The organism is Pseudomonas sp. BN607, from assembly GCF_029871175.1.
Classification (GTDB): domain Bacteria; phylum Pseudomonadota; class Gammaproteobacteria; order Pseudomonadales; family Pseudomonadaceae; genus Aquipseudomonas.
In genome coordinates, this window is sequence record NZ_SSOE01000066.1 from 142,999 (window position 1) to 197,976 (window position 54,978).

Sequence of the window (54,978 nt, forward strand, 5' to 3'; positions counted from 1 at the left end):
TTTCCAGTTCGTTGAAATAGCGCACTGCGAAATCAACGAACGCCCGTACCCGCTGGGGCAGTTTCTTACCACCCTCGGTCAGTAGGTGGAAGCCGGTCGCTGGGCAGCTGAAATCCTCCAGCAGCGGCACCAGCCGCTGCTCGTGAATATCTTCGGCAACCTCCCAGACCGACTTCCAGGCGATGCCCAACCCTTGCAGCGCCCATTGGCGCAGGGTGAAACCATCGTTGACCAAGCGATTACCCCGGACGTGCACCGAAAACGTTTCCCCGTCACGAGTGAAGCGCCACTTGTCCTGGGGGAAATCCGCCTGTAGATGGATCAAGCAATTGTGCTCCTGCAACTGCTCCGGGCACTGCGGCGTACCGTGGCATGCCAGGTAATCTGGCGAGCAGCAGACAATGCGACGGTCGCCCCCCAACGAACGCGCCACCAAGGTACTGTCGGGCAGGTTGCCATAGCGGATCGCGATGTCCGATCCGGACTCGACGAAATCCAGCAAGCGGTCGGTGAAGAATAGCCGCACGGTCACATGGGGGTGCTCCTCGACGAAAGCATCGACCAGTTGGCTGACCCACTGGCGGCCGAGGTCGGTGGGGCAGGTTACGCCTATGGTGCCGCGCAGTTGCGCGCTACCGCCACGGATGACGCTGTCTAGCGCCTCCACGTCCTCCAGGATCTTCTGCGCCGATTCGAATAGGTACAACCCTTCGGCGGTGGGGCTCAACCCACGCGTGTTGCGTTTGAGCAGGCGGAGACCATAGAACTCCTCCATCGCCTTGAGACGGCCACTCATGGCCGCTGGCGAAAGGCCAAGCTGACGCCCGGCCATCGACAATGAGCCGCTCTGTACCACCAGCCTGAACAGCCGTAGGTCTTGGAGTCTGTCTGCCATGGCGTTACCTCGTTGTCGTTATTGCGTGCTATCGCTTCATTTTTCACGCTTGCTTAAAGCTTGGCAATGTAATGGCTTGAAGGCGACCAATACAGAGGGTGGCTTTTCAAATGCGCTGAAAAGTCATTCCGGGAAAATCGAATACTTGTCAGGTAAGAACGCTCCTTAACATGGCAACAGGCTCAACGCTAAGAGGAGTTGAATGATGTCAGTTGCATCGAATCAAACCACCCACGGCAATCAGGATGTCGCCGATCTGTTTCGCAGCGCCATGGGGCGTTTCGCCTCATCGGTCACGTTGGTCACCACTGTCGACGAGCACTGCTGCCCGCACGGCCTGGCTGCCACCGCGTTCTCCTCGGTTTCGATGGACCCCGCATCTGCGCTGGTCTGCGTCAACCGTAGTTCCAGTGCGTCACCAATTATCAAGCGATCTGGCCTGTTCTGCGTGAACATGTTGCAGAAGGAGCATGAGGCCCTGTGCGCAATCTTCAGCAAGCCTGAACTGCGAGACCGGCGTTTCGTCGATGGCGACTGGGCTGTAGGCGTCAACGGGCTGCGCTACCTGGCCGACGCCCAGGCTTCGATCTTCTGTGAAGTCGTCCAGGCGGTGGAATACGGCTCTCACACCATCTTCATTGGTAATGTCGTGAACGTCATCACCCAGTCGCTGGAGTCGCCACTCGTTTACATGGGTGGGCGCTTCAGAGAATTGGCAGCCTGACTGCAATTAATGCTCGTACCCCTCAAATAAATACAAGAAGTGGTGTTCGTATGTATGGCTTCAGTTCCAAGGTGCGCCTGATGCCACCTTCATTAAAGCTCAACGCCCAGGCGTCGGGTATCACCGGTCCGTTGCTCGGCCTGGTCCTCCTTTGCGTCGTGCTCAGCCTGACCACCGACGCATTTCTCACCTTGAGCAACCTCCTCAATATCCTCGACCAGGTGACCGTGCTGGGCATCATGGCATTGGGTATGACACTGGTTATCTTGATCGGTGGGATCGACCTGTCGGTTGGGGCGGTGCTGGCCGTGTCGATCATGGTCATGAGTTGGGCCGAGCACGTCATGGGCCTTCCCATGGGCTTGGCAATCGGCGCGGCACTGCTTACTGGCGCAGCCTGCGGCGGTGTCACTGCGATGCTGGTGGTGCGTGCCGGCTTGCCTTCGTTCATCGCCACGCTGGCAATGATGTCCGTTGCCCGTGGCCTGGCCTACATGGTTACCGACGGTACGCAGATCAGCGGCTTTCCGGAATGGTTCGGCAACCTTTCCATCATCCGGTACGCCGGCGTGGTGTCGCTGACTGTGGCCTGTTTCGTGGTTTTGGCCCTGCTGTTCTGGTTCGTGCTGCGCTTTACCGTGGCCGGGCGCAGTCTTTACGCAATCGGCGGTAGCGCCAAGGTGGCCAAGCTGTCGGGCATACGGGTCAAGACCCATACCGCCATCGTCTACGTGATCTGCGGTATCACCGCCGCCTTGGGTGGGGTCATCCTCACTTCGCGCCTTGACACCGCCGGTGCAGGCGCCGGGGTCGGCTACGAACTGGATGTGATCGCAGCGGTGGTGATCGGCGGCGGCAGCCTCAAGGGCGGCGCTGGCAGCGTGGTCGGCACTCTGGTGGGCGTCCTGATCATCGGCGTACTGCGCAACGGCTTGAACCTGGCCGGTATCTCGCCCTTCGTTCAGCAAGTGATCATTGGTGCTGTCATTGCCGCTGCAGTGATGCTCGATGCCATGAAGCGAAAGACCGCGTAACCCCCTCAGCAGCCTTTGACAATCAGAACAATTCTGGAGGCGTGTAATGAACGTTTTCTCTTCGCGTGTGCGCGTTTTTCTTGCCCTGCTGCTACTGCCCGCCTTGGCCAATGCTGAAGGCAAACCGTTGAAAGTCGGTATGTCGATCCCCAGCCTGCAATGGGAGTTCTACCTGATGGTGCGTGACGGCGTGCTGGAGCAGGCCGCAAAAGATGGCATCAAGGAGGTGCTGGTCGTTGACGCGCAGGCCGACGCCGCGCGTCAGGTCAGCCAGATCCAGGACTTGCTGAGCAAGGGTATCGACGTACTGCTGTACACCGCCACCGGCTCTGCTGCCTCGGCGGTACCAGTACGCTTGGCCAAACAGCAGGGTGTACCGGTGGTGTGCGTCGATAACTTCCCGAAGAACGTCGAGTGTGATGCGTACGTCTCCACTGACAACACCACTGCTGCCGCCGAGCTGGCGCGCCAGGTAGTGAAACTGACCGGTGGCAAGGCGCAGGTCGGCCTGCTCCAGGGCACCCTTGGCGACACCACCGAGAAGACCCGCGCCGACGGCTTCGACGTCGAACTGGCCAAGACCCCGGGTATGGTGATCATCGATCGCAAACCCACCGACTGGTTGCAGGATAACGGCTTCAAGGTGGCCCAGGACATGTTGCAGAAGCATCCGCAGATCGATGTCTTCGTTGGCCGCTCAGATGCCCCCGCCCTGGGCGCCGCCCAGGCCGTACGCGTGGCCAACGTACAGCACAAGGTGTGGATTTTTGGCTACGACGGCCTGCGTCCTGCGCTGGAGGCGGTCCGTGACGGCAAGATGGACATGACCATCACTCAGCAATCTGTGGAGATGGGCCGTATCGCCCTGCGTACTGCACTTGCCCTCAAGGCTGGCGCGCCGGTGGAGAAGCATCAGGCGCTGCCCGCATTCGTCACCACCCGCGAGAACGTCGAGACGTTCATCGCCCGTCACCCATGAAAAGGACGCCGAGCATGAAAATGGCAAGCACGCACGCGCCATTCTTCCGCGCCGACCAGTTGGGGATGTCATTCAACGGTATTGGTGTGCTGGAGAGCATCAGCCTGGAAATCGGGCGCGGTGAAGTGTTGGCGCTACTTGGCGAAAACGGCGCTGGCAAGTCCACGCTGTCGTCGATCATCGCCGGCTCCCTGTGCCCGAGCCGTGGCCGCATGACCCTGGAGGGCCAGCCCTATGCGCCGACCTGCCCGAAGGATGCCATCGCCCAAGGGGTGATCATGATCCACCAGGAGATTCAGCTACTGCCTGAGCTGAGCGTGGCGGAGAACATCTTCCTTGGCCATCTGCCTACACGCAATGGCGTAGTGGACCGCCGGCGCATGCGCCTTGAGGCACAGGTGCAGCTCGAGCGCCTGGGCCTGGACATTTCGCCGGAAACACTGGTACGCGAGCTGAGCATTGCCGCTCAGCAGTTGGTGGAAATCGCCAAAGCCCTGACCCTGAACTCACAGCTGCTGATCCTTGATGAGCCCACCGCTGCGCTGGGCGGGGAGGAGACTGAACGGCTATTCGAGCAGATCGAGGCGCTCAAGCGCGAAGGCGTTTCGTTCATCTACATTAGCCACCGAATGGAAGAAATCGGCCGTATTGCTGACCGCATCGTAGTCATGCGTGACGGCCACCTGGTCGCCCATCACGCTCAAGCAGATGTTGAGGTGGGCGTGTTGGTGGCACAGATGGTCGGCCGTTCGATCGAACGGCTGTTCCCGGTCATCGCAGCGCCCCTTGCCCGAGAAGTGTTGACGGTGCGTCACCTGACCTGCCGCAGCAAGCGTTTTCAGGACATCTCGTTCTCGGTGCGCGCCGGTGAAGTTTTTGGAATCGCCGGTATGGTCGGCGCCGGGCGTAGCGAGGTGATCCGGGCAATTGCCGGAGTCGACCCGGTGGCCAGCGGCGAGGTGATAGTCGACGGTCACGTCCTGCGTCTGGACGGTGTGCGTGGCTCGATTGACGCCGGCGTGGTGCTGGTGCCCGAGGACCGCAAGGCCGAAGGCGTGGTGCTGGACCATTCGATCGCCGAGAACCTGGCCTATTGCAACCTTGACCGCCTCGGCATTCGAGGGTTGCTGACGCGGGGCAGGATTGATGCCTTCGCCAGCGAGCGCATCGCCACCCTCGGCGTCAAGGGCGATCCGGACAAGCCTCTGGACAAGCTCTCTGGCGGCAACCAGCAGAAGGTAGTAATCGCCAAATGGATCGCCCGTGAACCCAAGGTGATCATCCTCGACGAGCCGACCCGTGGCATAGACATGGGGGCCCGCGCCGCGATCTACCAGCTGATCGCCGACCTCGCCGCCAGTGGTGCGGCCGTCGTGGTGGTGAGCTCGGACCTGGACGAGGTGATAGGCCTTTCCCATCGCGTGATGGTCATGGCCCGTGGCACTTGCCAGGGCGTTCTCGACGGTGAGCAAGTCGCACCGCAGCAGATCATGGCCCTGGCAACAGCCTGAGGAGTGCCAATGGACGTTATCGAATACCAGCATCTTACTGAGACACCGTTCGAGAGTCTGCTGGACCTGCGTGGCCAAGTAGCAGTGGTCACCGGAGGTAGCTCTGGCATCGGCCTGGACATTTCCCGACGTCTGGCCCAGGCCGGTGCTCGGGTGGTGATCGGCAGTCTGGCCCGCGAGCGCACCGATGAGCTAGTGCACGAAGGCTTGGACGTGCACTTCGTCGCTACCGACGTCAGTTGCCGTGAGCAACTCGAACGGCTAGCGGCCGAGGCGAGTGGGCAGGGCCGGCTGCGCATCTGGGTGAATAACGCTGGCATTTACCCACTCAAGTCCATCGACGAGGTGGACGAAAGCTTTTGGGATCGTATGCAGGCAATCAATACCCGCGCCGTTTTTTTTGGCGCCCAGTGCGCCCAGGCGCAAATTCGCCGACATGGGGAGGGAGGCGGCATCATCAACCTGTCCTCGGTGTGCGGTCACCGACCGATGACCAACCATGTGACCTACGACACCAGCAAAGGCGCGATCTTGGCCATGACTCGCAGCCTGGCCAAAGACCTGAGTAGGCATGGCATCCGGGTCAACTCCATCTCGCCTGGGCTGACCGCAACACCGGGCAACCTGGAACCCGAACTGTTCCGTCAGCACCAGCAGAACCGAGTTCTTGAAAACATCCCGCTAGGTCGCCCTGGGGAGCCATATGAAATCGCCAACGTGGCGTTGTTCCTGGCATCGCCCCTGGCCTCGTACCTCACCGGCACTGACATAACGGTCGACGGCGGTTGGTTGCTGCACGGCAGCTGACTCCCTCCCTCGTCCCACCGCCAAGGCGCCCGTGTGGGCGTCTGGGCACCCTATCGCCTGATAAAGGAGAACCACCATGAAACTCGCGATGTTCATGCAGCCTCTACACCATAAGGGCTGGGACTACCATGAAATGTACGACCAGGACATTGCCTGTGTCGTACACGCCGATAAGGTCGGCTACGACGAAATGTGGATCGGTGAGCACACCTCGCAGCGCACTGAGCCGATTACCAACGCCCTGCAGTTCATGTCTGCAATGATCCCGCTGACCCAGCGCATCAAACTGTGCACCGGCGTGCTCAACCTGCCGCACCATCACCCGGCGCGTATCGCTGCTGACGCTGCCATGTTCGACCACATGAGCCGTGGTCGCTTCATTATGGGGATCGGCCCAGGGGGGTTGGCCTCCGACTTTGAAGTCTATGGCAGTAACGGCAAAGACCGTGGCCGGATGATGGTCGAGTGCTACGAGATGATCCGCAAGATCTGGAGCAGCAATGCACCCTACCAGTTCTCAGGTGAGTTCTTCGATGTGTCGCTGGTGAATACGGTCAATCATGAGCTGGAGATTGGCTATATGCCCAAGCCATTCCAGCATCCGTTCCCGCGCCCTGCCACTACCGCTATGAGCCCGTTCTCCAGCACCGCGAAACTGGCCGGCAGCAAGGACTGGGACCTGATGTCCGCAAACTTCAACCCGACCGCCACGGTAGCGTCACACTGGCAGGCTTACCTCAAGGGGGCAGAGGAGGCCGGCCATCAGGCCGACCCGCGCAACTGGCGTGTGGCACGTTCGGTGTTCGTCGCAGACTCCCAAGCCCAGGCCGAGGACTACCTGGCCGACCCGAACTGCACCCTGCGACGTTACTTCGAGTACATGATCGATAACCTCGCCAGCAACAACTACATGCAGATCTTCAAGACCCGCCCTGACATGACTGACGCCGAGGTCACCGTCGATCACTGCATCCGCGAGATGGTGATCTACGGCGATGCTGACGGTGTGGTCGATCAATTGGTCGCCTTCAGCGAGCAGACCGGTCCGTTCGGCACCCTGATGACCACTTTCCACGAATGGGATGACGAGGCCTTGTGGCGCCGTTCGATGGAATTGACCGCCCGTGAAGTTATGCCACGACTGAGCCGTTACATGCAGCCGCGTCTCGATGCAGCAATGGCCGTCAGCGCCTGACCGGCGCCTTCTGACAGACTACCGATCCAAGGTGCGACATGACCCTAGCAGTTGATCCGAGCAACACCGATGAGTACGCCCTCACGCCCACCGAGCTCGCGCGCTTGCGCGAGAAGGCGCAGTTCATTCGTCTGGAAACCATTCGCCTCATCGAGATTGCAAAAGTTGGCCACTACACCTCGGTGTTTTCCGCAGCCGAATTGTTCGCCGCGCTTTACTACGACGTGATGTCCCTACGGCATGGCGAGCCCAAGTGGCCGCTGCGCGACCGCTTCATGATGGGCAAGGGCCACGCCGCCGTTGGCTTGTTCCCGGTGTTGGTGGAATGGGGCTTCTTCGACAAGGAGATCCTCGATGGCTACACCCGGCTGGGTAACCCGCTGGGCGACCACCCGGACATGCGCAAGGTGCCGGGTGTCGATTTCTCCTCCGGCTCCATTGGCCACGCACTATCCGGCGGGCTGGGCATGGCGATGGCTGGGCGTATGCTCGGTCAGGACTTCACCACGTTTGTCATGGTCGGCGACGGTGAAATGCAGGAGGGCCAGGTGTGGGAAGCGGCCATGGCCGCCTCGCATCACAAGGTAGGCAGCCTGGTGGCCATCGTCGATCGCAACGGTTTCCAGCTGGATGGCAGCGTTGACGATGTGATTGGTGTTGAGCCACTGGCTGACAAATGGCGTGCGTTCGGCTGGGACGTCTACGACGTCGATGGCCACGACCTGGCCGCGCTGACCCCACTGTTGCGGCGCATCAAGGCTGAAAAGGGCCGTGAGAAGCCGGTGTGCATCATTGCCCAGACCCTCAAGGGTAAAGGCGTCTCGTATATGGAGACTGAACCTGGCTGGCACTTGGGCTATCTGGACCCAGAAGACGCGCAACGCGCCATCGACGAAATCAAGAGCAAGGTGATCTGATCATGAATACTGCCCCCCTGTCCCCCAACTCCTGGCAGTACCGTGCCCTCAATACTCAAACGCCTGGCCTGGACGCGTTGTCCGATGCATTGCTGGCGTTGGTCGAGCAGGGCGAACCGGTGGTCGCAGGTACTGCGGACCTTCAGTACTCCAACGGCCTGGCCAAATTTGCTCAGCTTCATCCGGAGCGCTTCGTGCAGTTCGGAATCTCCGAGCAGAACATGGTGTCGTGCGCCGCAGGTATGGCTGCGGTCGGGATGAAGCCATTCGTAGCCACCTTTGCCTCGTTCCTGCCGCTTTTGTGCTGCGAGCAGATTCGCATGGATGTCGCTTACTCGGCACTACCGGTGCGCCTGATTGGCCACCACGCCGGGATATCCCTGGGCTTCTATGGAACCTCGCACCATGCCACCGAAGACCTTGCGATCATGCGCGCGATTGCTGACATCACCATCGTCGCACCGGCCGATGCCAACCAGCTCAAGGCCGCGATCAAGGCCTCGGCCAAACATCCGCAGCCGATCTACTTCCGCATCCAGCGCGGGCGTGACCCGGTGGTGTACCAAGAAGAACCTGTGTTCGAGTTCGGTAAGGCCACCACGCTGCTTACCGGTGATGAGTTGACCATCATTGCCACAGGCTCGACCGTGCATCCTGCCCTGCAGGCAGCCAAGGCACTTAATGCCCAAGGTCGCTCGGTGGGGGTACTGGACATGACCACCGTCAAACCGCTGGATGTGGACGCTGTGCTGCGCGTTGCGCGCCAGAGCCGGGCGATCCTTACCGTCGAAGAGCACAACATCATCGGTGGCCTGGGGGGCGCTGTATGCGAGGTGATCGCTGAAGCAGGTATCGGTACGCGCATTCGTCGTCATGGCATCTATGACGAGTACAGCCTGATCGCGCCGCCCACCCACCTCTACCGTCACTACAAGCTGGATGCCGAAGGCATCGAGAGCGTGGCGCGAGAGTTGATCGACTGATCTGAAACTGCAGTTCTCCCACAGCAGGACCACGCTCCTACAGCGATTACAACGATTGCTGTAGGAGCGTGCTGGCCATACCCGACAGGGCTGGACCTACTATCACCAAATCTTGCCCGAAAAAAACAACAAGAGTGCAAGGCATGACCCTTTCCCCCGACTGACGACAGTAACTGATCCCAATAAACGATTTACGCCGCGATCGTGCGGCGGGTGAGCGCGTGTCTGACGCCCTCGCCACGGACGGCTGTCGCCCGCAGAAAGCTGATCGCCCGCAACACAAAAACAACAAAGCGGAGCACCACCATGAAACTGAAGTCCCTCACCACCCTTGCCGGGGCGTCCCTGGCTACGCTCGTATTGCCGGCCCATGCCCTGGAGTTCACTGGCTACTTCCGAACCGGCGCCGGCGGCGCCTCCAGTGGTGGTAGCCAGAGCTGCTTTCAGCTTCCCGGCTCACCCTCGAAGTACCGCTTGGGCAACGAGTGCGAACAGCTCGCCGAACTTCAATTGGCTCAAGACCTGATCAAGCCTGACGACGGCTCGACCCTGAGTGTGGTGGGTATGGCCCAGCTGTTCGCTGGCTATGGCCACAGTCCACAGTTCACAGGCGAGCATGGCTATTCCCGGATGGTGCAGATGTATGCCCAGTGGCGTGACATGCCGGTACTCAACGGTGGTGCGTTCTGGGCCGGCCGGCGCTACTACCGGCGTAACGACATTCATATCTCCGACTATTTCTATTGGAATCAGAGCGCTACAGGCTTCGGTTTTGACGAAGTGGCCATTGGCGACCTCAAGTACAGCTATGTGTTCTCGCGCAAGGACAACCTGTTTCAGGAGCCCTACATCAACCGTCACGATTTCAATGTCGGTGGCTTCAAGAGCAACTTGGGGGGAGAGCTGGAGTTCGGCGTGAGTTACCTGCAACGGCCCGACAGCCGCGACAGCCACAGCGGGTGGTCAGTGGCAGCGCAACATAAACAGAAGGGTTTTTTCGGCGGTTTGAACACGTTCGCCCTCCAATACGGCCGTGGCCCAGGCACCGCCTTGGGCTATACCGGCGACCCTACCCTGGACAACGGTAACCAGAGCTGGCGGGCGGTGGAATACTTCGACTGGCAACTGACGCCGCGTTTCGGCGGACAGTTCCAGGTGGTTTACCAGAAAGACCGGCGCCCTGATGGAAATGACCAAGATTGGTTGTCGCTGGGAGTGCGTCCGGTGTACGCGTTCAGCGAACATTTCAAGCTGATCACGGAGCTTGGTCGCGACCAGATCGATGCTCCCGGCGGTACGCGCAAATTGACCAAGTTCACCATCGCTCCCACTTGGTCGCCGGCAGGGCCGGGCTTCTGGCAGCGACCTGAGATACGCCTTTACTACACATATGCGCGATGGAACCAAGCAGCTCAGCGCGCCGCCAATGAGATTGCGGCGGGCTCGGCGTTGTCTGAAAGCGGCGCTTTCGGCAATGCGCTGCATGGCAGCAACTTCGGGGTGCAAGTGGAGTATTGGTGGAAGTGAGGCGGTAGTGGGGCGGGTGTGGGGTTTCCTGCACCCGCCAGATTGGGTTGCAAACAGGATCGCCGCATCGCCGCTGTCGCAGGGGGCTAGTCGTCTTCACGACCTGCGGAGTACCTGCGGAGCTGCGGTGCGGCGATTCTGTTTGACTCTAAGTGGGGGATACCGACTAAACAGGTTTGCTTACCAATGCACGCTGGTGCTGCGTAGCCACTGGTGAATCGTCTCGCGCTTGGGCAACCAGCCCAGCAGCTGCCGCGCATTTACCGCCCTTACCCGGCTGTTTGAGCCAATCGCAAAGCGTGCCCAGTCACCTAGTTCGGCAATCGCCTCGTCCGCCGGCCAGCTCTCGATACGCCCTTCGAAACCCAGTGCGTGGCTGATGGACGTCGCGATCTCGATGAACGAAGCCTCGCCGTTTTCGGCAAAGAACAACGACGCCGAAGGTGCCTTTTCCAATGCCAGTCGATACAGCTCGGCTAGGTCCTCAATGTGTACGTTGGACCATCGATGTACGCCTGCGCCCATATAAGCGCCCGCGCTGAACTGACGCGACTTGGCCAGCAGCTTGGGCAACTGGTCGCTGGCGGTGGGCAGGCCCAGTGCATCGCCGTAGATCATGGTCGGACAGAACACAATGGCCCGAATGCCCAGTTCCACGCCGGCATTGCGCACTCGTTGGTTGATCGCTACACGGTCGCGACGAATATCCATCGGCTCGAAGGGCGTCTCGTCGGTGAAGATCGCCTCCCGTTCGTAGGCTCCGCGCGCGTCGTCGCCTACCACACTGGAGCCAGAGGTGTGAATGAACGGTTTGCCGCTGCCGCGTAGGGCGTTGATGAAGGTCTCGACGCTGGCCCGGTGGTCCGAGTCGGCGGTGTGCACGACGGCATCGGCTGCCTGGGCCTGTTGGGTGAGGATGTAGGTGTCATCCAAGGTGCCCAGCACTGGAGTGATGCCCAAGGCTTGCAGGGCCTCGCGTTTGGCAGGATCGCGGATCAGGCCGGTGACCTCGTGTCCGGCGTCTACCAGGTACTTGGCTACCGAGCCACCGATGTAGCCCGAAGCGCCGGTTATGAAGATTTTCATCGTGGACCTTTCTTATTGGTAGTGGAGGGAAGCAATTTGGATTGCGGCCCTACGGTAAGAACTTGCCGAAGGCGCGACCAGTCGCTAACCACGCACAACTCTTGTGACGTCGATTCGTATCAACATTTGCTGAATTGTATTTGCACGGGAAGTGAATACGGGTGTCGCGCCGATTCGTAATAGATTCCTGGCAAGAACAACTACAAAAGGTACGACATCGTGGATTACCAACTGACCGGCAAGAATGTTCTGATCACCGGCGGCGCCACTGGTATAGGTAGGGCCATTGCCCAGTGCTTCCTGGACGAAGGCGCCAATGTGGTAGTCAGTGGGCTGACTGAGGCCATGGTCGCCGAAGCCTGCGAAGCCCTCGGCCCTCGCAGCAGTGGTCTCGCTGGCGATCTGACCCAGCCGGGTGTTGCCGAGCGTCTTGTCGAGCAGGCCCGATGCAACGGCCCGATCGATTACTTGATCAACTGTGTCGGCATCTTTGAGGTGCGCGACTTCTTCGAGACAGACGACACGCAGTGGTTTCATTATTTCGACGTGAATGTCATGACAGCGGTACGCATGACTCGCCTGGTGCTGGCCGACATGCTTGCAGCGGGCCAGGGTTCGGTGGTGTTCATCAGTAGTGAATCGGCAGTCAAGCCGCAGCCTTGGATGGTCCACTACGGTGCCATGAAGTCTTGCCTGCTAGGAATATCCCGTGCCTTGGCCGAGCTGACCAAGGGAAGCGCGGTGCGGGTCAACAGCATCCTGCCGGGGCCCACCAGCACTGAGGCGGTACGTCGTTACCATGCCGAAATCGCCGAGGAAAAGGGCATCAGCCCGCAGCAGGTGGTGGCCGACTACTTCGACCAGACCGAGCCCACTTCGTTGATCCGTCGCATGATCGAGCCGGAGGAGGTGGCCCGTAGTGTGGTGCATCTGGCCGCATCACCCGCGCTCAATGGGATGGCAATGCGAGTGGAGGGCGGGACTATTCGCAGCATACTTTGATCGTGGTTGCGGCCTATTTCGGCATGGCCATTCTCAACTTCCAGGCTCTTGCTCTCGCTCCAGCTTGCATACAGTGCCTCGCTGGAGCAGAGCGAATCAGTTACCGCCGATCAGCAGGTCGCTATAGTCACTTTCCGGCGCCACAGCAACCAGGCCAGTGGCAGATTCACCAGTAAGGCTGCAGCAACACCAGCCCAGGGGGTAATCGCCAGCTGGCCGTTTTCCACCAGCATGCTACCTGCACGTTCGCCCAGGGTGATGCCCAGGTTGAATGCCGAGATGTTCAATCCCGAAGCGAAGTCTACTGCCTTGGGTGTATGCAATCGGGCGGTGGACAACATGCCGGTCTGGAACGCTGGAGTCATGCCGAAGGCAACGATGCCCCAGACGAACATGGTGATCACCATCAGAACTTTGTACTGCAGCGACAGAGCCAGTGCTACCAGCGTCAGAGCCAATACGCCAAACAGCAGACGCAAGGTTCGTTCCCAGCCCAGGCTATCGGACAACCGGCCACCAAGCAGGTTGCCGATCATGGTGGCCACACCGAACACCAGTAGCAGCACGCTGGCGCTGCTGGCGGAGAACCCGGTGATGTCTGTCAGGATTGGTGTGATGAAGGTGAATGCCGAGAAGCTCGCACCGAAGCCAAGGATAGTGACCGACATCATCGCCCAGATCGCCGGGCTGCGGAGTGCAGCTAACTGCCCCAGGGCATTGCCGGGTTTACTGGCCGGCTGCCGTGGGAGCCAAACTGCGGTGGCCAGCAGCGCAATCAGGGCGAGCAACGCCACAGCATAAAATGGCAGGCGCCAGCCGAGGGCGTTGCCAAGGTAGCTGCCCAGCGGCACACCAATGACCATCGCCAGTGTCAGGCCGGCGAACATCACTGCAATCGCCTTGCTGGCCTGGCCTTCTCGTGCCAGACCAGCTGCCACTGTAGCGCCAATAGCGAAGAAGCTACCGTGCGCCAGCGCGGTGATGATGCGCCCCAATAACAAAACAGGGTAATTCGGCGCTAAGGCCGAGATCAGGTTCCCCAGCAGAAACACACCGATCAGTACCATCAGCACGATTTTTTTCGGGAAACGCCCCAGGCCGATAACGATCAACGGCGTGCCGATGGCCAAGGCCAAGGCATACAGCCCAACCAGGCTGCCGGCGCTAGCGAGGGAAATAGAAAAGGCTGCGGAGATCGACGGCAGAATGCCGACGATGATGAATTCGGCGACGCCGATTGCGAAGGCGGTGATCGCCAAGGTGAGGATGCCGGGATGCAGCCCGGTGCTGGATCTGCTCATGTTCAGTACTCCGGATTCGAGATCGCAAGACGAAAAGGTGCCTTCGCCGGAGTTCTGGTTCTTGTGCGGGCGGGGGAGGCGGCCGGGCTCGAGGTTATGATTGTCGCCCGGTGTGACGCGTGGGGGCTGCGTCAACGGCCTCTACTTTGGGGGATAAGGCGTAGGATGGGTATCCAGTGGTGAGGCACATCATTTGTGATGCCAGGGCATATACGGGACATCAAATCATGTGTCATGGCTGTACCAACTTGCAGGCAAAACAAAACCCCTTGAAGCGCAAGCCTCAAGGGGTTTGTGGGTGCTGCAGGCTACCGCTTAGACGTTGAAGCGGAAGTGCATCACATCACCGTCTTTGACGATGTAGTCCTTGCCTTCCAAGCGCCATTTACCGGCTTCCTTGGCACCGCTTTCACCCTTGAACTGGATGAAGTCGTCATAGGCCACCACTTCAGCGCGGATGAAGCCTTTTTCGAAGTCGGTGTGGATAACGCCGGCTGCCTGCGGGGCAGTGGCACCGACACGCACGGTCCAGGCACGGACTTCCTGCACGCCGGCAGTGAAGTAGGTCTGCAGGTTCAGCAGCTCGTAACCGGCGCGGATCACGCGGTTCAGGCCAGGCTCTTCAAGGCCCAGGGCCTCCAGGAACATGTCTTTCTCTTCACCGTCATCCAGCTCGGCGATTTCTGCTTCGATCTTGTTGCACACCGGCACCACGACCGCGCCTTCTTCCTCGGCAATGGCCTTGACCACGTCCAGGTGCGGGTTGTTCTCGAAGCCGTCTTCAGCGACGTTGGCGATGTACATCACCGGCTTGCTGGTCAGCAGGTGGAAGCCACGGATCAGGGCCTTTTCGTCCTCAGCCATGTTCTTCATCAGGCTGCGTGCAGGCTTGCCTTCGGTGAAGTGCGGGATCAGCTTTTCCAGAATGGCCTTCTGCGCCAGGGCATCCTTGTCGCCACCCTTGGCGTTGCGCGCTACCTTCTGCAGTTGCTTTTCGCAGCTGTCGAGGTCGGCGAAGATCAGTTCGAGGTCGATGATCTCGATGTCACGCTTGGGGTCGACGCTGTTGGAAACGTGGATCACGTTCTCGTCTTCGAAGCAGCGCACCACGTGGGCAATGGCGTCGGTCTCGCGGATGTTGGCGAGGAACTTGTTGCCCAGGCCTTCGCCTTTCGAGGCACCGGCAACCAGGCCGGCGATGTCCACGAATTCCATGGTGGTCGGCAGGATGCGGTTTGGCTTGACGATTTCAGCCAGCGCAGCCAGACGCGCATCGGGCATAGGCACGATGCCGCTGTTCGGCTCGATGGTGCAGAAAGGGAAATTCTCCGCCGCGATGCCAGACTTGGTCAGGGCGTTGAACAGGGTGGATTTGCCGACGTTGGGCAGGCCGACGATGCCGCAATTGAAACCCATGGGTATTCCCCTCTCTAAAGGAAATCAGGCCTTCTGGCTGTGCAGCTCGCGCATCGCCTTGGCGAAATCGCCGGCAAGCACGTCCGGCAGCACGCCGAGGGCAAAATCGATGCTGGCGTCGAGCTTCTCCTGCTCGGCGCGCGGCGCGCGGCCCAGGACGAAGTTGGAGACCAGTTTGGCGTCACCCGGGTGGCCAATGCCAAGCCGCAGGCGGTGGAAGTCGTTCTGGTTACCGAGCTGCGCGATGATGTCGCGCAGGCCGTTGTGCCCACCATGGCCGCCGCCGCGCTTGAGCTTGGCAACGCCCGGGGGCAGATCGAGTTCGTCGTGTGCCACCAGTATCGCTTCCGGCTTGATGCGGAAGAAATTGGCCAACGCCGCCACGGCCTGGCCGCTACGGTTCATGTAGGTGGTGGGGATCAACAAACGAACGTCGTTGCCCTGATGGCTGAACTTAGCCGTCAGGCCGAAATATTTTTTGTCAGCGGTCAGCGATACACGCTGGGCGCTGGCAATGCGTTCAACGAAAAGAGCCCCTGCGTTATGCCGGGTCTGTTCGTATTCGGGGCCGGGGTTACCCAGGCCAACGATCAACTGGATGGCGGTCACGTCAGGGGCTCTTCCTTGGAGTTGGTGGGTTACAGGGCGCGGCGCGCACTGTAACCCGATCAACACCGGCGTGCGAGTGGATTACTCGGCAGCGCCTTCGTCAGCAGCTTCAGCGGCAACGCGCGGAGCGTGAACGTTGGCAACAGCTTTGTCATCACCGTGGGCCAGAGCTACGAACTCTACGCCTTTCGGAGCTTTCAGGTCCGACAGGTGGATGATGGTGCCGATTTCAGCGTTGGCCAGGTCGACTTCGATGAACTCTGGCAGGTCTTTGGCTTCGCAGGAAACTTCGATCTGCGATTCAACGTGCGAGATCTCGCCGCCTTTCTTGACCGGTGCTTCTTCGTTGATGAAGTGCACTGGAACAACAGCAGTCAGCTTCTGGCCAGCTACGACGCGAACGAAGTCGGCGTGCATGATGAAGCCTTTGGCTGGGTGACGCTGCATGGCCTTGACCACGACGTTCTGCTTGGCGCCGTCGACGTTCAGTTCGATAACGTGGCTGAAGGCAGCTTCGTTTTCGAACAGCTTGGCGATTTCCTTGGCCACGATGGTCAGGGATTGGGCTTCTTTATCGCCACCGTAAACTACGGCAGGGATGCTGGCGGCGTGACGCAGGCGGCGGCTCGCACCTTTCCCCAGGTCAGTACGCGCTTGGGCGTTCAGGATGAAATCAGTCATTTTGCTTCTCCAAAATAGCCTCCCGAATGGCGTTTGCGACCAGCGCCAGACGGGGATGGCAAAAAAGCCCCGCCCCAACACAGGTTGGGGCGGGGCGCTTCACATCAACACGTGTTCCGCTTAGCGGAACATCGCGCTGATCGATTCTTCGTTGCTGATGCGGCGTACCGCTTCAGCGACAACCGGTGCGATATCCAGCTGGCGGATACGGTCACAGGCTTGAGCAGCGGCGGACAGCGGAACGGTGTTGGTCACCACCAGCTCGTCCAGTACCGACTTCTCGATGTTCTCGATCGCGCGGCCCGACAGGACAGGGTGCGTGCAGTAGGCGTAAACCTTGGCAGCGCCGTGTTCTTTCAGGGCTTTGGCCGCGTGGCACAGGGTGCCGGCGGTGTCGACCATGTCGTCTACCAGGATGCAGGTGCGCCCTTCGACGTCGCCGATGATGTGCATGACCTCGGAGTGGTTTGCCTTCTCACGGCGTTTGTCGATGATACCCAGGTCGACGCCCAGGGACTTGGCGACGGCGCGTGCGCGCACAACACCACCGATGTCCGGGGAGACGATCATCAGGTTCTCGAAACGCTGGTCTTCGATGTCGTCAACCAGTACGGGCGAGCCGTAGATGTTGTCGACGGGGATATCGAAGAAGCCTTGGATCTGGTCAGCGTGCAGGTCGACGGTGAGTACACGGTCGATACCTACGACAGTGAGCATGTCAGCAACGACTTTGGCGCTGATGGCTACACGTGCCGAACGCGGACGGCGGTCCTGGCGGGCATATCCGAAGTAAGGAATCACGGCGGTGATTCGGGATGCTGAGGAGCGGCGGAAGGCGTCGGCCATCACTACCAGTTCCATCAGGTTATCGTTGGTCGGGGCACAGGTCGGCTGAATAATGAAAACGTCTTTACCGCGAACATTTTCATTGATCTCAGTGCTGATCTCACCGTCGGAGAATTTACCGACAGAGACGTCACCGAGAGGGATATGCAGCTGACGTACGACACGCCGAGCCAGATCGGGGTTAGCGTTCCCCGTAAAGACCATCATCTTGGACACGCGCAGTACCTGAAGGCTGAGGGTATACCTGGATGAGTATAAGGAAAATGGCAGGGGCGGCTGGATTCGAACCAACGCATGGCAGGATCAAAACCTGCTGCCTTACCGCTTGGCGACGCCCCTGTATCTGTTGCTTGCGAACGCTTATGCGCTCGACTTCTTGACCAGACTTTGCAGCTTGCGATGCAACATCGAAACATTGCTTCCTTTCGCCACAAACCCTGTTTGGGTCGCTGAAAGAAGGGCCAGAACTTTATCAGCTTCGGCTTTGCTTGGGAAGGCCCCAAACACACAACTTCCAGTGCCGGTTAGTCGAGCCTCAGTGAATTTTCCCAGTGAATTCAACGCATTGCGAACTTCTGGGTAATTCTGCTCTACCACCGGTTGGCAGTCATTTCGACTGTTTCCCTCGGGAACGGGGCGCATCTTAAGGGGGAGAGAATCACGTGTCAACTGTGGATGTGAAAAAATTTCTACTGTGCTGACAGACACTTGCGGCACCAGCACGACATACCAGGGTTCCTCCGGGTCGACCGGGGTCAGTTGCTCGCCCACACCCTGGGCGAACGCGGCGTGGCCGCGTACGAACACCGGCACATCGGCACCCAGGCTCAGCCCCAGTGCGGCCAGGCGGTCTTCGTCCCAGTCCAGTTGCCACAGGTGGGCGAGGGCCAGCAAGGTGGTTGCGGCATCCGAGCTGCCGCCACCGATGCCACCGCCCATGGGTAATACCTTGGTCAGCCAGATGTCGGCGCCCAAGGTGGTACCGGACTGTTCCTGCAGCGCGCGCGCGGCGCGCACGATCAGGTTGCTGTCGTGCGGTACCGCAGCGATCTCGGTGTGCAGGCGGATCACGCCATCGTCACGCAGGGCGAAACTCAGTTCGTCGCCATGGTCCAGAAACTGAAATACCGTTTCCAGTTCGTGGTAGCCATCTGCGCGGCGGCCGATGATGTGCAGCCACAGGTTGAGCTTGGCCGGGGCGGGCAGGGTGAGCTTTTGCATGCGATCAATGCCCCAGCTGGCGCGGCTGCCAGTCCTTGACCACCAGGGTCACGTCCAGGTCCTTGCCGTGCAGCTTCAGGCGCTCGGGCAACCAGTAGCCGTTCTGTTCGGTGTAGCTCAGGTATTGCACCTGCCAGCCATCCTGGTCGAGGCTGGCCAGGCGGCTGTCGCCATCCAGGGTCAGCTTGCTCTTGCTGTCGGGGGCGGGCAGGCCGCGCACCCACCAGACCAGGTGCGAAACCGGCAGCTGCCAGCCCAGTTGTTCTTCCAGCAGGGCTTCCGGGCTGGTGGCTTCGTAGCGGCCCTGGTTGGCCACTTCCAGCACCACGCCACCCGGGCGGCCGGTAAGGCGTGCGGCGCCACGGCCCAGCGGGCCTGCCAGGCGAATGTCGTAATAGTCCTGACGCTGCAGCCAGAACAGCGTGCCGCTGCCGGAATCGCGCGGGGCGCGGATGCCGACCTTGCCGTTGATCTGCCAGCCATCGAGGCTGCTCAGCTGCTCTTTGTGGGCGCGCCACTGCTGCGGGTCGCCGTGGCCCTGCAGGGCCTCGCGGCTACCGAAGCCGGCACAGCCGGCCAGCAGGGCGATCAGGGTGAAGGTGATGCAATGGCGCAGGAACATGGCGTTAAAGGGTCTCGGATCCGGTCAGGCGCAGGATGGTCTTGCGCAGGATGGGGCTGTCGGGCTGGGCTTCGAAGCCTTTGGCCCAGACCTGGCGGGCTTCGCGGCGCTTGCCGTTGGCCCACAGTACTTCGCCCAGGTGTGCAGCCACTTCATGGTCGGGGAAGTTGGCAAAGGCCTGGCGAAGGTAGGTTTCGGCGGCGTCGAGGTTGCCCTGGCGGTAGTTGACCCAGCCCAGGCTGTCGAGCACTGCCGGGTCGTCCGGCGTCAGCTGGTGGGCCTTGTCGATCAGCGACTGGGCTTCGGCGTAGCGGGTGGTGCGGTCGGCCAGGGTGTAGCCCAGGGCGTTCAGGGCCATGGCGTTTTCCGGCTCGCGGGCGATGATGGCGCGCAGGTCTTTTTCCATCTGCGCCAGGTCGTCGCGTTTCTCGGCCAGCATGGCGCGGGTATAGAGCAGGTTGAGGTCGTCGGGGTAGCGCTGGATGGCTTGCTGCAGCACTTGGCTGGCCTGGGCATCCTTGTTGTTGTTGCTGTAGCTTTCCGATTCGATCAGGTACAGCTGGATGGCGTAGTCCGGTTGCGCTTCGCGGGCTTCGGCGAGCAGGCGCGAAGCCTCGCTGGCGCGGCCGTTGGCGATCAGGATGTCAGCCTGGCGCAGCTGCGCCGGCAGGTAGTCGGGGCCGGGGCCCACCAGGGCGTATTCGCGCAAGGCGCCGGCGGGGTCGTGGCGTTCTTCGCGGATGCGGCCCAGGTTGAGGTGGGCGGCGTCGACGTTGCTATCGCGTTCGACCAGCTCCTGCAGATAGCCTTCAGCTTCATCCCAGTCCTTGTTCTCCAGGCATACCAGGGCCAGCGAGTAGCGCAGCTCGTCGTCGTCCGGGTACTGCTGGACCAGGCTGAGGAACTCGCCCTTCGCGTCGGCGATGCGGTCCTGCTCGACCAGGGTGCGCGCGTAGGTCAGGCGCAGGCGCTTGTCGTCCGGGTTGTCACGAATGGCCCCGCGCAGCAATGGCAGGGCCTCCGGACCACGGTCCAGGGCCTGGAGCAGGCGGGCGCGCAGCAGGACCGGGGCAATTTCGCCGTTCTGCGCGGGGTGCGACTCGAGCAGTTCCAGGGCTTCCTCGGCCTTGCCGTCCTGGTTCAGCAGCAGGGCCTTGCCGAAGACCAGCTGGCCGTTATCCGGGTATTTCGCCAGCAGCCGCTCGAAGCTTTGCAGCAGGCCGTCGCGGGTGCTTTGGTCGGTTTCGGCGGCTGACAGGGCGAGGAAATCGAAATGGGTATCGCCCTGGCCTTGCAGGACCTTTTCCATGTAGGCCATGGAATCGTCATAGCGGCCGGCGCGGGCCAGCTGGATGGCGGCGGCACGCTGGGCGTCGAGGTTTTGCGGGTCGTTGCGTGCCCAGACCAGCGCATTGTCCAGGGACGGTTCGTCGGCGCCCAGGTATTCGGCAATGCGGTAGGCCCGCTCGGAAACCCCCGGGTCTTGGGTTTTTGCCGCCTGGTCGGTGTAGTTGGCCAGGGCGATGTCAAAGCGGTTGCGCTGGCCGGCCAGCTCTGCCACCAACAGGCTATAGAGGGTGTCCTGCTTGAACGAGCCATACACCACGGGCTTTTCCGCCTCGCCCTTGCCGGTTTCGGCGACGGGGGGCTCGGCCTTTTGCGGGGCCAGGCTCTGGCAGCCCTGGAGCAGGGCGAAGGCAAGCAGCAATGCGTATGGTTTGTTCATAGAAAGGCTTATAGGAGGACTCACCGGCGGTCGGGGCATGATGACACAAGCGCGGAGGCAAACCCACCTGCGAAGGTCGTGGTTTACAGGCTTGGTGGTGCTGAGTAGGACAGCGGGGTGGGGGAGAGGTTCGAGGGGGCTTCTGACGCAATGACCCAGCCCCTGCCTGTATATTTTACGTCCCTGGAAGCAGGAAATGGGAGAGCACAAGCGCCATGAGAAGCGTAATGTGCGGAGTTAGGGGCTGTTCCCGTTTCACATGGGTAGCCAAAGAAAGGCGCAGGACATGGCCACTGCGCCTTCATAATTCCGCTTGAGCTTGTCGAAGCGCGATGCGGCCGCCCGCTAGTGCTTCAACCGGGCGAAGGCGTTTTAAACCAGGTGCAGCCTGAAAACCTTGAGCCATTTACCCGCCGCGATCCTCGAATCTACCGTCAGGGTTAGTCGCACCGTCAATTTTGTCGAGATCACCGGTCAGGATAGATCCGCTCGTATAGTGCCACGTCGCTGGGGCAGTCAATTTCTCCCCAGGGAGCGTGCGTCGCCACGCCGGCGACTGGAAAACCTTCGCTGACTAGTGTCCCTAAAAGCGATGTCATGTCAGTTTGGTCGCGTGCCTGAGGCGTGAGCCCTTGCAATTGCTTTTTCAACGCCTGCCAACCCGCTGGCGTGACTTTGAACAAGCCCATGTACTGGCCCTGAATGACTTCAAGGCTGGTAGCGGTCTGTCCAATAGCGCTCACCCATCCATCGACTAAGCGGAAGTTCTCCAGATCTGGTAGCGGATCGTTGAAGCGTTGCTGCCAGAGACTCACTGCAGCGGGATCGTAGCCCAGGACAATATCGGCTGGATGGTTAATTAGCTCGGATACTAGGGTGCTGTCGTAGAAGATGTCACCGTAGCTAACAAGGCAAGGCTCTGCGCTCAACCAATCGCTGGCGCAATTTAGAGAGCTGAAAATACCGGAGCTGCGCCAGCGGTGATTGTGAAACAAAGTGTCGGCGAATGGTGCAAGCATTTCGCTTCGATAGCCTGCAACGATGCCAACCTCGCTGACATCGCATCGACGGAGCGTTTCAATCGCGCGCTGTAGCAGTGGCACACCGTTAAAGGGTACCAAGGCCTTGGGGCGTTCATCGGTCAGGGCTTGTAAGCGGCTCCCGCGACCAGCAGCAAGAATGATGGCTTTCATGAAAAAGCTCCAAAGGCATGTCGCACGCGTTGAATATCCAATGGATCGGCAGGTAGTTCTCGCTCGGGGTGCCACATGATCCCGGTATGCCGACGGTGGTCGTCATACACAGCCTCGATCACGCCGTCGTCGGCCAGGGCTAGTACGCGGTAGCCGTCGGGCGCCTCGCGAAAGCCGTATTCATGATAGGAATTCACTCGGCGCCGTTGTTCTTGCATGTTGATCATGTGCTCACCTACATGGCCGGCCAAGCGTTCCAAAGTGCCGCCAGCTCGCGTCAACATTACCTGCATGCCGCGGCATACACCGAGCACCGGAAGCCGTAGATTTTCCGCAAGATCAAGCAAGACCCTCTCAGTGACGTCGCGTGTATCGGCTGTCCCACTCAGGGCCTGGCAACTCCCTCCACCAGTAAGCAGGAGGCCCTGAGGGCGCAATGATTGGACTAACGCCATGCTGACTCTCGGATCGTTTGGAAGGTACAGCGGGGTCAGCCCACATTGGTCAAAGAATTCAACCCAGCGATGGTCGAGCGCGTCCCGCCATTCCTGGCGTTCGGCGTTGAACTGCCTGAGCATGGTCAGCCCAACCAAAATCATGCCAGCACCTGTATACGCCGCTCGGCGCAGTCGAGCAGCAGGCTTGTCGCCGCCAATAGGGTTTTGAATCGAGTATCGCCCACGCCGATAGCTGCGGGAATGGCGAACTCTCGGGCTCGGATCGACATATGCGAATTCTCGCCTCCGTAGGCGGTGATGAAACCAGCAATGCGGTGGGTAAAAATCCAATCAAAACCTGGATCAGCGTTTTCGATTAAGACAATGCAACCCTCTATGTCCGGTGCCAATTGCCCTGGAAGCACATGGGCCACACGCACATGAGTGGCACTTCGAGTGATGAAGTTGGGATTGCACCAGTGCACTCGATGGCCGAATAGATCTTGCGGCTGACAGATGATGCTTGGCGTACGGACTAACTGCGTTTCATGCCAGCGGCTGCGGTTGTGGGCAATCGCTTGGTGCAAACGTTTGCGATCGATGTCGGCGTAACCGCTGGTAAAGTCGGTGATTTGCGCAAAGCTGAGTTGGTCGCGGTCAAAACAATGTACCTCACCCCAATCGCATAGTGAGCGCAAAACATCCGAAACAAACGCTGCATAGAGGTATTTGAGCTTCTCGCGCGATGCAATAGCGGCCTGAGCAAATTGGAGGAACTGCTCGGCGGAAACGTTAAGACCGCACTGGTCGAAAGCTTGCTGCATGGCGTTGACCTGGGCCCGAGATACAGTTAGCCCGTTCGTAGACTTTGGGGGGCGTTGTAATGGGCGCTGCCAGTCAAAATAACTATCCGGAGTCTCGTCGTAGCGCGCCACACGTATATCGTAGGTACCCGGCCGGACATGACCGTGGAGCTTTAGGAAATCGTCCTTATGCAACGTCTGAAAATCGCTGGCCATCTCGCGACCGATACTATTGACCCCTCCGGTCACATGATCGATGAAACCGGCAGATACTACCCCCGCTGTTTCCAGCGATTTAATTATTGCGGTACCTACGAACGCTGCACGGGCAGCGCCAGCGAATACTTCAGCGACCACGTTGGCCGCCGATAGAGCATTCCTCATACGTTGCAAGGACTCGCCCCGAGGTTGCCTCGCCATTAAACTCTGCACCTTGTCAGTAATACTCGGTAGACGTGTCAGGTCGCAGAAGAACGGGCCGCTGGGGGAAATAATGTGCTCGGTCAACTGGCGTAGCTCGTTCAAGTAGCATTCCTGCTGCTTGGTACTAAGAGTCCGGAGCGCCGGCAGCGCGGCAGCGGCATCGGGGCTAGTAAGCTCTGGCGTGAAGCAAGTAGGAATGATCGCGAACTCGATCTTGTCATGCAGATGAGGACGCATGGCCAAGTACTCGGCGCACTGTTCGACTACCCGCTCGGCAACATCTTGAGGTACCGAGGCAGGGATGAATGACTCGATGCTGTGGGCAATGCATATGTAAGGAGAGCCACCCACCTGGTACATCAGCGGTTTGCGCCGCAGATCCCGGTAGCCGTATCGGAATCTGGCAGAGGCCCAATTAAGGTCAGTGATCAGCTCCTTATATAGCGAGTAGGCTAGCGCCCGCGGCTTGGTACCGATCATTTCCGCCGGGTTCCAGTCCGGCATAAGGCCAAAGAAGGCAGTCGACGTAGGACGCAGATGGTGTTGCTTGCAGATCAGCTCTTCGAGCTGGGAAACCTCGTGCTCCAAAACTTTGCGTAGTTGGGCGTCGGCAAGTGCGCTGGCATTACGGGGCCCATCTGCGGTCATGGGACGCACTTGGAATAGCAGAGGGCCATCGACAGTGATCGCGAACTCTATGTCCAAGGCATCGCGCCCGGTTAGAACTTGTACCTCTTCGAGCAACGCAAACAGCCCTAGTAATTCCGCAGGCTCGCTTGCCGCCTCGCTACCAAGGGAGACGAAAGCGTGCACAGTCTCGTTGCCGGTAGTGACACCGTCAGTGCTGGCACCTGGTACATAGTCAACTACGTAATATGGCAAACCCGTCTCTGGATCACGGGTCATCGCCACTCCGCTGGCCAATACTCCTCTCGCCATCTGCTGCACCAGCACCTCATCGCGCTCGCGAGCCAGGCCGTAGGAGGCGATCACCGTCTTGATGGCTTCGCCGAGTGCCTAGCCGCCACACACATCTAGAACTGACGCGTACATTCCTGCACCGGAATGGCCGTCGCGGTCTTCGGCTAGGCAGCTGGATCGTACAATCAGCGGCTCATCGCCAAAGAACGCCTGACAGTGCGCGATCACAGCCTGCCAGTCCTCCCGCCACTGTGCCACGGTGAATCGATGAAGGGGCAACACTTGCCCGGTGCTCAGAAGTGGTGCCAGTTGCTGCAGAGTATCGGCCTTGCCGGAAAAAGCGAACACGGGAGAAGGATTTACTGAGTGCATATGTCTACCCTAATCAGTCGAATCAGTCCGTTGCAGGGGGCTGTCAGTTCATGTCAGGTTTAAGCCAACTCGGCGCCGGTATAAGTCGCGAGTTCAAGGCCGTAAAGTGAGGACAGCTCGCGCAGGAAGCGATTGCCCTTTTTCGCCGCAGAGTGGGGGCAGTCGTCCTCAACGATGACGTGGCCAATTGTGCCGATGTTGCCGCTATAGACGTTTACCGCCTGGCCAGGCGCAACGTGGGCGGTGCAAAACCGGATGGCGTACTTGTCCAGTAATGGCTGTAGGGTGTCGGGATCATAGTCGTGGGCGATATGACCGCCATTGCGGGAGGCGACAGTTACGACGCTACCTGCGCGCTGAAGCACTGAGTCGTCAATTAGAATGGGCTCGCCCAGGTGCAGACGGACTAGCAGTTCGAACGGGTCGATGCCGGTCAGCATCCGGTACATCTGCGGCGCTACGCTACCCATCATGCGTGCGTTGATCTCCACTAGACAGGGCCCTTTGGCATCGCGCAACAGTTCAACATGATATAGGCCAACATCCAGCCCCAGAGCGCTGAACACTGCCTGCACATATGCTTTGATCTCGTCGCGCTGTGCTGCGTCAAGGCCTGACGGCATGGTCGCGGTCATTTCCAATATTTCGCTATAGTCGGCGCGGAAACGGATGGTGGTCGCAAAGCAGGAGACCTTGGTGTCCTGGACGATGACTTCCGCTGAATGCAATGTACCTTCGATGTATTGCTCGACCAGATAGTCGCGGCTTACCAAGTGGTCGATCATAGGATCAGCACCCTTGCGACTCTGGCGCAGCTCGGCGAGAAAGGCGTCAAAGTCGGTCTGACTATGGCAAATGGCGGAAAACTGCTTGGCGAATCCTCGGGTCGGCTTGATAACGAATGGCAGCGATAAACTCGGAACGACCCCATTGATCAGTTGCTCCTCGCTTAGTACTTCAAAATCAGGAGAGCGTAGTCCGTGTGCCCGCAGCGTTTCGCGCAGTCGACTCTTGTATACCGCCCCGCACAGAGCTTCGTACCTCGGGTAGAGGGTGCCGATGCGCTGGGCCTCACGCGCCACCGGTACTATGGCTGCTTCAGAGGTAGAGATCAGGGCGTCAATAGGGCGCTCTGCGTGCAGGTTGGCCAACAACCGGCTGAATTCGCCGCCTTCCAGATTATCGATACGCAAATAAGCATCCACATATCGCAGGTAAGGCTCGAGACGGGAGGTGTCGTCCTTGATCGAGATCGTCAGGAACGAGGCGTCGCGCTGATGAATGAAGGTGACGTGGCAGCCAAGCCGTTTGGCTGCCTCAAAAGCCAGCAGGCCGCTTACGGTGCTGTCGACGAAAACCACGTGTTTCATTGGAACCTCGGATTACCAGGGATGAAAGTAAATAGTGCTGAGCCCGAACAGCATTGCGAAGCAAGCGACCGTCGAAGGTGCGCCATACTTGGGAATTCTCAAGCTGGTGACCTGGAGGATGCCGACCAGGGCCATTAGGCCGACGATCACACCGGCACCGTATTGCCCGGCCGATAACCCCATCAGCGCCAGCGCAAAGACAAATCCTGAATATGTAGTGGGTAGCCCCTGATATCCCCCGCCAGCCGATGTGCCGGGCATGCCAAACAGCGATAGCCGCAAAATAGCCGTGAAAACCAGAGTTACTGCGGCCAGCGTTGCCGAGAGAGACTGGTCGAGGATTAGGATGACAAGGGCTGGCGTGATGCTGAAATTGAGCAAGTCGGCAAAACTGTCTAGATGCTTGCCGAAGGCCCGTTGCGCGCTGTTCGCAGCCAGGTAGCGCCGGGCTATGTGGCCGTCAAGGAAATCGAGCATCGCGGCCAGGCAAATCACCGTCGCCGCCAGAACAAACCGTCGTTGCAACGCAAAATAAACAGTACCGAAGGCCAGGCTGATATTGAACATTGTTAATATGTTCGCCAAATCCAAAAGACGGACGAACGGAAATACACGCGCCAATGTGGGCATATTGTTCTCCTTGAAGAGATTATTTAGACAGATTGTTTTCCCTTGATCGCAACTGTCGTTCGCAGGGCGTTGGATGCGACGAAATAGAAAGCAAAGAAGATAATGCTCGTGCTGAACAGGCCAACATACTTGACCAGTATTGAGCCGGCGAAGATGGTGATTATCATGCCTAAGTAGACCCCCGCATACTGGACAGATGCCATCAACGGCATGGCGCTGGTAGGTGTGCTCCTGACAAGATCGGCTTGCAACTTGAAAAATGCCAGTTCGAAAAAGAATATGTAGAGAAAATACGCGATGTAACTGGACTGAATATCATGGCCGAACGCTGCGAGCATCATGAACAGGCCGCTGACTACAGCCATCGGCATAGGTAGCGGTTGCACATTACACTTGCCCAAACGGTAGAACAGTACTGCGCCTACCAAAGCTGCAACACTATTGACGGCCTGCAACAAACCGACATACACCTCTCCCAAGCCCAGCACATGGGCCGGTAACAGCACCCTGGACACATTGAAGAAGCCCTGAAAAAGACTGACGAAGACGATGAACTGATAGAGGCTGAGGCGTAGCGCGGGATACTCCTGCAAAAGCGAACCAAGGGCAGTCAATAGTCTTGGTGCGACCTGCACGGTGATCGGAGGCTTTGTTGGCGCAGGTAGTAGATAGGCCGCCAAAGCCGCGATGGAAAAAAGACTGACAGTAATGAGCAGGGCTAACCCAGGCGTCATGTTGGCTTTGAACAGTAGCAGACTGATGCCTGCCAGGCCGCCGGCAATGAATTGTGCGGTGAGTGTCAGAGGCACTGAGCTGGCGATTTGCGCACCCGGGAAATAACACTTGATGGCAACAATACGCCCTACCCGTTGCAGCGCATCCAGGGTGCCAATGACTACCGCGCCTAACACGGCGACTTCCACATGATGTGGCAGGATCTTGTAGGTGACCGCCGCGCAGCCCAGCGACAGCAAGTTGGCACTCCACAGCAAGGTGCGTGGCGCTAGATAGTCAGCCAGTCGGTAGATTGGAGCGACAAGAATTACCGGCAGAACCATTGGTGCAAACAGCACCACTTGGGAAAGTATTAGGCTGGCAGTATGAGCGTAAATATAGTAGGAAAAATAAATATAGCTCAGCGTAGAGGCCGAAATAGCACACAGGTTAACGCCCCAAAGAAGCACTGAGTGCCTACGAGATGCTGCAAATTCTTCCATTGCTCGCGCCTATTATATAGCTTCCTGCCAGGCACGAAGCATACCCTACATTGGAAATCGTTTTTAAGATAAGCTTAACAAAACTGAATTATAAAAATGCTTGTTGTTTGTCGCCAGGTAAGTGCGGGTCATTCCAGTTCATCCCGCTACTAATCCTCATCAACAAAACTTCTAAGTTTCAGTGAGGAATATCGATGTAGCGGGGTCAAGACTAGATCCGGAAGGAGGGTAGGGCAACAGCTGGGGATGTATTTGGGAAATGGACTACAAGACTGTGGATAAATCTTTTGAAAATATGTCAAAAGTCTTCTCGACCCGGTCGAGGTAGTTGGCTAGGGCGATGTCGAGCCGATGGCTCTAGCTCTAGCTCTAGCTCTAGCTCTAGCTCTAGCTCTAGCTCTGGCTCTGGCTTTTGCTGTTACTGTCGCTTCTAAGCGCGCGGTTGATCAGGCGCTGCAGATTGCGACTTCAGGAGGCCGAGCGTAGGGCTTGCTCACAGGAGGACCGCGCCGCAGGCCCCATCATGGGGCGCAGCGCTTGACGGGCATCCATGCCCGTCACCTCCCTGCGCAAGGCCTGCGTTCGGCCTCCTGAAGTCGCGAAGATCAAGATCAGGATCGAAAGCCAGATCAAAAGCCGGCAAGACCTGAAAACACCGCCAGGGCAGGCTACGAAAAGGCGATAGCCGCAGGACTATCAGCACAATAGCGAACGGTGGTTGTCCTAAAACCTGCGAAAGAGGACAATTATCGGCTTCCCGTCACAACCAGCGACCTTGCATGGCCTTTCTTGCACTTGGTATCAACCATAAGACTGCCTCGGTAGACGTACGCGAGCGCGTGGCGTTTACCCCAGAGCAGCTGGTAGACGCCCTGCAGCAGCTCTGCCGACTGACGTCCAGCCGCGAAGCGGCGATCCTGTCGACTTGCAACCGCAGTGAGCTCTATATAGAGCAGGACCACCTGTCCGCCGACGCCGTGCTGCAATGGCTGGCCGATTACCACCGCCTCAGCCTCGACGAACTGCGCGCCAGTGCCTACGTGCATGAAGAGCACGATGCCGTGAAGCACATGATGCGCGTGGCCTCGGGCCTCGACTCGCTGGTACTCGGTGAGCCGCAGATCCTCGGCCAGATGAAGTCCGCCTACGCCGTGGCCCGCGAAGCGGGTACCGTCGGGCCGTTGCTCGGGCGCCTGTTCCAGGCCACCTTCAGCGCCGCCAAACAGGTGCGCACCGACACCGCCATCGGCGAAAACCCGGTGTCGGTGGCATTTGCCGCCGTCAGCCTGGCCAAGCAGATCTTCGCCGACCTCGGCCGCAGCCAGGCCCTGCTGATCGGCGCCGGCGAAACCATTACCCTGGTCGCCCGCCACCTGCATGAGCAAGGCGTGCGCCGCATCGTCGTCGCCAACCGCACCCTCGAGCGCGCCAGCACCCTCGCCGAGCAGTTCGGCGCGCATGCCGTACTGCTGGCCGACATCCCCCAGGAACTGGCCAACAGCGACATCGTCATCAGCTCTACCGCCAGCCAGTTGCCGATCCTCGGCAAGGGCGCGGTCGAGAGCGCGCTGAAGCAACGCCGGCACAAGCCGATTTTCATGGTCGACATCGCCGTCCCCCGCGATATCGAACCTGAAGTCGGCGAACTGGACGACGTTTACCTGTACACCGTCGACGACCTGCACGACGTGGTGGCAGAAAATCTCAAGAGCCGCCAGGGCGCGGCCCAGGCCGCCGAAGAACTGGTTACAGTAGGCGCTGAAGACTTCATGCTGCGCCTGCGCGAGCTGGCTGCGGTGGATGTGCTCAAGGCCTATCGCCAGCAAAGCGAGCGCCTGCGCGACGAAGAACTGCAAAAGGCCCAGCGCCTGCTGGCCAACGGCGGCAACCCCGAAGACGTGTTGGCCCAACTGGCCCGGGGCCTGACCAACAAACTCCTGCATGCGCCCAGCGTGCAGTTGAAAAAGCTCTCGGCTGAGGGGCGCGTCGATGCGCTGGCCATGGCCCAGGAACTCTTTGCCCTCAACGAGGGCTCGACGGACAAATCCCCGCAATGAAAGCGTCGCTGCTGAACAAACTGGAAATTCTCCAGGACCGCTTCGAAGAACTCACCGCACTGCTCGGTGATGCCGAGGTCATTTCCGACCAGACGCGCTTTCGCGCGTATTCCCGCGAATACGCCGAGGTCGAGCCGGTCTACGCTGCTTATAAAGCGTGGCGCAAAGTCCAGGACGACCTCGAAGGCGCCCAGGCGCTGCTCAAGGACAGTGACCCGGACCTGCGCGAAATGGCCGTGGAAGAAGTGCGTGAAGCCAAGGACCAACTGCTGACGCTGGAGGCGCAGCTGCAGCGCATGCTGCTGCCCAAGGACCCCAACGACGGCCGTAACGTGTTCCTCGAAATCCGTGCCGGTACCGGTGGCGACGAGGCGGCGATCTTCTCCGGCGACCTGTTCCGCATGTATTCGCGTTATGCCGAAAAACGTGGCTGGCGCCTGGAAATCCTGTCCGAGAACGAAGGCGAGCACGGCGGCTACAAGGAAATCATCGCCCGCGTCGAGGGCGAGAACGTGTATGGCAAGCTCAAGTTCGAGTCCGGCGCCCATCGCGTGCAGCGCGTGCCGGAAACCGAATCCCAAGGCCGTGTCCATACATCTGCCTGCACCGTGGCAGTACTGCCCGAGCCGGACGAACAGGCAGCTATCGAGATCAACCCGGCCGACCTGCGCGTCGACACCTATCGCGCATCCGGTGCCGGCGGCCAGCACGTCAACAAGACCGACTCGGCAATCCGCATCACCCACTTGCCCACCGGCATTGTGGTGGAGTGCCAGGAAGAACGTTCTCAGCACAAGAACCGTGCCCGTGCCATGTCGTGGTTGTCGGCCAAGCTGAACGACATGCAGACCAGCGCCGCACAGAACGCCATTGCCAGCGAGCGCAAGCTGCTGGTGGGTTCCGGTGACCGCTCCGAACGCATCCGTACCTATAATTATCCTCAGGGGCGGGTGACCGATCACCGTATCAACCTGACCTTGTACTCGCTGGACGACATCCTCAGCGGTGGCGTGGAGGCGGTGATCGAACCGTTGCTGGCCGAATACCAGGCTGATCAACTGGCCGCCCTGGGGGACTGATGACCATCATCGCCAGCCTGCTGCGCAACGCGCAGCTGCCCGAATCGCCTACCGAGCGCCTGGACGCCGAACTGCTGCTGGCCGCGGCCATCGGCAAGTCGCGCAGCTATCTGCACACCTGGCCCGAGCGGATTGTCAGCAGCGAAGATGCCGAGACCTACGCCGGCTACCTGCAGCGCCGTCGGGGTGGTGAGCCAGTGGCTTATATCCTGGGCCAGCAGGGCTTCTGGAAGATCGACCTGGAAGTCGCGCCGCATACCCTGATCCCGCGGCCGGATACCGAGTTGCTTGTCGAGACTGCCCTGGAACTGCAAGCCGCCTCGCCAGCCACGGTTCTTGACCTGGGTACCGGCACGGGTGCTATCGCTCTGGCGCTGGCCAGCGAACGGCCGGCTTGGCAGGTGACTGCGGTCGACCGGGTGGAGGAAGCCGCAGCCCTGGCCGAGCGCAATCGTCAGCGTCTGGGCCTGAACAACGCCCAGGTACGCGTCAGCCATTGGTTCGACAGCCTGGTCGGTGAGCGTTTCGACTTGATCGTCAGTAACCCGCCCTACATTGCCGCAGCAGACCCGCATCTGGTGGCTGGCGATGTACGCTTCGAGCCCAGCAGCGCCCTGGTGGCCGGTGCCGATGGCCTGGACGACCTGCGTGTGATCGCCGCCCAGGCCCCGGCGCATCTGTTGCCGGGGGGCTGGTTGCTGCTGGAGCACGGCTACGATCAGGCAGCTGCCGTACGCGCTTTGCTGGCTGAGCAAGGCTTTGTCGAGGTCGCCAGTCGTACCGACCTGGGCGGCCATGAACGCATTACCTTGGGGCGCCTGCCATGCTGAGTGATGAGGAACTGCTGCGTTACAGCCGCCAGGTACTGCTGGCGCAGATCGACATCGACGGCCAGTTGCGGCTCAAGCAAAGCAAGGCGCTGATCGTCGGGCTGGGGGGCCTGGGCTCGCCGGTTGCCTTGTACCTGGCTGCTGCCGGTGTAGGGGAACTGCACCTGGCCGACTTCGACACCGTCGACCTCACCAACCTGCAACGCCAAGTGATCCACGACAGTGCCAGCGTCGGCATGAGCAAGGTCGACTCGGCGCTGCAACGTCTGCAGGCGATCAACCCGGAAATCAGCCTGGTTGCCCACCGCCAGGCTTTGGACGAAGACTCGTTGGCCGCCACGGTGGCAGCGGTCGACCTGGTGCTGGATTGCTCCGATAACTTCGCCACCCGCGAGGCGGTCAACGCCGCGTGTGTCGCTGCCGCCAAGCCGCTGGTCAGCGGTGCGGCAATCCGCCTGGAAGGGCAACTGTCGGTATTCGACCCGCGGCGCGACTATAGCCCTTGCTACCACTGCCTGTACGGGCATGGCAGCGAAGCTGAGCTGACGTGCAGCGAAGCTGGGGTGATCGGCCCTCTGGTGGGCCTGGTAGGCAGCTTGCAGGCGCTCGAAGCAATGAAGTTGCTGGCGGGCTTTGGCGAGCCGTTGGTCGGCCGTTTGTTGTTGATCGATGCCCTTGGCACCCGTATCCGCGAGCTGCGCGTCAAGCGCGACCCGGCTTGTGCTGTCTGTGGCAAACGCGATGGCTGAGCGCTCGGCGCCGGTCGGCGTGATGGACTCGGGGGTCGGCGGGTTGTCGGTGCTCGCCGAGATCCAGCGCCTGCTGCCCAACGAGACGTTGCTGTATGTGGCCGATTGCGGGCATATACCCTACGGTGAGAAGTCGCCGGACTACATCCGCGAGCGCTGCCGGCACATTGCCGGGTTCTTCCATGAGCAGGGCGCAAAGGCCATGGTGTTGGCCTGCAACACCGCCACGGTGGCGGCAGTGGCCGACCTGCGAGAGTTGTATCCGGGCTGGCCTTTGGTGGGCATGGAGCCGGCCGTGAAGCCGGCAGCGGCCGCCACGCGCTCGGGTGTGGTGGGTGTGCTGGCTACCACCGGTACCTTGCAGAGTGCCAAGTTCGCGGCCTTGCTCGATCGCTTCGCCAACGACGTGCAGGTTATTACCCAGCCTTGCCCCGGCCTGGTCGAGTTGATCGAAACCGGTGACCTTGCAAGCCCGGCGTTGCGCCAGCTGCTGCAAGGTTATGTGCAGCCGCTGCTGGCAGCAGGCTGCGATACGCTGATCCTCGGCTGCACCCATTACCCTTTCCTTCGCCCATTGCTGGCCGGCATGGTGCCGGAGCACGTAGCCGTGATCGACACCGGCGCGGCCGTGGCGCGTCAGTTGCGACGGCTGCTGGGTGCCAATGACCTGTTGGCCGAAGGCCCGGCCGGCGCTGCACGTTTCTGGACAAGCGCTGACCCAGAAACCTTAAGAAGAATCCTACCTGTGCTGTGGCATAAGTCCGACGATGTGCAAAGCTTTGCGTTGTGAAAAAAACGTGAAAAAAGGCTGAACTATCGTTCCACTTCTGCTTTCTACCGCTTGCCTGAGATGAGGCGGACACTAACAACAGCATCAGGAAGGATGTTTCTTATGAGGAAACTGCTGGGCTTGGCAGCGGCTGCTGCCTTTATTTGGGGGCAAGCGGTGTCGGCACAAGCTGCCGATGTTTCGTTTTCGGTGGGGCAAACCGGCGACTCGACCATGGTCTACCGGTTAGGGCTGCAATCGAACTGGGACGCTAGCTGGTGGCAGACCAGCGTTGGTCGGCTGACCGGCTATTGGGATGGGGCCTACACCTACTGGGATGGCGACGAGACCGCGAGCAATCACAGCCTGTCTTTCGCGCCAGTGTTCGTCTATGAATTTGCCGGTGAGTCGGTGAAGCCTTATATCGAGGCGGGGATTGGGGTGGCGGCGTTCTCCAGCACCGAGCTGGAAAGCAACGAGCTGGGTTCGGCATTCCAGTTCGAAGACCGCATCGGCTTTGGTTTGCGCTTTGCCGGCGGGCATGAGATTGGGGTGCGGGCAATTCACTATTCGAACGCCGGCATCAAAGAGCCCAATGATGGTGTAGAAAGCTACAGCCTGCATTACCGAATGGCGCTCTGAGTCCATTTGCATTCACCCCTTCGCGGGCAAGGCCCGCGAAGGCGGTAATGCTGATTTCAGGTACTAGCGCGTCAGCGGCCACAGGCTGCTGAGTTCCAGAGTCTCCAGGACCAGTTCCGGTTCTGCCTGAGGCCACCGCCGCAATAACTCTTCTGCAGCACTGCCGGGTGTCCACTCCTCTGGTATCGCCTGTGCGGACGTCACCGTTACCTTCAGCGATTGTGGCCCAACGATAGTCAGGGCTATCCCTTGCTGCTCAAGGGCCTTGCGCTGCTCACGCATCCATTGCGGCAAGGTGTTCCAGCCTGCGGTCACCTGTGTCGGCGCAAACAGCTGCAGCGCCGAATAACGGTTGAAAAGCGCCATCACTTGCGGCGACTGCCCCTTTGCCAACAACGGCAGCGCTTTGCTCAGGCAATGCTCTGCGGCGAGCTGGTTGGTAGTGACGATCGTTTCAATCAACTCGCTGTCACCCACATTGTCTGGCAAGTAATCGCTGGTGCCGGTGTTGATGATCAGCCCGTCCAGCGAGCACCAGGCATGGCAAATTTGTTGGCACGCATCGGTGACTTGTTGCTCATCATGCAACCCCCACGGCACCTGCAACAATTGGCTGCCGTAACGTGCCCGCAACGCTTCCAGCACAGCGCTGTCCTTGCCACTTGCGGCAACGCGATGCCCTTCATCGAGCATCCGCTCCACCAAAGCCAAGCCAAGTCCGTTGCTTGCGCCTGTAACCCAGAAACTGCGCGAGTTAATCAAGACGTTATCCCCTAATTCTGCCGGCGTGGCAGCCCTTTGAACGCATCCAGGGCCCGCTGGCGACTGCTGCTGAGATCTACGATTGGACTTAGGTATGAAGTATTACCGAAAAGGTCCGTCGATTTAATGGGTTGATGGATGGCTTTTTCATCGAGCGTTTGCAGTTCGGGTACCCAGTGGCGAATGAACTGCCCCTGAGGGTCGAAGCGCTGCGATTGCGAAACCGGGTTGAAAATACGGAAATAGGGCACCGCATCGGTGCCGGTGGACGCGCTCCACTGCCAGCCGCCGTTGTTGGCGGCCAGGTCACCGTCTATCAGGTGGCGCATGAAGTGGCGTTCGCCCTTGCGCCAGTCGATCAGCAGGTTCTTGCTGAGGAACATGGCCACGACCATGCGCAGGCGGTTGTGCATCCAGCCTGTGTGCAGCAGTTGGCGCATCGCGGCGTCGATGATCGGGATGCCGGTGCGGCCTTGTTTCCAGGCTTCGAGGTCGTCGGGTGCATCGCGCCATGGCAGGGCCTCGGTATGGGCGCGGAACGCGCGGTGGCGTGACACCTGTGGATAACCGTGCAGGATATGCTTGTAGAACTCACGCCAGAGCAGCTCGTTGATCCAGGTCTGCACGCCGATGCTGCCGCTGTCGAATTCGCCCCGGTTGCTGGCCAGGGCGCCATGCAGGCATTGGCGCGGTGAAATGACACCCGCGGCCAGGTAAGTAGAGAGCTGGCTGGTACCGGGCTTGGCCGGCAGGTCGCGCAACTGGTGGTAGTCGTCGATGGCCTCGTCAAGAAAGCGCGACAGCCTGGTCTGTGCCTCTGCTTCACCTGCGGGCCAGTGCTCACGCAATGCATGCGCGGTTTTCTCGAACCCGTCGATGTGTTGGGGAATCGGGTCGCTCTCGATGTTCAGCGGTGCCTGGCGCTTCACCCGATGGGCCAGCGCAGGCAAGCTGCGGTGCAAGTGTTCCAGGCAGTTTTTCTTGAACTGGCTGAACACCTGGAAGTAATCGCCATTGCGGGTCAGGATGGTGCCGGGGCGGAACAGCAGCTGATCGAGATGGCTGTGTGCCTGGATAGCCGCTTTTTCGAGCATTGCGCGGGTAGCATCGTCCCGGCGCTGCTCGTTGATGCCATATTCCTCGTTCCAGTGCACGCTTTGCACCTGATGCTGGCGGCAGACATCAAGGACGGCCTGCGGCGCCTGGTCCCAGGTACTGACTTTACGGATCAGTAGCGGAATGTTGAGCTTTTCCAGCGACTGGCGCAGGTCGCGCAGATTACGCAGCCAGAAGTCGACTTTGCAGTCGGCGTCGTCGTGCGCTTGCCATTGCCCGGGGCTGACCAGCCACAACGCGATGGTTGGGCCGCGTTCGGCAGCGGCGCTAAGAGCGGTGTTGTCATCGATGCGCAGATCGCTGCGCAGCCAGGTCAGGTGCATGGGGCATTCATCTCTACAGGCTGGCGGTCATGCGCTTGAAGCAAGCGCAATGCCGCCTGCGGGGTATCGAACAGGAAAAGGTCGGGCAGCTCGGACTCCCTCAGTTGGGCTTCATGCAAGGCGACCATGCTGCCGCCCAGCAGCTTCGGGCCTGGCATGCCCTGCAGAGAACGCAGCAACGCTTTGTCGTCGATGCGCGGCCCCAGATGCAGCAGCACGGCGCGTGGCTGGAAGGCGCTGAGCGCGGTTTGCAGTTGTGGGGCGGATACCGGCTGTTCCAGCACCTCGACCGGGAAGCCATTGCTGGTGAACAACCACGCGCATAACCACAAGCCGGGGTTGAAGGTACGTTCGCAGTCCTCCGCAAGCAGTACAGCGGGGCCTTGCAGCAGCTGGTTGTCGTGGTACACGCGAGCACCGAGCTTGCTGCGCAGCCAACCGTGAAAGAACACCTGCTCCAGCCGCGCATTGAAATAATTGCGCCAGCGCAGGTCGAGCAGGTCGAGCAGCGGGAGTAGCAGTTGCTCGCACAGGGTCACGGCGGGGTACAGGGCCATGGCCTGGTTAAGCTGCTGGTCTAGGGCACGCTGTGACAGGCTGGCGATGGCTTCGATCAGCTGGAACTGCCTGGCTTGCCAGTCACCCTTGGGCGCTGTGCTGGCCGATTTGTCGAGCAAGTCACGGACCTGGCCGACGGAGGCACCACGTTGCAGCCAGGCCAGGATCGCCTCGACCCGCTCAACCTGCTCCAGCGGATACAGGCGATGCCCCTTCGCAGTGCGCTGAGGCTTGAGCAGGCCATAACGACGCTCCCAGGCGCGCAGGGTGACCGGGTTGACGCCGGTGCGGCGCGCCAGTTCGCCAATGGGCAGTAACGCGTCAGACCGCATTGCGCAAGCCCAGGCTTTCGGGGTGCGGCTGCAGGTAGGCCTGCTGTTGCAGGTACGGGTCAGGGTGCTTGCGCAAATGGTGCTTGAGCAGGGTCAACGGCACCACCAGCGGCACCACGCCTTTATGGTACTGGCCAATGACTGTCTGCAACTCGTCCTTGTCCTGTTGGGTCAGGGCATTCTTGAAGTAACCGCACAGGTGCTGCAGCACGTTGCAGTGGGTGCCCCGGCTGGCGCAGCGGCGCAGGGCCTGCATCAGCTGGCTGAAGTAGAGCTGGCCAATGGCTTGGGGGTCGACATCCTTGTCCATGCTGCCAAGCAGGCGGCCAACGGTGCGATAGGCTTGCGGATTGTTGGCCATCAGCAAGTACTTGTAGCGTGAGTGAAAGCGCACCAACGCGCCCCGGCTGAGGCCTTCGGCCAATACGCGCTGCCAGTCAGCGTAGGCGTAGACGCGGCTGATGAAGTTCTCGCGCAGCACCGGGTCGTGCAGGCGGCCTTCTTCCTCGACCGGCAGGTCGGGGCGCATTTCGCAGAAAGCCTGGGCATACACACCGCGGCCGCCATTCATGGCTGGGTAGCCATTGTCCTGGTACACCTTGACGCGCTCCAGGCCACAAGAGGGCGATTTCTGCATGAAGATATAGCCGCAGATGTCGTCGAGCTGGCTGGCCATCTGCTCGCCATAGCTGCGTAGCGGGCCAGTCACGTCCATGCCCGGGTTGCGAGTACCCACCACTTCCGGTTGTTCGGGGTTGCCGATAAGGCGAATCGGATCGCGTGGCACGCCCAAGCCAATAGCCACTTCCGGGCATACCGGCAACCAGTCGAAGTGTTGTTCGAGTTGTGTGCGACACAGGTCAGAGGACTTGTGGCCACCGTTATAGCGCACGCTGTGCCCGGTCAGGCAGGCGCTGATGGCGATACGCGGCTTGCTGTGGGCGGAAGGGTCGTGCATGGCTGCCTCCATAAACCTGTACGTAAGTAAAATCTTGTACAGGTTTATTCCAGCACAGCACAGAAGTTATGCAAACCACTATTTTTGTATAGTGCTAAATCACTCCAGGTGTTCGAGCAGTCGTCGTGCCGCTTCCTGGCCACTGAGCCAGGCACCTTCGACCCGCCCGGACAGGCACCAGTCGCCGCAGGCGTACAAGCCCTGGTCGGCATCGGCCAGTGCGCCCCATTCATGGTTGCTGCTGGGGCGGGCGTATAGCCAGCGGTGGGCCAGGGCAAAGGTTGGCTCGGGTACCACGCAGCCGACCAGCTCGGCGAATTCGCCCCACAGCTGTTCGATGACTTCTTCCTTGGACAGGTCGATGTGCTGCCGGCTCCAGTCGGCAGTGGCGTGCAGTACCCAGGTGTCGAGCTGTTCGTCCCGGCCTGGCTTGCTGCGGTTGCGGGCCAGCCAGTCGAGTGGGTTGTCCTGGACGAAGCAGCCTTGCATCGGCGTGTCCAGGGCTGCCTGGAAGGCCAGTGCAACGGCCCAGGTGGGCTCCATCTGCACGCCCGCAGCCACCGCCGCCAGTTTCGGGGTGGCGGCCAGCAGTGGTGTGGCCTGGGGGGCAGGGACTGCGATCACGACGCGGCTGTAGGGGCCATGGCTGCAGCCTTCGGTGTCCTGCAGGTGCCAGTACTGTTTGCCGCGGAACACTTCGGCAATGCGGCAGCCGAAATTGACCGTGACGTCCTTGAGCAGGCCGCGGGTGATGGCACTCATTCGTGGCACGCCGACCCAGCGCGTCTGCTCGTCCGGGGAAGGGCTGAGCGTGCCATCCCGGTAGTTGTACAGCTGCGGTTTCCACTGTTCGGCCCAGCCGGCGGCAACCCATTGCTGCACCTGGTCGACAAAGCGCCGGTCACGCGCAGTGAAATATTGGGCACCGAGGTCGAGTGCGCCGGCCTCGCTGCGCTTGCTGGCCATGCGCCCCCCACTGCCGTGGCCTTTGTCGAACAAGTGCACGGATTGCCCGGCCTTCTGCAGGGCTTGGGCGGCTGACAGGCCGGCGATACCGGCCCCGATGATGGCAATAGGTACTGTCATGATGGCCTCTTCGAACCTTGCTGTGAGCAGAGTACGCTTTCAGGCAAACCTGTACAATGTGCAAAATTTGTATAAGGTTATTCCGCTTAAGCGGTCAGGTTGGCCTATGTTTATCCGAGAGCGTCGGGTCAAAAAAGTGCCTTGATGTTAAAAATAGACCACCGCCGCATTCTGCGAGGACACAGCCATGCATATATTGCTGACGGGCGGCACTGGGTTGATTGGCAAGCACCTTTGCCACTACTGGCTTGGCCAGGGCCATCGGCTGACAGTGTGGAGCCGGCGCCCTCAGGATGTGCCGAAAATTTGCGGCACTGGCGTACGGGGTATCGCCCGGTTGGAGCAGCTGGAGCCGGATGATCAGCTCGACGCGGTGGTCAACCTCGCGGGGGCGCCGATTGCCGACCGGCCTTGGACGGCTGCCCGGCGCAACCTGCTGTGGGCCAGCCGCATTACGCTCACCGAGCAGCTGCTGGCTTGGCTCGGCACCCGGGAGCAGCGCCCGGAAGTGTTGATTTCGGGGTCTGCGGTGGGCTGGTACGGTGATGGCGGTGAGCGCGAGCTGACCGAGGCCTCAACCCCCGTGCGGGAAGATTTCGCCAGCCAGTTATGCATTGCCTGGGAAGAGACCGCCCAGCGTTCCCAGGCCCAGGGTATTCGCGTGGTGCTGGTGCGTACCGGGTTGGTGCTGGCCAGCGACGGCGGCTTTTTGTCGCGCCTGCGCGTGCCGTTCAAACTGGGACTGGGCGGGCCTCTGGGCGACGGGCGGCAATGGATGCCCTGGGTCCATATAGACGACCAGGTCGCCCTGATAGATTTTCTGTTGCAGCACAAGGATGCCAGCGGTCCTTATAATGCCTGCGCGCCCGAGCCAGTGCGCAACCGCGAGTTCGCCAAGCGCCTGGGGCGTACTTTGCACCGGCCGGCACTGCTGCCGGTGCCCGCATTTCTGCTGAAGGCAGGCTTGGGCGAGCTGTCGATGCTGCTGCTCGGTGGCCAGCGAGCGCGCCCGGTGCGCTTGCTCGCGGCAGGCTTCACCTTCCGTTTCAACGATCTGCAATCGGCCCTGGACAATTTGTCCAGCCGCCTCTGACATAGGACGCTGCATGACCGATCATGCCCTGCTGCTGGTCAACCTGGGTTCCCCGGCCTCCACCTCGGTGGCCGATGTACGCCGCTACCTCAACCAGTTCCTCATGGACCCGTACGTGGTCGACCTGCCGTGGCCGTTGCGGCGCTTGCTGGTGTCGCTGATCCTGATCAAGCGCCCAGAGCAATCGGCTCATGCCTACGCTTCGATCTGGTGGGAGGAGGGCTCGCCTCTGGTGGTGCTGACCCGTCGGCTGCAGGCCGCGATGGTCGAGCACTGGCCGCATGGCCCAGTGGAAATTGCCATGCGCTACGGCCAGCCAGCGTTGCCTGATGTGTTGGAGCGGCTGGCCGCCCAAGGTGTGCGCAAGGTGACTTTGGCGCCGCTGTATCCACAGTTCGCCGACAGCACGGTGACCACGGTGGTCGAGCTGGCAAAACAGACAGTCAGCGAGCGCCAGTTGCCGTTGCAGATGCGTGTGCTGCAGCCGTTCTACGAGCACCCGGCGTACATCGAGGCACTGGCTGCCAGTGCCCGGCCGTACCTTGAGACGGGTTACGACCACCTGCTGTTGAGCTTCCATGGTTTGCCGGAACGGCACCTGAAAAAGCTGTTTCCGAAAGGGGTCAAGCACGACCTGCGTGCTGCCGATTGCTGCTACGAAGCGACCGCCGAAGTACGTTCGGTTTGCTATCGCGGGCAATGCCTGGCTACGGCCAAAGCCTTTGCGCAGAGAATGGGCATACCTGATGGCAAGTGGTCGGTATCGTTCCAGTCGCGGCTGGGCCGGGACAAGTGGATCGAACCCTACACCGAGACGCGGTTGGATGAGCTGGCCAAGGCAGGTGTGAAGAAGCTGCTGGTGATGTGCCCGGCGTTTGTGGCGGATTGCATCGAAACGCTGGAAGAGATAGGCATGCGTGGCAGCGAGCAGTTTGTCGAGGCGGGTGGCCGGGAGCTGGTGCTGGTGCCGTGCCTGAATGATCACCCGGAGTGGGTGAGGGTGTTGGCTGATATGTGTGACAAGGCCTGAATCGAAGGGGCCGCCTTGCGGCCCCTGCCGACCGTTTACACATCCAGCTTCTTGTGCTTCCAGCCATCATTGCCCGGCAGAATCAGGTTCAGCGCAATAGCCACAATGGCGCACAGGGCGATGCCCTTCAGGCCCCAGTCATCCGGGCCGTCACCGCTGCCGATCAGCACGCCGCCGATACCGAACACCAATGTCACCGAGACGATCACCAGGTTGCGTGCTTCGGCCAGGTCGATCTTGTGGCGGATCATGGTGTTCATGCCCACCGCTGCGATCGAGCCGAACAGCAGGCACAGAATGCCGCCCATCACCGGCACCGGGATGCTCTGCAGCAGCGCGCCGAACTTACCGATGAACGCCAGGGTAATGGCGAAGACCGCCGCCCAGGTCATGATCTTCGGGTTGTAGTTCTTGGTCAGCATCACCGCGCCGGTCACTTCGGCATAGGTAGTGTTGGGCGGGCCGCCGAACAGGCCGGCTGCAGTAGTCGCCAGGCCGTCCCCCAGCAACGTCCGGTGCAGGCCAGGCTTCTTCAGGTAGTCACGACCGGTCACGCTGCCCACCGCGATCACCCCGCCGATATGCTCGATCGCCGGCGCCAGCGCAACCGGAACGATGAACAGAATGGCCTGCCAGTTGAACGCAGGGGCGGTGAAATTGGGGATTTCCAGCCACGGTGCGGCAGCGATCCTGGCGGTGTCGACCACGCCAAAGGCGAACGACAGGGCAAAGCCCACCAGCACGCCGGAGATGATGGGTACCAGGCGGAAAATGCCCTTGCCGAATACGGCAACGATCAAGGTTGTCAGCAGCGCTGGCATCGAGATCAGCATGGCCGTCTTGTACGGCATCAGCGCTGCACCATCCCCACCTTTGCCCATTGCCATGTTGGCGGCGATAGGCGCCATGGCCAGGCCGATGGAGATGATTACCGGGCCGATCACCACGGGCGGCAGCATGCGGTCGATGAAACCGGTGCCTTTGATTTTTACCATCAGGCCCATGAAGGTGTACACGAAGCCTGCAGCCATCACGCCGCCCATGGTCTCGGCCAGGCCGAACTGGCCCTTGGCGAGGATGATAGGGGTGATGAAGGCAAAGCTCGAAGCCAGGAACACCGGTACCTGACGGCCGGTGACCAGCTGGAACAGCAAGGTGCCGATGCCGGCAGTGAACAGCGCGACGTTCGGGTCCAGGCCGGTGATCAGGGGCATCAGCACCAGCGCGCCGAATGCCACGAAAAGCATCTGCGCGCCCGAAACGACCTGGCGCCAGAGCGGGTCGTTGAAGCCGTCCTGCATGGTCAGGCGTCCTTTTGCTTGGTGCCGAAGATCTTGTCACCGGCATCGCCCAGGCCTGGCACGATGTAGCCGTGCTCGTTCAGGCGCTGGTCGATCGAGGCGGTGTAGATTTTCACGTCCGGGTGGGCTTTTTCCACCACCTCGATGCCTTCTGGCGCGGCGACCAGCACCATGGCGCGAATCTCTTTGCAGCCAGCCTTTTTCAGCAGGTCGATGGTGGCGACCATCGAACCGCCAGTGGCCAGCATCGGGTCGATGATCAGGGCCAGGCGCTGGTTGATGTCTGGCGCGAGCTTTTCCAGGTAGGTGTGGGCTTCCAGGGTTTCTTCGTTGCGGGCAACGCCAACGGCGCTGACCTTGGCACCCGGGATCAGGCTGAGCACGCCATCGAGCATGCCGATGCCGGCGCGCAGGATCGGTACTACAGTGATCTTCTTGCCGGCGATTTTTTCCACCGAGACCTTGCCACACCAGCCGTCGATCTCGTAGGTTTCGAGTGGCAGGTCCTGGGTGGCCTCATAGGTCAGAAGGGCGCCGACTTCCTGGGCGAGTTCGCGAAAATTCTTGGTGCTGATATCGGCACGGCGCATCAGGCCGAGCTTGTGGCGGATCAGCGGATGGCGGATCTCACGAGTGGGCATAGGGGGGCTCCGAAAGGCGGGCAAAAAAACCGCGCTAGATTAATCTATTCAGCCTGTGCTGTCGTCTGGTCATTCTGGACGTTAGTCCATAAATGCTTGATCTGTGACGAGCGGATGCGTACCTTTGCCCGCTTTTCCAAATTGCACCCCGGAGAGCGCCATGTCCGCCGATCTCGAGCATATCCGTCAAGTCATGCGTGAAGCTGACTGCCTGTACACCGAAGCCGAAGTCGAAGCGGCCATCGCCAAGGTCGGCGAGCAGATCTGCAAAGACCTGCACGACAAGAACCCGGTGGTGTTCTGCGTAATGAACGGTGGCCTGATCTTCTCCGGCAAACTGCTGACCCACCTGCAGTTCCCGCTGGAAGCCTCGTACCTGCACGCCACCCGCTACCGCAACCAGACCAGCGGCGGCGAGTTGTTCTGGAAGGCCAAGCCGGAAGTGTCGTTCATCGAACGTGACGTGCTGATCGTCGACGACATCCTCGACGAAGGCCACACCCTCAGCGCCATCATCGAGTTCTGCAAGCACGCCGGCGCGCGCTCGGTGCACACTGCGGTGCTGATCGACAAGGACCACGACCGCAAGGCCAGCCCGGACCTCAAGGCCAACTACGTGGGCCTGCCCTGCGTCGACCGCTACATCTTCGGTTACGGCATGGACTACAAAGGCTACTGGCGCAACGCCAACGGCATCTTCGCCGTGAAGGGGCTGTGATCATGCGCCAGCCTGCGTTCATCGACCAATCGCTGTTCGCCGGGCTGGCCGAAAAGGCTGCTGCCAACCCGCGCGGGCGGCAGCATCACACCTTCCACGAAATGGAAGAGCCGTGCCATCGCATGGCGGTCGGGCTGCAGCCGACGACCTACATCCCGCCGCACCGCCACCTGAGCGCCGACAAGGCAGAGACCTTGCTGGTGCTCAAGGGGCGCTTTGGCCTGCTGATTTTCGATGAGCAGGGCGGGGTCACTGCCAAGCGGGTGCTGCAGGCTGGGGGCGACTGCCTGGGGGTCGACCTGGCGCCGGGTACCTACCATGGCTTGGTGGTGCTGGAGCCCGACAGCATCCTGTTCGAGTGCAAGGCTGGGCCGTACCGGCCGGTAGGCGAGGGCGAGCATGCGCACTGGGCGCCGCGCGAGGGTGAGGCGGGTGTAGCCGAGTACCAGGCCTGGTTGCGCGCGCAGTTCGATTGATGGCGCCGGTACAGCCCAGACACAGCGTGCTAGAGTGCTCCTTCATACAAGGAGCCTCACATGCGTGCGATTCTTCCCCTCCTGTTGGCCTTCAGCCTGCCACTCGCCGCCGCACCCCTGCACAGCCAGTTCCTGCCACCTGACGACCTGTCCCTGCGCCAGGAAGCGCCGACCAGCCAGCAACTGCTGCAAGTGACCGATTACTCGGTGGTAGTCGGGGCCCAGCGCCAGTCCGACCAGCAACCGATCCCGATCACTTCGTCGCTGCAGGTGCGCCTGAAGGGCAAGCCGTTGAGCAAGGGCGCCACCATCGCTCAGGTGCTGCTGACCTTCGACGGTGAAGCCGCCAAGAGCCTGAAGAAGCCGGTGTATGACGAAAAAACCCGCACCTTGAGCCTGAATTACCCGGTGAGCGACTACCGGGTGATCATGGACCTGTTGCGCAACGAAACGCTGTACGTGCAGTTTCTTACGTATGGCAACGGCCATATATGGGCCGACTTGCACACCGGCACCGTACGTACGCGTTGAGGCGCGTAGCCTGCGAGGGGTAAACTGCCGGCCTTCGAAATTCCGTGATGGTCCAGTTGGAGTCGGCAATGCGTAAAGACAAGAAACAGGTAATCGGTGACGAAATCAGCGACGACTACATCAAGTCGTTCCTTCAGTTCGAGCCGGCCGATGGCGTGACCTCGCCGTCGCTGCACAAGCTGGTCAAGGCTTACCGTGGCCTGCGCGTCGATGACTTCGAGCGCTTTGTCGGCTTCTTCGTCGAGGCTGGCCTGGACCTGGATGGCAAGGACGAGCACGGCAAGACCTTCGTCGAGCAGATTGCCGACCAGCGCAATGCGCCGGAGTACATCGAGATCATCAATAACGCCCGCGGCTGATCTTCAACCTGTGCTGGCCCTTTCGCGGGCTCGCCCGCTCCCACAGGGATGAGGGCAGCGCCGAACCTGTGGGAGCGGGCAAGCCCGCGAAGAGGCCCACACAGGTTGATAGATCGCCAGACACAAAAAAACGCCCCGAGGGGCGTTTTTTCGTTAGCGGGCGGTTCAGGCGTAATGCTTGGCCGCCGGGCTGCTTTCTGCCAGGTCCAGCGCCACGTCGTTTTCGGCACTGATCTTGTGGTACAGGGCAGCATCGGTCGCCAGGGTCTTCTCGCGTGCGGGGAAGATTTCCTTGAGCTTGGCAGCCCAGGCACCCTTGGCCTGCTCGGGGAAGCAGCGCTCGATCAGTTCCAGCATGATCGATACGGTTACCGAAGCACCCGGCGATGCGCCGAGCAGTGCCGCCAGGCTGCCGTCCTGTGCCGAGACCAGCTCGGTACCGAACTGCAGCACGCCGCCTTTCTTCGGGTCTTTCTTGATGATCTGGACGCGCTGACCTGCCACTTCCAGGCGCCAGTCTTCAGCCTTGGCCTGTGGATAGAAGCGACGCAGGGCTTCCAGGCGCTGCTCCATCGACTGCATCACTTCGCTGACCAGGTACTTGGTCAGGTCCATGTTGTCGCGGGCCACGGCCAGCATTGGGCCAATGTTGCCCATGCGTACCGACAGCGGCAGGTCCATCAGTGAACCGTGCTTGAGGAACTTGGTAGTGAAACCGGCATATGGGCCGAACAGCAGCGAAGTCTTGCCGTCCACGACGCGGGTGTCCAGGTGCGGTACCGACATCGGCGGGGCGCCGACAGCGGCCTGGCTGTAAACCTTGGCCTGGTGCTGCTTGACGATTTCCGGGTTGTCGCAACGCAGCCACTGGCCGCTGACCGGGAAGCCGCCGAAGCCCTTGCTTTCCGGGATGCCGGACAACTGCAGCAACGGCAGGGCCGCGCCACCGGCGCCGAGGAACACAAAGCGGGCATCCACTTCGCGGCTGCCGCCGCTGTTGACGTCCTTGATGCTCACGGTCCAGCCGCTGCCATTACGGCGCAGGCCAACGACTTTCTTGCTGTACTTGACCTGCGCGTCCGGCGAGTCTCCCAGCAGCTTGAGCAGCTTGTTGGTCAGGGCGCCGAAGTTGACATCGGTACCTTTGGCCACGCGGGTTGCGGCGATATGCTGGTCGGCCGGGCGGCCAGGCATCATCAGCGGCATCCAGTCGTTCATCACGGCCTTGTCTTCGGTGTATTCCATGTCGGCGAAGGCGTGGTGCTGCTTGAGCAGCTCGAAGCGCTTCTTGAGGAAGGAAACACCCTTCTCACCCTCGACGTAGCTCAGGTGCGGGACAGGGTTGATGAACGCACGCGCCGAGCCGAAGTTGCCCTTCTTGCTCAGGTAGGCCCAGAACTGGCGCGAAACCTCGAACTGGGTGTTGATGTGCACGGCCTTCTTGATGTCGATGCTGCCATCGGCGGCCTGCGGCGTGTAGTTCAGCTCGCACAGGCCGGCGTGGCCGGTACCAGCGTTGTTCCAGGGGTTGGAGCTTTCCGCGGCTCCGGAGTCCATTGCCTCGACGACCTCAAGCTTCAGGTTCGGGTCAAGCTCCTTGAGCAGTACGGCCAGGGTGGCACTCATGATGCCCGCGCCTACCAGTACCACATCAACCGATTCGTTCTGCGCCATTTAACGCGTCTCCACAATCTACAGCTACCTAATTGACAGCATAGGACCTGGGTTCGCCAGGGTCGCCATGTCCGACTTTTCGCAGTTCTTTCAACTTCCGCGGACACCGCCAATCAGTCTTCGGGTTCAGGTATTGAACGCCGTTTGCCACAGGTGCGGCAATTCGACTTATGGTCAAGGTGTCGTGCGTGCGTTATGGAACGGTTCAGACACTCATGCGCGATGAGCGTATTTGCCGCCTGTTCAGGGCTGTTCGGGAAACATCTGCCGCTTTTGCACATGCCAGACTGTTCATTTGCTCGCCACACTCTTGTGAAGTTGTGAAAACCGTTTTTTCACGCTCTTTTGGAGACGTGAACCTCAAAAGGGGACTGCGCGATGGCAACCCGCAGGTTCATGCAGTGTGAAGGGCCGGAAAAGCAGGCACGACAGCCGATGCAAGACCTGAGTGGAAGGCTCTCTGTGGGCTAAGCGGTGAAGTTGCCGGGGTCAATCGGCGAATGCGGGGCCCGATCAGGAGACGTCCTTATAATCGGGGGGAGATTATAGCGATGTCGCGGGCAGAAATGTCGCCATTCGTGGTTTTTATTGCAGCGTTTGTCAGGCCGCGAGGATGCGCTGGTGCCAGCGGCGGCTTGCGCGGGCGCAAACCCGGGCGCTGGCGGGCAGTTCGCGGCCCAGCCAGGCCAGCTGAATTTCGCCGATCTGCACCCAGCCGCTGCCGCTGGGTGCCTGGGTGCATTGCTTGAAGGCCAGGCATTTGCCTTGTCCATCGAGGCGGGCGTAAACGTTGTGGCGCGGGCGTTGGAAGAGCAAGGTCCAGAGCGAGGCCATGGCGACGAGTCCTTTGCGTTAGGGCTTGGTGCAAGGATACGGGCGCGGCCATGAAACGATTGTGACAAGCGGTTCGGACCGATGACTGGTCGATATCAGGCTAGGTATACTGTGCCCCTTAGCCGCATTTTCTGGAGAAACGCGCATGTTGCAACGTCTGTTGTTCGGTTTGCTTGCCGTGGCCAGCCTTAGCCTGGTCGGTTGTGCCCACAGCCCGCAACAACTCAACCCGCAACCCACGCTCAAGGCCCAGTTGGCCCCGGTCGGCCACGGCCAGCCGGTGGTGGTCCGGGTGGTTGACGGCCGCCCATCGCAGTCCCTGGGCACCCGCGGTGGCATGTACCCCGAGACCAGCACCATCAGTGTCAGCGGTAACGACATCGTGCCCAAGCTGCAGGCCCAGGCCGAGGCTGCTGTGCGCCTGCTCGGCTTCACCCCGACGCCGAACGCCTACAACGCACCGCAGCTGACCGTGACCCTGGCAGAGCTGAAGTATCAGTCGCCGAAAGACAACCTCTATGTGACCGAGGCCACCATTGGCGCCACGTTCCGTGCAGATGTGAAAAACGGCGGCCGCAGCTACAACGGCCGTTACGGTGCTTCGCTGGACCAGCGTTTCGGCATGGCGCCGAACCAGGACACCAACACCCAGCTGGTTGGCGATGTGCTGAGCGATGCACTGACCCGCTTGTTCAAAGACCCGACCATCGGCCAGGTGCTCGGCCAGTAAGCGTGTTGTTGCCTGTACCGGCCTCTTCGTCGGTACAGGCTCACGCTGCTGCTATGTGGAAATCCAGCAGGCTGAAGCCGGTGCTGGCATCCACCTCCGGCAAATCCTCATGCGCATGCCCGCCCAGCGCACAGTAGACCAGCCACTGACGGTCCTGCACATTGATGGCAAAACCATCGATCAGCGCCTGTTGTTCATCGCTCTGGGCAACGAGGTAGAGGCGGTCCTGGTTTTCGGCGTGCAGCATGAACAAGCTCCGTGTCATGAAAAGGCCGACAGGGTGGCCTGCTCAGATGACGAGCGGATGACAGATGAAATTTAATGACAGTTTGTCGCCAAGGCCGGGCGCCACGGGGCGAGTTGGGTAGAATGCGGGCCTTTGCCGTCGCTTTCACCGAGGTTGCGTGATGTCCTTGCAAGTGCTCTGGGGGTTCCTGGCCGCCCATCCTACCAAGCTGATCAACGTACTGGCGCTGCTGCTGACCTGCCCGGGCGGGTTGCTGCTGCACAGCGCGCGGCGGCGCGAGGCCGAAACCCGCGAGAGCCTGGCACTGGAGGAAGGGCTGGTGGATGCGTTCGACCTGCGGGTGCCCAAGTACTTTTATATTCTTGGGTTTGCTTGCCTGGCGATGGCGTTGCTGCTGTCCTGGTTCAGTACCTGGCTCTGAAATTCCGGGGCCGCACAGCAGCCCCGGTATCTGTCAGGCTACCGGTGCCTGCTGCTTGACCTGGTACTGGTTACGCACCGGGGTCGCATACTGCAGCACCAGGTACGGACGCTGCTCTTCAGGGCAGGCATCCAGCCGGCGCTGCCATTCTTCCTTGGCTTTGGCCAGTTCGTCCGCCGGGAACACCTTCTCCGCCCCCGGCACTTGCAGGGCTTCGTCCTTGCCTTCCCACATCGCATAGGCCAGGTAGTGCACCGGGAACAACCGGTAGCCACCCAGAATTTGCCGGTCGATTTCCGCCGCCAGCTGCTTGGTGTCCTCGTAGTACTCGGTCACCGGGGGGGCAAAGTTGATGTGCACCCGCCCCTTGTAGCCGGTAATGCCCTTGGCAATGCTGTTGTCGTCCTCGCCCGGTGCCTTCTTGTAGGTGCCGGTGGTGGCGCGGATGTACAGCTCGCGGGCCTTGGCCTGGTCGCATGGGTCGTATTCGTAGCTGATCGACACCGGGGTCAGGTTCAGGCTCTGGATAACTGCCCCGAACGCCTCGTCCTTGCGGCTCATGTGGAACATCTTGAGGATCGCCGAGTCAGTACGATCATCACCGTCCTTGGCCCGGCCTTCAGCCTGGGCAATCCAGATCGAGGTCGCGTCATTGCGGATCGAGTGATTGATGTAGGCCGAGAGCAACTGGTAGGCAGCGAGCTTTTCCCGGCGCCCACTGATCGAGCGGTGCACGATGAAGCTCTTGTTCAGGCGCATCATGTCGCTGACGAACGGCTTTTGCAGCAGGTTGTCACCGATGGCGATGCGTGGGGTGGGCAAGCCTGCGTGGTACACCGCGTAGTTGACGAACGCCGGGTCCATGACGATGTCGCGGTGGTTGGCCAGGAACAGATAGGCGGTACCGGCCTTGAGCTGTTCCACGCCCGAATAAGTGACGCCGTCGGTGGCGCGATCGATGGTCTGGTCGACGTAGTACTCGACTTTGTCCTGCAAGGTCGAAACGCATGTGACACCGGCGAATTCCTTGCGCAGGCGTCGGGCGATCAGCGGCTTGAGCAACCAGCCGAGAGCTCCGGCCGCGCGCGGGAAGCGAAAGTGGGTGAGGATATCGAGGAATGCCGGGTCGCTGAGCAGGCGTGCCAGAACGGCAGGGACCTCAGCATCGTCGTACGGTCGGATGGCATCGAATTCGCCCATCATGCTCTCTTGTTGGAAACGGCTAGGGTAATAAGGTAGGGGCGGGCTCCGAAAAACGGCTCGGACGCACACAGGCCCTTCAAACAGACCGGCAATTATACGCATAAGTCACCCCGGAGGCCGCGATGCTTGAAATTGCGATCTACGATTGCCCTTATTGTGGCGAAGAAGTCGAAACCACGGTGGACCTGTCTGGCGGCGATCAGGAGTACATCGAGGATTGTCAGGTGTGCTGCAAGCCTATCCGCTTCGTGCTGCAGGTTCATGGCGAGGAATGGATGCTGGATGTTTTTGGCGAGAACGACTGATGCGGCGGATCTACGAACCGGAAAACCTGCTTGAAGCCGAAATGCTTCTGGGCATGCTGGCCAGCGAGGGCATCGACGTGCAATTGATGGGCCGTGACTTGATGGGCGCTGTGGGCGAACTGCCTGTGCAAGGCCTGCTCGGCCTAGCGGTGGCGGATGAGCAGGCCGAGTACGCACGGCAGCTGATCGATGCGTACAATGGTGCCCAGCCACTGGTTGGCGACGAACCGGAGAGTTTCCCCGGTACCTTGATCTGCTAGGTTCTGAATTCGCCCATGTGTGGACGTTACGCCCTGTTTCGCTGGCCCCAGGCCCTTGCCAGTCTGCCGGGCTTTCCCGCAGGCCAGCCGGCCCAATGGAATATTGCGCCCGGGGCTTCGGTGCTGATCCAGCGCCAGCTCGACGGCCAGCAGCAGTTGGCCAAGGCGCGCTGGGGGCTGACCCCGGCCTGGCTTACCGACCTGTCCCGCACCCCTGCCCATGCCCGTGCCGAAACGTTGGCCGAGCAACCCATGTTCCGCGAGGCGTTTCGCCAGCGCCGTTGCCTGATGCCGGCCAACGGTTTTTACGAGTGGCGGGGTACCGTGCGCAAGCGCCCCTATTGGCTGACGCCGGGGGAGGGCGCCTCGCTGTATTTTGCTGCTGTCTGGGAGGCCTACCCGGTGCAGGACCAGGTATGGCTGAGCTGCGCGGTGGTGACCCAGGCCGCCATGAACCAGCGCCGGCCGCTGATCCTTGACGAAGCCGGGCAGGCGGCCTGGCTCGACCCGGATACGCCGGTTACCCGTTTGCACGAACTGCTGGCCAGCCCGCCGGGCCAACTGCGCGAGCGGGCTTTGGCGACTTTCGTCAATGATCCCAAGCTGGATGCGCCGGAGTGTCTGACCCCGGCCTGAGGTACTGCCTGCCCCGGGCTGTTCGCGGCTGAGGCCAATGCAGGCGACGAAAATCTTCCCTGCGGCTATAGCGGCTACTGGCGACTCGGCCTAGGATACGGCGCATGTAAAAAGGGAGTGTTTTCATGCGTAAGTCTTTTGTCGTCAGCCTTTTGAGTGCTGGCATCCTGCTGGCCGGCTGCCAGGCGGTGAACACCACCAGCGGCGGTGCTGTCGGCGTCGAGCGCCAGCAGTACATGTTCAGCATGCTCTCGACCGATGAGGTCAACCAGATGTACGCCCAGTCGTACCAGCAGACCCTGGGTGAAGCCTCGAGCAAGGGTGTGCTCGACAAGTCCAGCGCCGATGCCAAGCGTGTGCAGGCAATCGCCAATCGCCTGATCGCCCAGACGCCCAAGTTCCGCCCGGATGCCGCGCAGTGGGACTGGCAAGTCAACGTGATCAAGAGTGATGAGCTGAACGCCAACTGCGGCCCTGGCGGCAAGATCATCGTCTACACCGGCCTGATCGATCAGCTCAAACTCACCGACGCGGAAATTGCCGCCGTAGTGGGCCACGAGATCGCGCATGCCCTGCGTGAACACAGCCGTGAAGCCATGTCCAAGGCGTACGGTGTGGAAATGGCCCGCCAGGGTGCCGGTGCCATCTTCGGCCTCGGCCAGAGCAGCATGGCGATGGCCGACACGGTGGTGAACTACGCCATGACCCTGCCCAACAGCCGGGCCAACGAAAACGAGGCCGACCTGATTGGCCTGGAACTGTCGGCGCGTGCCGGCTACGACCCGAACGCCGCGATCACGCTGTGGAACAAGATGAGCAAGGCCTCCGAAGGGGCGCCGCCCGAGTTCATGAGCACTCACCCGGCGTCCGATAGCCGCATTGCTTCATTGCAGGCGGCGATTCCGAAGGTGATGCCGCTGTATCAGGCTGCGGCCAAGCAGTAATCGCTTGAATCGTGGGGGCGCCAAGCGCCCCCCCTTTTCATGTTACCCAATCCAGCCACTGGCCTTCATCGCCGAGTAAACGGCCACGATCGCCAGCACGAAGAACGCCGTGGCCGCCAGGCGGCGAATCAACGTCAATGGCAGCTTGTCGGCCGCGAAGTTACCCGCCAGCACCACCGGCACGTTGGCAATCAGCATGCCGAGGGTGGTACCGATGATGACCATGATCAGGTGCGGGTACTGTGCAGCCAGCATCACCGTGGCGACCTGGGTCTTGTCGCCGATTTCCGCCAGGAAGAATGCGATCAGCGTGGTCAGGAATGGCCCGAAGCGGCGTGCCGGGTTCTCGTCGTCGTCCATCTTGTCCGGCACCAGGGTCCACAGCGCCGTAGCGGTAAAGCTCGCAGCCAGAATCCAGTGCAGTGCCGAATCACTGAAGAAACTGCCGACCCACGCGCCAACGGCACCGGCTGCGGCATGGTTGGCCAGGGTGGCGGCGATGATGCCGGCGATGATCGGCCATGGCTTGCGGAAGCGGGCAGCGAGAATGAGCGCGAGCAGTTGCGTCTTGTCGCCGATTTCGGCGAGAGCAACGATAGCGGTGGGGACCAACAGAGATTCCAGCATCAGGATTCCTACGGGGGCGGGTCGACACGGCTATGACACGTACAGCCTCCCCGCCCCGGGTAAGGTGTGCGTGTCATAGGTCTTGTCAAACCCCGTATCCGTCTATGCGGATCTCTCCATGCAGGCTCGCATGGGGGTCGCACGCGCCATGGTCTGTGGACCAAGTATGTTGACGCGTACCGGGCGAGCTGGGTGCTCGCGGGAGACTACTCCCCTAGGACGGTGCGGATTCTGCCTCGGTAAAACGCTTTCGGCAAGCGCTGTTTTTATCCGTGCGTGGCCTGGTAGATACGGAAGCCATCGGCTTCTTCGCGTACTTGGCAGTTGCCCAACGCCCCTTCGATCAGCGGCTGGTAGCGCAGGAAGCTATTGGCTACCAGGCGCATTTCGCCGCCTTTTTGCAGATGATCGGCCGATTTTTTCAGCAAGTTTTCCGAGGCCTGGTAGTTGGTGTGAACCCCGGTGTGGAACGGTGGGTTGCTCAGGATCAGGCTCAACCCGGTTGGCGCCGCGTCGATGCCGTCACCGCTGATCACCTCACCCTCCAGCCCATTGGCGGCCAACGTCAGGCGGCTGGCGGCCACGGCGAAGGCATCCACGTCCAACAGTGTCACCCGGTTTTGCGGGTAACGGCGTTTGACCGTTGCGCCCAGCACCCCGGCACCGCAGCCAAAGTCCAGCACGTGCCCGCTGGGCAGGCCATCCAGGTGCTTGAGCAGCAGCGCGGTGCCCCGGTCGAGGCGGCCGTGGCTGAACACCCCGGGCAGGCTGACCACTTGCAGCGGGCCGTCTTCCAGGGCCAACTCGAAGCGCTCGGCCAGGGTTTCCAAGGGCTTGGCCTCGGGGGCGTGCTCGACGGTCACCTGCCAGAGCTGGCAATGGCGGGCGCTGTCGAGCTTGCGCGGCTTGCCGAAGGCCTGCAACTGCTTGGCTGCGCCTTCGATACCGCCGCGCTTTTCTCCAACCAGGTACAGCTCACGGCCAGCCAGGCGCGCGGCCAAGGCATTGAGCAGGTAGGCTGCCAGCTCGCGGGATTTGGGCAGGAACAGCACGGCGCTGTCGAAAGCCGCAGCTGGAGGCTCCACGGCGTAATGACTGCGACCGGCGAAGCGGCTGTCGAGCATGGCCTGATCGCCGGCATGCCAGGTCCAGGCCTGGGCCTGGGGCAACTGGCCGAGCAAGTCGTCGGCGGGGGCGCCGGCGAGCAGCAGCGGCCCCTGGAACAGCTCTGCCTGGCGG

General features: G+C 60.8%; 57 protein-coding genes, 1 tRNA gene, 1 pseudogene and 1 riboswitch (2 of these 60 cut by a window edge). Of the genes and pseudogenes, 28 read left to right on the forward strand and 31 right to left on the reverse strand.

Translation table 11 applies throughout. The annotated features are described in order from the left end of the window. Positions 1-895: the 5' portion of a LysR family transcriptional regulator gene (locus E8E68_RS23645; RefSeq protein WP_280345413.1), read on the reverse strand. 38 nt of this gene lie to the left of the window's left edge; only the first 895 of its 933 coding nucleotides appear in the window; the start codon lies at positions 893-895; the stop codon falls past the left edge of the window. Between the two features lie 205 nt (positions 896-1,100). Here E8E68_RS23645 and E8E68_RS23650 point away from each other — a divergent pair, with 205 nt between their 5' ends. From E8E68_RS23650 to E8E68_RS23690, 9 genes are all read left to right on the forward strand, one after another. After that, positions 1,101-1,619 carry a flavin reductase family protein gene (locus E8E68_RS23650; RefSeq protein ID WP_266028628.1) on the forward strand — a complete coding sequence of 173 codons (519 nt, stop codon included), beginning with the start codon at positions 1,101-1,103 and terminating at the stop codon, positions 1,617-1,619. Positions 1,620-1,699: 80 nt separating this feature from the next. Beyond that, complete coding sequence (locus E8E68_RS23655; protein WP_266028626.1) at positions 1,700-2,653, forward strand: ABC transporter permease; 954 nt, start codon at positions 1,700-1,702, stop codon at positions 2,651-2,653. A gap of 46 nt (positions 2,654-2,699) precedes the next feature. Then, the gene (locus tag E8E68_RS23660; RefSeq protein ID WP_280345418.1) at positions 2,700-3,632 is read left to right on the forward strand and encodes a substrate-binding domain-containing protein; all 933 of its coding nucleotides are present in this window, start codon (positions 2,700-2,702) and stop codon (positions 3,630-3,632) included. A gap of 14 nt (positions 3,633-3,646) precedes the next feature. Then, a complete protein-coding gene (locus E8E68_RS23665; RefSeq protein ID WP_266028623.1) occupies positions 3,647-5,143 on the forward strand; it encodes a sugar ABC transporter ATP-binding protein in 1,497 nt (498 codons plus the stop codon). A 9-nt stretch (positions 5,144-5,152) separates the two neighbouring features. Further along, entirely contained in the window at positions 5,153-5,950 is a 798-nt protein-coding gene (locus tag E8E68_RS23670) for an SDR family oxidoreductase (protein WP_266028622.1), read from the forward strand. A 76-nt stretch (positions 5,951-6,026) separates the two neighbouring features. Next, entirely contained in the window at positions 6,027-7,145 is a 1,119-nt protein-coding gene (locus E8E68_RS23675) for an LLM class flavin-dependent oxidoreductase (protein WP_266028620.1), read from the forward strand. 38 nt (positions 7,146-7,183) lie between these two features. Continuing rightward, positions 7,184-8,062 (forward strand): transketolase, encoded by an 879-nt coding sequence (locus E8E68_RS23680; protein WP_266028619.1) that lies wholly within the window; start codon positions 7,184-7,186, stop codon positions 8,060-8,062. Positions 8,063-8,064: 2 nt separating this feature from the next. Then, a complete protein-coding gene (locus E8E68_RS23685; RefSeq protein ID WP_280345423.1) occupies positions 8,065-9,045 on the forward strand; it encodes a transketolase C-terminal domain-containing protein in 981 nt (326 codons plus the stop codon). Between the two features lie 306 nt (positions 9,046-9,351). Continuing rightward, positions 9,352-10,572 (forward strand): carbohydrate porin, encoded by a 1,221-nt coding sequence (locus E8E68_RS23690; RefSeq protein WP_280345426.1) that lies wholly within the window; start codon positions 9,352-9,354, stop codon positions 10,570-10,572. Positions 10,573-10,752: 180 nt separating this feature from the next. Here the strand turns inward: E8E68_RS23690 and E8E68_RS23695 are convergent, their stop codons facing one another. Next, positions 10,753-11,658 (reverse strand): NAD-dependent epimerase/dehydratase family protein, encoded by a 906-nt coding sequence (locus tag E8E68_RS23695; RefSeq protein ID WP_266028616.1) that lies wholly within the window; start codon positions 11,656-11,658, stop codon positions 10,753-10,755. 219 nt (positions 11,659-11,877) lie between these two features. Here E8E68_RS23695 and E8E68_RS23700 point away from each other — a divergent pair, with 219 nt between their 5' ends. Next, a complete protein-coding gene (locus E8E68_RS23700) occupies positions 11,878-12,660 on the forward strand; it encodes an SDR family oxidoreductase (protein ID WP_266028615.1) in 783 nt (260 codons plus the stop codon). 110 nt (positions 12,661-12,770) lie between these two features. Here E8E68_RS23700 and E8E68_RS23705 read toward each other — a convergent pair whose 3' ends face one another. The 16 genes and pseudogenes from E8E68_RS23705 to E8E68_RS23780 all read right to left on the reverse strand — a co-directional run bounded on the left by E8E68_RS23705 (position 12,771) and on the right by E8E68_RS23780 (position 28,448). Then, positions 12,771-13,961, reverse strand: a complete 1,191-nt coding sequence (locus E8E68_RS23705) for an MFS transporter (protein ID WP_266028613.1) — start codon at positions 13,959-13,961, stop codon at positions 12,771-12,773. A gap of 315 nt (positions 13,962-14,276) precedes the next feature. Next, entirely contained in the window at positions 14,277-15,377 is a 1,101-nt protein-coding gene (gene ychF / locus E8E68_RS23710) for a redox-regulated ATPase YchF (RefSeq protein ID WP_266028611.1), read from the reverse strand. 24 nt (positions 15,378-15,401) lie between these two features. Continuing rightward, positions 15,402-15,986: an aminoacyl-tRNA hydrolase gene (gene pth, locus E8E68_RS23715; protein ID WP_009686183.1), complete on the reverse strand. Its 585-nt coding sequence runs from the start codon at positions 15,984-15,986 to the stop codon at positions 15,402-15,404. 81 nt (positions 15,987-16,067) lie between these two features. Next, complete coding sequence (locus E8E68_RS23720) at positions 16,068-16,667, reverse strand: 50S ribosomal protein L25/general stress protein Ctc (RefSeq protein ID WP_110745481.1); 600 nt, start codon at positions 16,665-16,667, stop codon at positions 16,068-16,070. A 120-nt stretch (positions 16,668-16,787) separates the two neighbouring features. After that, positions 16,788-17,729 (reverse strand): ribose-phosphate pyrophosphokinase, encoded by a 942-nt coding sequence (locus E8E68_RS23725; protein WP_003247410.1) that lies wholly within the window; start codon positions 17,727-17,729, stop codon positions 16,788-16,790. 48 nt (positions 17,730-17,777) lie between these two features. Further along, positions 17,778-17,852, reverse strand: a tRNA-Gln gene (locus E8E68_RS23730). A gap of 21 nt (positions 17,853-17,873) precedes the next feature. Further along, positions 17,874-18,734: a 4-(cytidine 5'-diphospho)-2-C-methyl-D-erythritol kinase gene (gene ispE, locus E8E68_RS23735; protein ID WP_110745482.1), complete on the reverse strand. Its 861-nt coding sequence runs from the start codon at positions 18,732-18,734 to the stop codon at positions 17,874-17,876. 4 nt (positions 18,735-18,738) lie between these two features. Next, complete coding sequence (lolB, locus tag E8E68_RS23740; protein ID WP_012270479.1) at positions 18,739-19,356, reverse strand: lipoprotein insertase outer membrane protein LolB; 618 nt, start codon at positions 19,354-19,356, stop codon at positions 18,739-18,741. Between the two features lie 4 nt (positions 19,357-19,360). Beyond that, on the reverse strand, positions 19,361-21,082 hold the full coding sequence (locus tag E8E68_RS23745) for a tetratricopeptide repeat protein (RefSeq protein ID WP_280345437.1): 1,722 nt from the start codon (positions 21,080-21,082) through the stop codon (positions 19,361-19,363). Positions 21,083-21,337: 255 nt separating this feature from the next. Beyond that, positions 21,338-21,466: pseudogene (locus E8E68_RS23750) on the reverse strand (IS5/IS1182 family transposase); the annotation flags it as partial. An 83-nt stretch (positions 21,467-21,549) separates the two neighbouring features. Then, positions 21,550-22,275 (reverse strand): phosphocholine cytidylyltransferase family protein, encoded by a 726-nt coding sequence (locus E8E68_RS23755; RefSeq protein WP_280345440.1) that lies wholly within the window; start codon positions 22,273-22,275, stop codon positions 21,550-21,552. After that, entirely contained in the window at positions 22,272-22,874 is a 603-nt protein-coding gene (locus E8E68_RS23760; RefSeq protein ID WP_280345443.1) for a type 1 glutamine amidotransferase, read from the reverse strand. The genes E8E68_RS23755 and E8E68_RS23760 overlap by 4 nt, the downstream gene beginning before the upstream one ends. Continuing rightward, positions 22,871-24,940, reverse strand: a complete 2,070-nt coding sequence (locus E8E68_RS23765) for a PEP-utilizing enzyme (protein WP_280345828.1) — start codon at positions 24,938-24,940, stop codon at positions 22,871-22,873. Before E8E68_RS23765 ends, E8E68_RS23760 begins: the two co-directional genes overlap by 4 nt. A 350-nt stretch (positions 24,941-25,290) precedes the next feature. After that, on the reverse strand, positions 25,291-26,601 hold the full coding sequence (locus tag E8E68_RS23770) for an ATP-grasp domain-containing protein (RefSeq protein WP_280345446.1): 1,311 nt from the start codon (positions 26,599-26,601) through the stop codon (positions 25,291-25,293). Positions 26,602-26,613: 12 nt separating this feature from the next. Further along, the gene (locus E8E68_RS23775) at positions 26,614-27,231 is read right to left on the reverse strand and encodes a CDP-alcohol phosphatidyltransferase family protein (protein WP_280345450.1); all 618 of its coding nucleotides are present in this window, start codon (positions 27,229-27,231) and stop codon (positions 26,614-26,616) included. A 23-nt stretch (positions 27,232-27,254) separates the two neighbouring features. Next, positions 27,255-28,448, reverse strand: coding sequence for a hypothetical protein (locus E8E68_RS23780; protein ID WP_280345453.1), 1,194 nt, complete (start codon positions 28,446-28,448; stop codon positions 27,255-27,257). A gap of 779 nt (positions 28,449-29,227) precedes the next feature. Here E8E68_RS23780 and hemA point away from each other — a divergent pair. The 6 genes from hemA (at position 29,228) to E8E68_RS23810 (ending at position 34,574) form a co-directional block, all read left to right on the forward strand. Next, positions 29,228-30,505, forward strand: coding sequence for a glutamyl-tRNA reductase (gene hemA, locus E8E68_RS23785; protein WP_110745484.1), 1,278 nt, complete (start codon positions 29,228-29,230; stop codon positions 30,503-30,505). Further along, on the forward strand, positions 30,502-31,584 hold the full coding sequence (prfA, locus tag E8E68_RS23790) for a peptide chain release factor 1 (RefSeq protein WP_280345456.1): 1,083 nt from the start codon (positions 30,502-30,504) through the stop codon (positions 31,582-31,584). Before hemA ends, prfA begins: the two co-directional genes overlap by 4 nt. After that, positions 31,584-32,414, forward strand: coding sequence for a peptide chain release factor N(5)-glutamine methyltransferase (prmC, locus tag E8E68_RS23795; RefSeq protein WP_266028605.1), 831 nt, complete (start codon positions 31,584-31,586; stop codon positions 32,412-32,414). The genes prfA and prmC overlap by 1 nt, the downstream gene beginning before the upstream one ends. Then, complete coding sequence (locus E8E68_RS23800) at positions 32,408-33,163, forward strand: molybdopterin-synthase adenylyltransferase MoeB (protein ID WP_110745487.1); 756 nt, start codon at positions 32,408-32,410, stop codon at positions 33,161-33,163. Before prmC ends, E8E68_RS23800 begins: the two co-directional genes overlap by 7 nt. After that, entirely contained in the window at positions 33,156-33,953 is a 798-nt protein-coding gene (gene murI / locus E8E68_RS23805) for a glutamate racemase (protein ID WP_266028604.1), read from the forward strand. The genes E8E68_RS23800 and murI overlap by 8 nt, the downstream gene beginning before the upstream one ends. A gap of 102 nt (positions 33,954-34,055) precedes the next feature. Beyond that, positions 34,056-34,574 carry an acyloxyacyl hydrolase gene (locus tag E8E68_RS23810; protein WP_110745489.1) on the forward strand — a complete coding sequence of 173 codons (519 nt, stop codon included), beginning with the start codon at positions 34,056-34,058 and terminating at the stop codon, positions 34,572-34,574. A gap of 63 nt (positions 34,575-34,637) precedes the next feature. Here the strand turns inward: E8E68_RS23810 and E8E68_RS23815 are convergent, their stop codons facing one another. The 5 genes from E8E68_RS23815 to E8E68_RS23835 form a co-directional block, all read right to left on the reverse strand. Then, on the reverse strand, positions 34,638-35,336 hold the full coding sequence (locus tag E8E68_RS23815) for an SDR family oxidoreductase (protein ID WP_280345464.1): 699 nt from the start codon (positions 35,334-35,336) through the stop codon (positions 34,638-34,640). Positions 35,337-35,347: 11 nt separating this feature from the next. Beyond that, positions 35,348-36,775 (reverse strand): deoxyribodipyrimidine photo-lyase, encoded by a 1,428-nt coding sequence (phrB, locus tag E8E68_RS23820; RefSeq protein WP_280345467.1) that lies wholly within the window; start codon positions 36,773-36,775, stop codon positions 35,348-35,350. After that, positions 36,766-37,665: a MerR family transcriptional regulator gene (locus E8E68_RS23825; protein ID WP_280345470.1), complete on the reverse strand. Its 900-nt coding sequence runs from the start codon at positions 37,663-37,665 to the stop codon at positions 36,766-36,768. The genes phrB and E8E68_RS23825 overlap by 10 nt, the downstream gene beginning before the upstream one ends. Then, on the reverse strand, positions 37,655-38,623 hold the full coding sequence (locus E8E68_RS23830) for a DUF523 and DUF1722 domain-containing protein (RefSeq protein ID WP_280345475.1): 969 nt from the start codon (positions 38,621-38,623) through the stop codon (positions 37,655-37,657). The genes E8E68_RS23825 and E8E68_RS23830 overlap by 11 nt, the downstream gene beginning before the upstream one ends. A 99-nt stretch (positions 38,624-38,722) precedes the next feature. After that, the gene (locus E8E68_RS23835; protein ID WP_110745494.1) at positions 38,723-39,709 is read right to left on the reverse strand and encodes an NAD(P)/FAD-dependent oxidoreductase; all 987 of its coding nucleotides are present in this window, start codon (positions 39,707-39,709) and stop codon (positions 38,723-38,725) included. Positions 39,710-39,896: 187 nt separating this feature from the next. Here E8E68_RS23835 and E8E68_RS23840 point away from each other — a divergent pair, with 187 nt between their 5' ends. Continuing rightward, positions 39,897-40,802 carry a TIGR01777 family oxidoreductase gene (locus E8E68_RS23840; protein WP_110745495.1) on the forward strand — a complete coding sequence of 302 codons (906 nt, stop codon included), beginning with the start codon at positions 39,897-39,899 and terminating at the stop codon, positions 40,800-40,802. A 13-nt stretch (positions 40,803-40,815) separates the two neighbouring features. Next, the gene (gene hemH / locus E8E68_RS23845) at positions 40,816-41,832 is read left to right on the forward strand and encodes a ferrochelatase (RefSeq protein WP_280345480.1); all 1,017 of its coding nucleotides are present in this window, start codon (positions 40,816-40,818) and stop codon (positions 41,830-41,832) included. A gap of 35 nt (positions 41,833-41,867) precedes the next feature. On the opposite strand, the gene E8E68_RS23850 is transcribed toward hemH, so the two are convergent. Together E8E68_RS23850 and upp are read right to left on the reverse strand one after the other, a co-directional pair. Further along, positions 41,868-43,133: a uracil-xanthine permease family protein gene (locus tag E8E68_RS23850; RefSeq protein WP_110745497.1), complete on the reverse strand. Its 1,266-nt coding sequence runs from the start codon at positions 43,131-43,133 to the stop codon at positions 41,868-41,870. A gap of 2 nt (positions 43,134-43,135) precedes the next feature. Next, positions 43,136-43,774, reverse strand: coding sequence for a uracil phosphoribosyltransferase (upp, locus tag E8E68_RS23855; RefSeq protein ID WP_003247366.1), 639 nt, complete (start codon positions 43,772-43,774; stop codon positions 43,136-43,138). A 160-nt stretch (positions 43,775-43,934) separates the two neighbouring features. Here upp and E8E68_RS23860 point away from each other — a divergent pair, with 160 nt between their 5' ends. The 4 genes from E8E68_RS23860 to E8E68_RS23875 all read left to right on the forward strand — a co-directional run bounded on the left by E8E68_RS23860 (position 43,935) and on the right by E8E68_RS23875 (position 45,858). Then, entirely contained in the window at positions 43,935-44,492 is a 558-nt protein-coding gene (locus E8E68_RS23860; RefSeq protein WP_280345487.1) for a hypoxanthine-guanine phosphoribosyltransferase, read from the forward strand. A 2-nt stretch (positions 44,493-44,494) separates the two neighbouring features. Continuing rightward, entirely contained in the window at positions 44,495-44,968 is a 474-nt protein-coding gene (locus E8E68_RS23865; RefSeq protein ID WP_266028594.1) for a WbuC family cupin fold metalloprotein, read from the forward strand. Between the two features lie 60 nt (positions 44,969-45,028). Next, on the forward strand, positions 45,029-45,499 hold the full coding sequence (locus E8E68_RS23870; protein WP_266028593.1) for a hypothetical protein: 471 nt from the start codon (positions 45,029-45,031) through the stop codon (positions 45,497-45,499). Positions 45,500-45,567: 68 nt separating this feature from the next. Beyond that, a complete protein-coding gene (locus E8E68_RS23875) occupies positions 45,568-45,858 on the forward strand; it encodes a PA4642 family protein (RefSeq protein WP_280345492.1) in 291 nt (96 codons plus the stop codon). A 165-nt stretch (positions 45,859-46,023) separates the two neighbouring features. On the opposite strand, the gene mqo is transcribed toward E8E68_RS23875, so the two are convergent. Further along, positions 46,024-47,532, reverse strand: coding sequence for a malate dehydrogenase (quinone) (mqo, locus tag E8E68_RS23880; RefSeq protein WP_280345497.1), 1,509 nt, complete (start codon positions 47,530-47,532; stop codon positions 46,024-46,026). Positions 47,533-48,132: 600 nt separating this feature from the next. After that, a complete protein-coding gene (locus tag E8E68_RS23885) occupies positions 48,133-48,366 on the reverse strand; it encodes a hypothetical protein (RefSeq protein WP_266028591.1) in 234 nt (77 codons plus the stop codon). 145 nt (positions 48,367-48,511) lie between these two features. Between E8E68_RS23885 and E8E68_RS23890 the strand changes: the two genes are divergently transcribed. Further along, positions 48,512-49,096, forward strand: a complete 585-nt coding sequence (locus E8E68_RS23890; protein ID WP_110745502.1) for a YajG family lipoprotein — start codon at positions 48,512-48,514, stop codon at positions 49,094-49,096. Between the two features lie 40 nt (positions 49,097-49,136). Here E8E68_RS23890 and E8E68_RS23895 read toward each other — a convergent pair whose 3' ends face one another. Then, positions 49,137-49,343, reverse strand: coding sequence for a hypothetical protein (locus E8E68_RS23895; RefSeq protein WP_110745503.1), 207 nt, complete (start codon positions 49,341-49,343; stop codon positions 49,137-49,139). A 160-nt stretch (positions 49,344-49,503) separates the two neighbouring features. Here E8E68_RS23895 and E8E68_RS23900 point away from each other — a divergent pair, with 160 nt between their 5' ends. Continuing rightward, positions 49,504-49,764 (forward strand): hypothetical protein, encoded by a 261-nt coding sequence (locus E8E68_RS23900; RefSeq protein ID WP_110745504.1) that lies wholly within the window; start codon positions 49,504-49,506, stop codon positions 49,762-49,764. A 33-nt stretch (positions 49,765-49,797) separates the two neighbouring features. Here E8E68_RS23900 and E8E68_RS23905 read toward each other — a convergent pair whose 3' ends face one another. Beyond that, positions 49,798-50,967, reverse strand: a complete 1,170-nt coding sequence (locus tag E8E68_RS23905) for a 1-acyl-sn-glycerol-3-phosphate acyltransferase (protein ID WP_266028589.1) — start codon at positions 50,965-50,967, stop codon at positions 49,798-49,800. Positions 50,968-51,089: 122 nt separating this feature from the next. On the opposite strand from E8E68_RS23905, the gene E8E68_RS23910 reads away from it, so the two are divergent. The 4 genes from E8E68_RS23910 to E8E68_RS23925 all read left to right on the forward strand — a co-directional run bounded on the left by E8E68_RS23910 (position 51,090) and on the right by E8E68_RS23925 (position 53,112). Further along, positions 51,090-51,272: a CPXCG motif-containing cysteine-rich protein gene (locus E8E68_RS23910; protein WP_266028588.1), complete on the forward strand. Its 183-nt coding sequence runs from the start codon at positions 51,090-51,092 to the stop codon at positions 51,270-51,272. Further along, positions 51,272-51,532, forward strand: a complete 261-nt coding sequence (locus E8E68_RS23915; RefSeq protein WP_280345504.1) for a DUF2007 domain-containing protein — start codon at positions 51,272-51,274, stop codon at positions 51,530-51,532. The genes E8E68_RS23910 and E8E68_RS23915 overlap by 1 nt, the downstream gene beginning before the upstream one ends. 15 nt (positions 51,533-51,547) lie before the next feature. Continuing rightward, positions 51,548-52,168 (forward strand): SOS response-associated peptidase, encoded by a 621-nt coding sequence (locus E8E68_RS23920; RefSeq protein ID WP_110745508.1) that lies wholly within the window; start codon positions 51,548-51,550, stop codon positions 52,166-52,168. Positions 52,169-52,293: 125 nt separating this feature from the next. After that, complete coding sequence (locus E8E68_RS23925; protein WP_110745509.1) at positions 52,294-53,112, forward strand: M48 family metallopeptidase; 819 nt, start codon at positions 52,294-52,296, stop codon at positions 53,110-53,112. A 42-nt stretch (positions 53,113-53,154) separates the two neighbouring features. Here the strand turns inward: E8E68_RS23925 and E8E68_RS23930 are convergent, their stop codons facing one another. Together E8E68_RS23930 and E8E68_RS23935 are read right to left on the reverse strand one after the other, a co-directional pair. Then, on the reverse strand, positions 53,155-53,739 hold the full coding sequence (locus tag E8E68_RS23930) for a TMEM165/GDT1 family protein (RefSeq protein ID WP_003247342.1): 585 nt from the start codon (positions 53,737-53,739) through the stop codon (positions 53,155-53,157). 88 nt (positions 53,740-53,827) lie between these two features. After that, a riboswitch (yybP-ykoY riboswitch) is annotated at positions 53,828-53,966 on the reverse strand. 39 nt (positions 53,967-54,005) lie between these two features. Continuing rightward, positions 54,006-54,978, reverse strand: the 3' portion of a protein-coding gene (locus E8E68_RS23935; RefSeq protein ID WP_280345511.1) for a class I SAM-dependent methyltransferase. 26 nt of this gene lie beyond the right edge of the window; 973 of the gene's 999 nt are visible here — the last part of the coding sequence; its start codon lies off the right edge, out of view; its stop codon occupies positions 54,006-54,008.

Bases quoted from the DNA above. Each gene is read 5' to 3' on its own strand.
- E8E68_RS23650 (WP_266028628.1), top strand. From the start codon at position 1,101: ATGTCAGTTGCATCGAATCAAACCACCCACGGCAATCAGGATGTCGCC.
- E8E68_RS23655 (WP_266028626.1), top strand. From the start codon at position 1,700: ATGCCACCTTCATTAAAGCTCAACGCCCAGGCGTCGGGTATCACCGGT.
- E8E68_RS23660 (WP_280345418.1), top strand. From the start codon at position 2,700: ATGAACGTTTTCTCTTCGCGTGTGCGCGTTTTTCTTGCCCTGCTGCTA.
- E8E68_RS23665 (WP_266028623.1), top strand. From the start codon at position 3,647: ATGAAAATGGCAAGCACGCACGCGCCATTCTTCCGCGCCGACCAGTTG.
- E8E68_RS23670 (WP_266028622.1), top strand. From the start codon at position 5,153: ATGGACGTTATCGAATACCAGCATCTTACTGAGACACCGTTCGAGAGT.
- E8E68_RS23675 (WP_266028620.1), top strand. From the start codon at position 6,027: ATGAAACTCGCGATGTTCATGCAGCCTCTACACCATAAGGGCTGGGAC.
- E8E68_RS23680 (WP_266028619.1), top strand. From the start codon at position 7,184: ATGACCCTAGCAGTTGATCCGAGCAACACCGATGAGTACGCCCTCACG.
- E8E68_RS23685 (WP_280345423.1), top strand. From the start codon at position 8,065: ATGAATACTGCCCCCCTGTCCCCCAACTCCTGGCAGTACCGTGCCCTC.
- E8E68_RS23690 (WP_280345426.1), top strand. From the start codon at position 9,352: ATGAAACTGAAGTCCCTCACCACCCTTGCCGGGGCGTCCCTGGCTACG.
- E8E68_RS23695 (WP_266028616.1), bottom strand. From the start codon at position 11,658: ATGAAAATCTTCATAACCGGCGCTTCGGGCTACATCGGTGGCTCGGTA.
- E8E68_RS23705 (WP_266028613.1), bottom strand. From the start codon at position 13,961: ATGAGCAGATCCAGCACCGGGCTGCATCCCGGCATCCTCACCTTGGCG.
- ychF (WP_266028611.1), bottom strand. From the start codon at position 15,377: ATGGGTTTCAATTGCGGCATCGTCGGCCTGCCCAACGTCGGCAAATCC.
- E8E68_RS23720 (WP_110745481.1), bottom strand. From the start codon at position 16,667: ATGACTGATTTCATCCTGAACGCCCAAGCGCGTACTGACCTGGGGAAA.
- ispE (WP_110745482.1), bottom strand. From the start codon at position 18,734: ATGCAAAAGCTCACCCTGCCCGCCCCGGCCAAGCTCAACCTGTGGCTG.
- lolB (WP_012270479.1), bottom strand. From the start codon at position 19,356: ATGTTCCTGCGCCATTGCATCACCTTCACCCTGATCGCCCTGCTGGCC.
- E8E68_RS23745 (WP_280345437.1), bottom strand. From the start codon at position 21,082: ATGAACAAACCATACGCATTGCTGCTTGCCTTCGCCCTGCTCCAGGGC.
- E8E68_RS23755 (WP_280345440.1), bottom strand. From the start codon at position 22,275: ATGAAAGCCATCATTCTTGCTGCTGGTCGCGGGAGCCGCTTACAAGCC.
- E8E68_RS23760 (WP_280345443.1), bottom strand. From the start codon at position 22,874: ATGATTTTGGTTGGGCTGACCATGCTCAGGCAGTTCAACGCCGAACGC.
- E8E68_RS23770 (WP_280345446.1), bottom strand. From the start codon at position 26,601: ATGAAACACGTGGTTTTCGTCGACAGCACCGTAAGCGGCCTGCTGGCT.
- E8E68_RS23775 (WP_280345450.1), bottom strand. From the start codon at position 27,231: ATGCCCACATTGGCGCGTGTATTTCCGTTCGTCCGTCTTTTGGATTTG.
- E8E68_RS23780 (WP_280345453.1), bottom strand. From the start codon at position 28,448: ATGGAAGAATTTGCAGCATCTCGTAGGCACTCAGTGCTTCTTTGGGGC.
- hemA (WP_110745484.1), top strand. From the start codon at position 29,228: ATGGCCTTTCTTGCACTTGGTATCAACCATAAGACTGCCTCGGTAGAC.
- prfA (WP_280345456.1), top strand. From the start codon at position 30,502: ATGAAAGCGTCGCTGCTGAACAAACTGGAAATTCTCCAGGACCGCTTC.
- prmC (WP_266028605.1), top strand. From the start codon at position 31,584: ATGACCATCATCGCCAGCCTGCTGCGCAACGCGCAGCTGCCCGAATCG.
- E8E68_RS23800 (WP_110745487.1), top strand. From the start codon at position 32,408: ATGCTGAGTGATGAGGAACTGCTGCGTTACAGCCGCCAGGTACTGCTG.
- murI (WP_266028604.1), top strand. From the start codon at position 33,156: ATGGCTGAGCGCTCGGCGCCGGTCGGCGTGATGGACTCGGGGGTCGGC.
- E8E68_RS23810 (WP_110745489.1), top strand. From the start codon at position 34,056: ATGAGGAAACTGCTGGGCTTGGCAGCGGCTGCTGCCTTTATTTGGGGG.
- phrB (WP_280345467.1), bottom strand. From the start codon at position 36,775: ATGCACCTGACCTGGCTGCGCAGCGATCTGCGCATCGATGACAACACC.
- E8E68_RS23825 (WP_280345470.1), bottom strand. From the start codon at position 37,665: ATGCGGTCTGACGCGTTACTGCCCATTGGCGAACTGGCGCGCCGCACC.
- E8E68_RS23830 (WP_280345475.1), bottom strand. From the start codon at position 38,623: ATGCACGACCCTTCCGCCCACAGCAAGCCGCGTATCGCCATCAGCGCC.
- E8E68_RS23835 (WP_110745494.1), bottom strand. From the start codon at position 39,709: ATGACAGTACCTATTGCCATCATCGGGGCCGGTATCGCCGGCCTGTCA.
- E8E68_RS23840 (WP_110745495.1), top strand. From the start codon at position 39,897: ATGCATATATTGCTGACGGGCGGCACTGGGTTGATTGGCAAGCACCTT.
- hemH (WP_280345480.1), top strand. From the start codon at position 40,816: ATGACCGATCATGCCCTGCTGCTGGTCAACCTGGGTTCCCCGGCCTCC.
- E8E68_RS23850 (WP_110745497.1), bottom strand. From the start codon at position 43,133: ATGCAGGACGGCTTCAACGACCCGCTCTGGCGCCAGGTCGTTTCGGGC.
- upp (WP_003247366.1), bottom strand. From the start codon at position 43,774: ATGCCCACTCGTGAGATCCGCCATCCGCTGATCCGCCACAAGCTCGGC.
- E8E68_RS23860 (WP_280345487.1), top strand. From the start codon at position 43,935: ATGTCCGCCGATCTCGAGCATATCCGTCAAGTCATGCGTGAAGCTGAC.
- E8E68_RS23865 (WP_266028594.1), top strand. From the start codon at position 44,495: ATGCGCCAGCCTGCGTTCATCGACCAATCGCTGTTCGCCGGGCTGGCC.
- E8E68_RS23870 (WP_266028593.1), top strand. From the start codon at position 45,029: ATGCGTGCGATTCTTCCCCTCCTGTTGGCCTTCAGCCTGCCACTCGCC.
- E8E68_RS23875 (WP_280345492.1), top strand. From the start codon at position 45,568: ATGCGTAAAGACAAGAAACAGGTAATCGGTGACGAAATCAGCGACGAC.
- mqo (WP_280345497.1), bottom strand. From the start codon at position 47,532: ATGGCGCAGAACGAATCGGTTGATGTGGTACTGGTAGGCGCGGGCATC.
- E8E68_RS23885 (WP_266028591.1), bottom strand. From the start codon at position 48,366: ATGGCCTCGCTCTGGACCTTGCTCTTCCAACGCCCGCGCCACAACGTT.
- E8E68_RS23890 (WP_110745502.1), top strand. From the start codon at position 48,512: ATGTTGCAACGTCTGTTGTTCGGTTTGCTTGCCGTGGCCAGCCTTAGC.
- E8E68_RS23895 (WP_110745503.1), bottom strand. From the start codon at position 49,343: ATGCTGCACGCCGAAAACCAGGACCGCCTCTACCTCGTTGCCCAGAGC.
- E8E68_RS23900 (WP_110745504.1), top strand. From the start codon at position 49,504: ATGTCCTTGCAAGTGCTCTGGGGGTTCCTGGCCGCCCATCCTACCAAG.
- E8E68_RS23905 (WP_266028589.1), bottom strand. From the start codon at position 50,967: ATGATGGGCGAATTCGATGCCATCCGACCGTACGACGATGCTGAGGTC.
- E8E68_RS23910 (WP_266028588.1), top strand. From the start codon at position 51,090: ATGCTTGAAATTGCGATCTACGATTGCCCTTATTGTGGCGAAGAAGTC.
- E8E68_RS23915 (WP_280345504.1), top strand. From the start codon at position 51,272: ATGCGGCGGATCTACGAACCGGAAAACCTGCTTGAAGCCGAAATGCTT.
- E8E68_RS23920 (WP_110745508.1), top strand. From the start codon at position 51,548: ATGTGTGGACGTTACGCCCTGTTTCGCTGGCCCCAGGCCCTTGCCAGT.
- E8E68_RS23925 (WP_110745509.1), top strand. From the start codon at position 52,294: ATGCGTAAGTCTTTTGTCGTCAGCCTTTTGAGTGCTGGCATCCTGCTG.
- E8E68_RS23930 (WP_003247342.1), bottom strand. From the start codon at position 53,739: ATGCTGGAATCTCTGTTGGTCCCCACCGCTATCGTTGCTCTCGCCGAA.